Annotated in this window: 59 protein-coding genes and 1 rRNA gene; 32 read left to right on the top strand and 28 right to left on the bottom strand. The window is 42.3% G+C overall.

The window, feature by feature from the left end:
- The 3 genes from I2F62_RS09310 to ampD all read right to left on the bottom strand — a co-directional run.
- On the bottom strand, window positions 1-134 hold a 134-nt coding region (locus tag I2F62_RS09310; RefSeq protein WP_324626742.1), incomplete at its 3' end, for a transposase-like zinc-binding domain-containing protein.
- A gap of 155 nt (window positions 135-289) precedes the next feature.
- A complete protein-coding gene (murJ, locus tag I2F62_RS09305; protein WP_324626739.1) occupies window positions 290-1834 on the bottom strand; it encodes a murein biosynthesis integral membrane protein MurJ in 1545 nt (514 codons plus the stop codon).
- A gap of 70 nt (window positions 1835-1904) precedes the next feature.
- Window positions 1905-2480, bottom strand: a complete 576-nt coding sequence (ampD, locus tag I2F62_RS09300; protein ID WP_324626738.1) for a 1,6-anhydro-N-acetylmuramyl-L-alanine amidase AmpD — start codon at window positions 2478-2480, stop codon at window positions 1905-1907.
- A 162-nt stretch (window positions 2481-2642) separates the two neighbouring features.
- On the opposite strand from ampD, the gene I2F62_RS09295 reads away from it, so the two are divergent.
- Window positions 2643-3017 (top strand): diacylglycerol kinase, encoded by a 375-nt coding sequence (locus I2F62_RS09295; protein ID WP_324626737.1) that lies wholly within the window; start codon window positions 2643-2645, stop codon window positions 3015-3017.
- A 39-nt stretch (window positions 3018-3056) separates the two neighbouring features.
- Here I2F62_RS09295 and rph read toward each other — a convergent pair whose 3' ends face one another.
- A complete protein-coding gene (gene rph / locus I2F62_RS09290) occupies window positions 3057-3773 on the bottom strand; it encodes a ribonuclease PH (RefSeq protein ID WP_324626741.1) in 717 nt (238 codons plus the stop codon).
- A gap of 142 nt (window positions 3774-3915) precedes the next feature.
- Between rph and I2F62_RS09285 the strand changes: the two genes are divergently transcribed.
- Window positions 3916-4518: a TetR/AcrR family transcriptional regulator gene (locus I2F62_RS09285; RefSeq protein ID WP_324626736.1), complete on the top strand. Its 603-nt coding sequence runs from the start codon at window positions 3916-3918 to the stop codon at window positions 4516-4518.
- Between the two features lie 3 nt (window positions 4519-4521).
- Window positions 4522-4725, top strand: coding sequence for a hypothetical protein (locus I2F62_RS09280; protein WP_324626735.1), 204 nt, complete (start codon window positions 4522-4524; stop codon window positions 4723-4725).
- A 36-nt stretch (window positions 4726-4761) separates the two neighbouring features.
- Here I2F62_RS09280 and I2F62_RS09275 read toward each other — a convergent pair whose 3' ends face one another.
- Complete coding sequence (locus tag I2F62_RS09275; RefSeq protein ID WP_324626734.1) at window positions 4762-5379, bottom strand: thiol:disulfide interchange protein DsbA/DsbL; 618 nt, start codon at window positions 5377-5379, stop codon at window positions 4762-4764.
- Window positions 5380-5551: 172 nt separating this feature from the next.
- Here I2F62_RS09275 and ubiG point away from each other — a divergent pair, with 172 nt between their 5' ends.
- From ubiG to I2F62_RS09235, 8 genes are all read left to right on the top strand, one after another.
- Window positions 5552-6256 carry a bifunctional 2-polyprenyl-6-hydroxyphenol methylase/3-demethylubiquinol 3-O-methyltransferase UbiG gene (ubiG, locus tag I2F62_RS09270; RefSeq protein ID WP_324626733.1) on the top strand — a complete coding sequence of 235 codons (705 nt, stop codon included), beginning with the start codon at window positions 5552-5554 and terminating at the stop codon, window positions 6254-6256.
- Window positions 6257-6264: 8 nt separating this feature from the next.
- Entirely contained in the window at window positions 6265-6933 is a 669-nt protein-coding gene (locus I2F62_RS09265; RefSeq protein WP_324626732.1) for an HAD-IA family hydrolase, read from the top strand.
- A 38-nt stretch (window positions 6934-6971) separates the two neighbouring features.
- Window positions 6972-7718 carry a YciK family oxidoreductase gene (locus I2F62_RS09260; RefSeq protein WP_324626731.1) on the top strand — a complete coding sequence of 249 codons (747 nt, stop codon included), beginning with the start codon at window positions 6972-6974 and terminating at the stop codon, window positions 7716-7718.
- A gap of 207 nt (window positions 7719-7925) precedes the next feature.
- A complete protein-coding gene (locus I2F62_RS09255) occupies window positions 7926-8336 on the top strand; it encodes an RcnB family protein (protein ID WP_324626730.1) in 411 nt (136 codons plus the stop codon).
- 510 nt (window positions 8337-8846) lie between these two features.
- Window positions 8847-9635: a transporter substrate-binding domain-containing protein gene (locus I2F62_RS09250; protein WP_324626729.1), complete on the top strand. Its 789-nt coding sequence runs from the start codon at window positions 8847-8849 to the stop codon at window positions 9633-9635.
- Window positions 9636-9668: 33 nt separating this feature from the next.
- Complete coding sequence (locus I2F62_RS09245) at window positions 9669-10340, top strand: amino acid ABC transporter permease (protein WP_324626728.1); 672 nt, start codon at window positions 9669-9671, stop codon at window positions 10338-10340.
- A gap of 2 nt (window positions 10341-10342) precedes the next feature.
- A complete protein-coding gene (locus I2F62_RS09240) occupies window positions 10343-11002 on the top strand; it encodes an amino acid ABC transporter permease (RefSeq protein WP_324626740.1) in 660 nt (219 codons plus the stop codon).
- Entirely contained in the window at window positions 10980-11711 is a 732-nt protein-coding gene (locus tag I2F62_RS09235; RefSeq protein ID WP_324626727.1) for an amino acid ABC transporter ATP-binding protein, read from the top strand. The genes I2F62_RS09240 and I2F62_RS09235 overlap by 23 nt, the downstream gene beginning before the upstream one ends.
- Before the next feature lie 104 nt (window positions 11712-11815).
- On the opposite strand, the gene I2F62_RS09230 is transcribed toward I2F62_RS09235, so the two are convergent.
- The 6 genes from I2F62_RS09230 to argA form a co-directional block, all read right to left on the bottom strand.
- Entirely contained in the window at window positions 11816-12298 is a 483-nt protein-coding gene (locus I2F62_RS09230) for a peptidylprolyl isomerase (RefSeq protein ID WP_324626726.1), read from the bottom strand.
- A gap of 1 nt (window position 12299) precedes the next feature.
- Entirely contained in the window at window positions 12300-12824 is a 525-nt protein-coding gene (gene lspA, locus I2F62_RS09225) for a signal peptidase II (protein ID WP_324626725.1), read from the bottom strand.
- Window positions 12817-15654 (bottom strand): isoleucine--tRNA ligase, encoded by a 2838-nt coding sequence (ileS, locus tag I2F62_RS09220; RefSeq protein WP_324626724.1) that lies wholly within the window; start codon window positions 15652-15654, stop codon window positions 12817-12819. Before ileS ends, lspA begins: the two co-directional genes overlap by 8 nt.
- 60 nt (window positions 15655-15714) lie before the next feature.
- Entirely contained in the window at window positions 15715-16713 is a 999-nt protein-coding gene (gene ribF, locus I2F62_RS09215; RefSeq protein ID WP_324626723.1) for a bifunctional riboflavin kinase/FAD synthetase, read from the bottom strand.
- A gap of 152 nt (window positions 16714-16865) precedes the next feature.
- Window positions 16866-17501: a TetR/AcrR family transcriptional regulator gene (locus tag I2F62_RS09210; protein WP_324626722.1), complete on the bottom strand. Its 636-nt coding sequence runs from the start codon at window positions 17499-17501 to the stop codon at window positions 16866-16868.
- Window positions 17502-17636: 135 nt separating this feature from the next.
- The gene (argA, locus tag I2F62_RS09205) at window positions 17637-18989 is read right to left on the bottom strand and encodes an amino-acid N-acetyltransferase (RefSeq protein WP_324626721.1); all 1353 of its coding nucleotides are present in this window, start codon (window positions 18987-18989) and stop codon (window positions 17637-17639) included.
- Between the two features lie 658 nt (window positions 18990-19647).
- Here argA and I2F62_RS09200 point away from each other — a divergent pair.
- A complete protein-coding gene (locus I2F62_RS09200; protein ID WP_324626720.1) occupies window positions 19648-21159 on the top strand; it encodes an APC family permease in 1512 nt (503 codons plus the stop codon).
- A 38-nt stretch (window positions 21160-21197) separates the two neighbouring features.
- Here I2F62_RS09200 and I2F62_RS09195 read toward each other — a convergent pair whose 3' ends face one another.
- The 4 genes from I2F62_RS09195 to I2F62_RS09180 all read right to left on the bottom strand — a co-directional run bounded on the left by I2F62_RS09195 (window position 21198) and on the right by I2F62_RS09180 (window position 25035).
- Entirely contained in the window at window positions 21198-21899 is a 702-nt protein-coding gene (locus I2F62_RS09195) for a cache domain-containing protein (protein WP_324626719.1), read from the bottom strand.
- Between the two features lie 63 nt (window positions 21900-21962).
- Window positions 21963-22685, bottom strand: a complete 723-nt coding sequence (locus I2F62_RS09190) for a FadR/GntR family transcriptional regulator (RefSeq protein ID WP_324626718.1) — start codon at window positions 22683-22685, stop codon at window positions 21963-21965.
- Window positions 22686-23049: 364 nt separating this feature from the next.
- Window positions 23050-23520, bottom strand: a complete 471-nt coding sequence (locus tag I2F62_RS09185) for an ester cyclase (protein ID WP_324626717.1) — start codon at window positions 23518-23520, stop codon at window positions 23050-23052.
- A 78-nt stretch (window positions 23521-23598) separates the two neighbouring features.
- Window positions 23599-25035: a gamma-aminobutyraldehyde dehydrogenase gene (locus tag I2F62_RS09180; RefSeq protein ID WP_324626716.1), complete on the bottom strand. Its 1437-nt coding sequence runs from the start codon at window positions 25033-25035 to the stop codon at window positions 23599-23601.
- Window positions 25036-25449: 414 nt separating this feature from the next.
- Between I2F62_RS09180 and gabP the strand changes: the two genes are divergently transcribed.
- Window positions 25450-26853, top strand: coding sequence for a GABA permease (gene gabP / locus I2F62_RS09175; protein WP_324626715.1), 1404 nt, complete (start codon window positions 25450-25452; stop codon window positions 26851-26853).
- Window positions 26854-26902: 49 nt separating this feature from the next.
- Here gabP and I2F62_RS09170 read toward each other — a convergent pair whose 3' ends face one another.
- Window positions 26903-28420 carry a PLP-dependent aminotransferase family protein gene (locus I2F62_RS09170; protein ID WP_324626714.1) on the bottom strand — a complete coding sequence of 506 codons (1518 nt, stop codon included), beginning with the start codon at window positions 28418-28420 and terminating at the stop codon, window positions 26903-26905.
- A 153-nt stretch (window positions 28421-28573) separates the two neighbouring features.
- Here I2F62_RS09170 and gabT point away from each other — a divergent pair, with 153 nt between their 5' ends.
- Together gabT and I2F62_RS09160 are read left to right on the top strand one after the other, a co-directional pair.
- Window positions 28574-29866: a 4-aminobutyrate--2-oxoglutarate transaminase gene (gene gabT, locus I2F62_RS09165; RefSeq protein WP_324626713.1), complete on the top strand. Its 1293-nt coding sequence runs from the start codon at window positions 28574-28576 to the stop codon at window positions 29864-29866.
- Complete coding sequence (locus I2F62_RS09160) at window positions 29863-31311, top strand: NAD-dependent succinate-semialdehyde dehydrogenase (RefSeq protein ID WP_324626712.1); 1449 nt, start codon at window positions 29863-29865, stop codon at window positions 31309-31311. The genes gabT and I2F62_RS09160 overlap by 4 nt, the downstream gene beginning before the upstream one ends.
- Before the next feature lie 68 nt (window positions 31312-31379).
- Here the strand turns inward: I2F62_RS09160 and I2F62_RS09155 are convergent, their stop codons facing one another.
- The 3 genes from I2F62_RS09155 to pncA form a co-directional block, all read right to left on the bottom strand.
- Window positions 31380-31754 (bottom strand): hypothetical protein, encoded by a 375-nt coding sequence (locus I2F62_RS09155; protein WP_324626711.1) that lies wholly within the window; start codon window positions 31752-31754, stop codon window positions 31380-31382.
- A 165-nt stretch (window positions 31755-31919) separates the two neighbouring features.
- Window positions 31920-32237, bottom strand: a complete 318-nt coding sequence (locus I2F62_RS09150) for a multidrug efflux SMR transporter (protein ID WP_324626710.1) — start codon at window positions 32235-32237, stop codon at window positions 31920-31922.
- A gap of 266 nt (window positions 32238-32503) precedes the next feature.
- Window positions 32504-33142, bottom strand: coding sequence for a bifunctional nicotinamidase/pyrazinamidase (gene pncA, locus I2F62_RS09145; protein WP_324626709.1), 639 nt, complete (start codon window positions 33140-33142; stop codon window positions 32504-32506).
- A gap of 278 nt (window positions 33143-33420) precedes the next feature.
- Between pncA and dapA the strand changes: the two genes are divergently transcribed.
- The 6 genes from dapA to I2F62_RS09115 all read left to right on the top strand — a co-directional run bounded on the left by dapA (window position 33421) and on the right by I2F62_RS09115 (window position 39660).
- Window positions 33421-34314 carry a 4-hydroxy-tetrahydrodipicolinate synthase gene (gene dapA, locus I2F62_RS09140; protein ID WP_324626708.1) on the top strand — a complete coding sequence of 298 codons (894 nt, stop codon included), beginning with the start codon at window positions 33421-33423 and terminating at the stop codon, window positions 34312-34314.
- A gap of 13 nt (window positions 34315-34327) precedes the next feature.
- Complete coding sequence (locus tag I2F62_RS09135; RefSeq protein ID WP_324626707.1) at window positions 34328-34927, top strand: lipoprotein-34 precursor (NlpB); 600 nt, start codon at window positions 34328-34330, stop codon at window positions 34925-34927.
- 36 nt (window positions 34928-34963) lie between these two features.
- Window positions 34964-35683, top strand: coding sequence for a phosphoribosylaminoimidazolesuccinocarboxamide synthase (gene purC, locus I2F62_RS09130; RefSeq protein ID WP_324626706.1), 720 nt, complete (start codon window positions 34964-34966; stop codon window positions 35681-35683).
- 259 nt (window positions 35684-35942) lie between these two features.
- Window positions 35943-37391 carry a glucose/sorbosone family PQQ-dependent dehydrogenase gene (locus I2F62_RS09125; RefSeq protein ID WP_324626705.1) on the top strand — a complete coding sequence of 483 codons (1449 nt, stop codon included), beginning with the start codon at window positions 35943-35945 and terminating at the stop codon, window positions 37389-37391.
- A 203-nt stretch (window positions 37392-37594) separates the two neighbouring features.
- The gene (locus I2F62_RS09120) at window positions 37595-38572 is read left to right on the top strand and encodes an aliphatic sulfonate ABC transporter substrate-binding protein (protein WP_324626704.1); all 978 of its coding nucleotides are present in this window, start codon (window positions 37595-37597) and stop codon (window positions 38570-38572) included.
- Between the two features lie 329 nt (window positions 38573-38901).
- The gene (locus tag I2F62_RS09115; protein WP_420713752.1) at window positions 38902-39660 is read left to right on the top strand and encodes a hypothetical protein; all 759 of its coding nucleotides are present in this window, start codon (window positions 38902-38904) and stop codon (window positions 39658-39660) included.
- A 73-nt stretch (window positions 39661-39733) separates the two neighbouring features.
- Here the strand turns inward: I2F62_RS09115 and I2F62_RS09110 are convergent, their stop codons facing one another.
- The 3 genes from I2F62_RS09110 to I2F62_RS09100 all read right to left on the bottom strand — a co-directional run bounded on the left by I2F62_RS09110 (window position 39734) and on the right by I2F62_RS09100 (window position 42053).
- On the bottom strand, window positions 39734-41017 hold the full coding sequence (locus tag I2F62_RS09110) for a replication-associated recombination protein A (protein WP_324626702.1): 1284 nt from the start codon (window positions 41015-41017) through the stop codon (window positions 39734-39736).
- A gap of 93 nt (window positions 41018-41110) precedes the next feature.
- Window positions 41111-41440 (bottom strand): hypothetical protein, encoded by a 330-nt coding sequence (locus I2F62_RS09105; RefSeq protein ID WP_324626701.1) that lies wholly within the window; start codon window positions 41438-41440, stop codon window positions 41111-41113.
- Between the two features lie 166 nt (window positions 41441-41606).
- A complete protein-coding gene (locus I2F62_RS09100) occupies window positions 41607-42053 on the bottom strand; it encodes a YcgN family cysteine cluster protein (protein WP_324626700.1) in 447 nt (148 codons plus the stop codon).
- A gap of 191 nt (window positions 42054-42244) precedes the next feature.
- Here I2F62_RS09100 and I2F62_RS09095 point away from each other — a divergent pair, with 191 nt between their 5' ends.
- From I2F62_RS09095 to ahr, 8 genes are all read left to right on the top strand, one after another.
- Window positions 42245-42403, top strand: coding sequence for a DUF1328 domain-containing protein (locus I2F62_RS09095; RefSeq protein ID WP_324626699.1), 159 nt, complete (start codon window positions 42245-42247; stop codon window positions 42401-42403).
- 143 nt (window positions 42404-42546) lie between these two features.
- Window positions 42547-43284, top strand: coding sequence for a dienelactone hydrolase family protein (locus I2F62_RS09090; protein ID WP_324626698.1), 738 nt, complete (start codon window positions 42547-42549; stop codon window positions 43282-43284).
- A 60-nt stretch (window positions 43285-43344) separates the two neighbouring features.
- Entirely contained in the window at window positions 43345-43710 is a 366-nt protein-coding gene (locus tag I2F62_RS09085) for an HIT family protein (protein ID WP_324626697.1), read from the top strand.
- A 110-nt stretch (window positions 43711-43820) separates the two neighbouring features.
- Window positions 43821-44855 carry an A/G-specific adenine glycosylase gene (gene mutY, locus I2F62_RS09080; protein WP_324626696.1) on the top strand — a complete coding sequence of 345 codons (1035 nt, stop codon included), beginning with the start codon at window positions 43821-43823 and terminating at the stop codon, window positions 44853-44855.
- 69 nt (window positions 44856-44924) lie between these two features.
- Window positions 44925-45500: a M23 family metallopeptidase gene (locus I2F62_RS09075; protein ID WP_324626695.1), complete on the top strand. Its 576-nt coding sequence runs from the start codon at window positions 44925-44927 to the stop codon at window positions 45498-45500.
- A 9-nt stretch (window positions 45501-45509) separates the two neighbouring features.
- Window positions 45510-45755 carry a hypothetical protein gene (locus I2F62_RS09070; protein WP_324626694.1) on the top strand — a complete coding sequence of 82 codons (246 nt, stop codon included), beginning with the start codon at window positions 45510-45512 and terminating at the stop codon, window positions 45753-45755.
- 21 nt (window positions 45756-45776) lie between these two features.
- Entirely contained in the window at window positions 45777-46328 is a 552-nt protein-coding gene (locus I2F62_RS09065; protein ID WP_324626693.1) for a DNA-3-methyladenine glycosylase I, read from the top strand.
- Window positions 46329-46350: 22 nt separating this feature from the next.
- Window positions 46351-47373 (top strand): NADPH-dependent aldehyde reductase Ahr, encoded by a 1023-nt coding sequence (ahr, locus tag I2F62_RS09060; protein WP_324626692.1) that lies wholly within the window; start codon window positions 46351-46353, stop codon window positions 47371-47373.
- A gap of 44 nt (window positions 47374-47417) precedes the next feature.
- Here ahr and I2F62_RS09055 read toward each other — a convergent pair whose 3' ends face one another.
- The gene (locus tag I2F62_RS09055) at window positions 47418-48320 is read right to left on the bottom strand and encodes a LysR family transcriptional regulator (RefSeq protein WP_324626691.1); all 903 of its coding nucleotides are present in this window, start codon (window positions 48318-48320) and stop codon (window positions 47418-47420) included.
- A 112-nt stretch (window positions 48321-48432) separates the two neighbouring features.
- Between I2F62_RS09055 and dkgB the strand changes: the two genes are divergently transcribed.
- A complete protein-coding gene (gene dkgB / locus I2F62_RS09050) occupies window positions 48433-49242 on the top strand; it encodes a 2,5-didehydrogluconate reductase DkgB (protein WP_324626690.1) in 810 nt (269 codons plus the stop codon).
- Window positions 49232-50398, top strand: a complete 1167-nt coding sequence (locus I2F62_RS09045; protein WP_420713751.1) for an MFS transporter — start codon at window positions 49232-49234, stop codon at window positions 50396-50398. The genes dkgB and I2F62_RS09045 overlap by 11 nt, the downstream gene beginning before the upstream one ends.
- Window positions 50399-50438: 40 nt before the next feature.
- On the opposite strand, the gene dapB is transcribed toward I2F62_RS09045, so the two are convergent.
- From dapB to I2F62_RS09030, 3 genes are all read right to left on the bottom strand, one after another.
- Window positions 50439-51254 carry a 4-hydroxy-tetrahydrodipicolinate reductase gene (dapB, locus tag I2F62_RS09040; RefSeq protein ID WP_324626688.1) on the bottom strand — a complete coding sequence of 272 codons (816 nt, stop codon included), beginning with the start codon at window positions 51252-51254 and terminating at the stop codon, window positions 50439-50441.
- Between the two features lie 119 nt (window positions 51255-51373).
- Window positions 51374-52483 carry a molecular chaperone DnaJ gene (gene dnaJ, locus I2F62_RS09035; protein WP_324626687.1) on the bottom strand — a complete coding sequence of 370 codons (1110 nt, stop codon included), beginning with the start codon at window positions 52481-52483 and terminating at the stop codon, window positions 51374-51376.
- A 102-nt stretch (window positions 52484-52585) separates the two neighbouring features.
- Complete coding sequence (locus I2F62_RS09030; RefSeq protein ID WP_324626686.1) at window positions 52586-52963, bottom strand: hypothetical protein; 378 nt, start codon at window positions 52961-52963, stop codon at window positions 52586-52588.
- 470 nt (window positions 52964-53433) lie between these two features.
- Here I2F62_RS09030 and ppc point away from each other — a divergent pair, with 470 nt between their 5' ends.
- Entirely contained in the window at window positions 53434-56121 is a 2688-nt protein-coding gene (ppc, locus tag I2F62_RS09025) for a phosphoenolpyruvate carboxylase (protein WP_324626685.1), read from the top strand.
- A gap of 74 nt (window positions 56122-56195) precedes the next feature.
- Here the strand turns inward: ppc and I2F62_RS09020 are convergent, their stop codons facing one another.
- Window positions 56196-56798: a glutathione S-transferase family protein gene (locus I2F62_RS09020; protein WP_324626684.1), complete on the bottom strand. Its 603-nt coding sequence runs from the start codon at window positions 56796-56798 to the stop codon at window positions 56196-56198.
- Window positions 56799-56949: 151 nt separating this feature from the next.
- Window positions 56950-57064: ribosomal RNA gene (gene rrf, locus I2F62_RS09015) — 5S ribosomal RNA — on the bottom strand.
- Between the last annotated feature and the right edge of the window lie 66 nt (window positions 57065-57130).

Raw genomic sequence — 57130 nt, 5'->3', positions numbered from 1 at the left:
AGTGCATGATCACCGATAAACTGACGTTTACATATTTTGCATTGGTAATTTTGTTTACCATCCACTTTTATGCCATTTTTCTTTATACTGTCGCTCAGGCAGGTAGGACATTTGATGTGTAGAGTGATTAGCATTTCTCTATAGTATCAAATTCTTACCTGTTTTTTTATTTCAGCATACTTTTTGAAACACCACCAAATAAGCGATTCTTCTCTCAAATTTCTTGCTTAAAAGAGCAAAAGATAGAAAACTCTCGCTATAAAAAAAGCCTCATAAGAGGCTTTTTTATTTATTCGTGTTTTAAATGATGTGGTCTAAATCCGGTCAATAATAAACCGATGCCATACGCCAATGCACCAGCCACACATAATCCGGCAAGTTCAAAAATTTTGACCCATGTTGAAAGTTCAGCATTGTATAGATACAAACCATAAGCCAATGCCGCAATCAAACATAGATTGGCAAACGCATATTGCACAAAAATTTTCTTCCAATGCGCGCCAAAACGGTAAATGTTGCGCTTATGTAAGTAGTAATACAGCATACCCGCATTCACAAAGGCAGAACCCGATGAGGCAATGCCTAATGCCATATGCTCGGCTTCCCAATGGATCAGCTTAAAGAATCCAATGAAAATCACGTTTAAAATGGCATTGGCAGCAACTGCCATTAAACCCACACGTACCGGTGTTTTGGTATCTTGCTGCGCATAAAAACCGGGGGCAAAGACTTTAATCAACATAAAGGCCAGTACGCCACCACTCATACATTGCAAAGCCAAAGCGGTCATGTGCGTATCTTCAGCGCTAAACTCACCACGTTGGAACAAGGTTTGAATAATAGGTGTAGACAGCATAAATAAGGCAATGCTGGCAGGCACACCCACCAAAATAATCACCCGCGCCGCCCAATCAATCATGCCACGAAAACGTGTTAAATCTTGCTCGGCATGACGTGCCGAAAGCGAAGGTAGAATGACTGTACCAATCGCCACACCAATTAAACCCAATGGTAACTCGGTCATACGTTCGGCACTATACAACCAAGACACCGAACCACTTTGCATGAACGAAGCCCAAATGGTATTGAGTAGCAAATTAATTTGCGTAACCGAAACACCAAATAAAGCCGGCAGCATCAATTTTAAGATTCGTTCGACGCCTTCATGCTTAAAATCGATACGTGGTGGAATGAGTAATTTTTTCCGCCATAACTCGGGAATTTGCAGTGCCAACTGAATGATACCTGCGGCCAGTACCGCCCATCCCAAAGACATAATTGGCGTTTGCATGTATGGCGTGAGCCACCACGCCCCTGCAATCATGATCAAATTTAACAACACTGGCGAAAATGCAGGGCTCAAAAAAGAACCATAACTATTTAAAATACTGCTCGCAAAAGCGGTCAGTGACATAAACATTAAATAGGGAATGGTTAAGCGAAACATTGCCACGGCTTGATCGAACTTTTCTGGATCGCCATGAAAACCGGGTGCGTAGATGTAAACAATGGCCGGCGCAATAATCATCGCCAATAAGGTAATGCTCGACATCACCGCCAACAAACAGCCAAACACACGGCTAATTAAAATTTGCACTTCGGCATGCACGCGCCCCGAACGATATTCGGTCAATACAGGAATAAAAGCTTGTGAGAATGCCCCTTCGGCAAACAAACGCCGAAAGAAGTTCGGAATTCGAAACGCCACTACAAAGACGTCAAACTCTTTGCCTGCACCAAATACATTCAGCAACACCATATCTCGAACTAATCCTAGTACCCGAGACAACATGGTCATTGCACTCACGATAAAAGTCGATCGCCACAGCGCCATCGCTTACACCTAAGTCAAATTTGAAGTCGCTAGTTTAAAGAAAACTCAACTGAATTTCGTTATTTATTCTTCAATTTATGTGTTTTTGTTTGTTGAGCAACGCGCGAAAGTATAACCAGTCAAAATATTCCCCCGGATCAGTCTTTCGTTTTGGTGCAATATCGGAGTGTCCAGCAAGGTGTTGTAAAATTTTAGGATAGCTCTGCTGTAACGCTGCAACCACTTTGGCCAGTGCTTGATATTGAACCTTTTCAAAGGCTTGATGGTCTGAACCTTCCAGTTCGATGCCAATCGAATAATCATTACATTCCGGTTTTCCCAAATACCGCGAACGCCCTGCATGCCATGCTCGATCATTAAAGTTCACAAATTGTAGCACTTCACCTGTACGTAAAATTAAGACATGTGCCGACACTTGCATGCCTTCAATGCTTTTAAAATAAGGATGTGCATTCCAATCGAGCTGATTTTGAAAGAATTGCTGAATATATCCGCCACCAAATTGATTCGGCGGTAAACTAATATTATGGATCACCACCAACTCAATCTCTGTATTTTCTGGACGTCGATTAAAATTTGGAGAGGGAATAAATGTTGCGCCAAGCAACCTGCCCGCTTCAATTTTAAAATCGTCTAAATCAAGCATGTGTATTCTCTCTGGTTGCGTATCTGGCCGAATCTTAATTATACCTAGCTTCAAGCATATTCAAGTTGGCTTTTATCTTGTTTGCAGCTTTAGCGCGCAGGTTTTTACTTTTGCACCAATAACAATTAACATGCCTGTTCAGTTTATTGCACGCGCATGATTATGGATCAATACTCTCCATTTAAAGGAAAAACCGGATTACAGCGGATTTTAAATGCTAGTCGTTACTCTATGGCAGGCTTTCAATCGGCCTTTCGTCACGAAGCGGCATTTCGTCAAATTGTATTGATTAATCTGATTTTACTACCGATTAATTTATATTTAGATTTAAGCAAAATCGAACATTTACTGTTAATTTTAGTGGGTTTATTGGCGCTGATTGTCGAATTATTTAATTCTGCCATTGAGGCAGTGGTCGACCGTGTCTCTTTAGAAAAGCATCCCTTAGCCAAAAATGCCAAAGATATGGGCAGTGCGGCCCAATTTGTTGCCTTAAGCATGATCGCGGTGACTTGGGGCATTATTTTATGGTTTTAAGCGTAAAAAAGGCTTCCGTAGAAGCCTTTTTATTGCATTTTACCAGCCTAACGCTTGCTGCTGTTTCGCAATGAGCTCTTTAATGCCTTTTTCAGCTAAAGACAACATGGCATCGTTTTGGCTACGGGTAAATGGTTTGTCTTCCGCTGTGCCCTGAATTTCAATAAATTCGCCGGCTTGCGTCATAACTACATTTAAGTCGGTTTGGCAGTTTGAATCTTCTTCGTAGCATAAATCAAGTAATGCTTCATCTTGATAAATCCCCACCGAAATAGCAGCCACCAAGCCTTTTAACGGATCTTGTTTAATTTTCTTTTGCTCAAGCAACACGTTCATGGCATCAATTAATGCCACTGCTGCGCCAGTAATAGACGCGGTACGTGTACCACCATCGGCTTGAATCACATCGCAATCTAAAGTAATGGTGTTTTCACCCAATTTTTTTAAATCGACCATGGCACGTAAGCTACGACCAATTAAACGTTGGATTTCTTGGGTACGCCCAGTTTGTTTGCCGCGTGCCGCTTCACGGTCACAACGTGAATGAGTTGAACGTGGCAACATGCCATATTCCGCAGTAACCCAACCTTGGCCTTTGCCTTTTAAAAAGCGCGGTACGCTGTTATCGATACTTGCCGTACACAACACTTTGGTATGACCAAATTCGACTAAAACCGAACCTTCTGCATAACGGGTATAGTTACGGGTAATCTTAATTTCACGTAATTGGTCTAATGCTCGTTGGTCAATACGCATCATTTTTCTCGTGGGTTGTTCCAAATTGGGCACGATTATAGCAGAAAAGTACCGTGCTTGCGGTGCTGCGAATATTTAGGTGCTAGCATCACTGCATCGAGCTCGCTAAACTAAGCCTTTTCATTGCATGCTGAGAGTGTTGATGTCTATTCGTGCCGAAAGAAAATTACAAAGTCAGCAGGCCATTTTAGAAACCGTGCTTAAATTAAATGATGCGGGGCAAAACTTTAGCAGTATGAGCTTGCGCCAATTGGCACGCGATGTTGGGGTTGTGCCGAGTGCGCTATATCGTTATTTTGAAAATAAAGTACTTTTAGCCTCCGCCTTGGTCGACCATGTGGCGTATGTGATTAAAAGCGATTTAAATTTAATGATTTACTGTCTGTTACAGCCAGCACAGACATCGAAGCTCGAGCATTTTTTTAACCAGATCACTCAACATGGTACATATTGGCACTTTTTTATTGCCGAACGTTGGGGTGGCTTTGCACTCTTAGAAAGTAAAATTGAATATGAAATTAAAGATTTAAATGATCATGTCGCGCAATGTTTAAGCCGAAAACTTCACCAAAGCCAACAAGCAGATGCGCACACGCTGGCAGGAATCGTCTTACCGTTATTTTTTACTTGGATCATGCGATGGCTTCGCTGCCAAAAACAAGCACTGCCCGAGATTGAACAAAAAAAATGCTTAGTGCAAATACAAGCACAACTCATGCTGTTAATTACAGTCCCAAAAGGTTAATTGATGCAAAAAATACCAGAACAGGAAACGCAAAAGGAGCCCGAAGGCTGTTTAGCTGCATTGTTCAGTGGCATATTAGAAGCGGTAATCACCATTTTTCTGACGGGTAGCATTTATGGACTATACCTGATGATTGGAATGGCAGCGGCATGGTTACTGCTGCCTTATTTGGTCATCATCTATTATGTCTTTGGCCGCAGAAAATAAAAAAGGAGCAAATGCTCCTTTTCATGAACCCAATGATTATTTGGCTTTACGTTCTTGATTCACCAAGTAATTTAAAACTTGGGTCACTTTACCGTCTTCACCTTGAATTAAATATTTACCATTCACCACCACCGCAGGAACACCTGTTAATTGGTACTGCGCCGCAAGTTTATTTGACTCAGCCACTTTGGTGCTTACTGCAAATGAATTGTAGGCTGCATTGAATTTACTTTCTGGAATACCATATTTAGTAAAGAACTGTGCCGCAGAAGCTTGGTCAAAAATTTGTTGATTTTGCAAATGAATCGCATCGAACAAAGCCAAATGCGTACGTTTGCGTACACCTAATTGCTCAGATGCGTAATAAGTACGCGCACCAGATTCCCACACTGGATTCATTGCCGCAGGTGAACGAACAAAGTTCACATCTTTTGGCATGGCTTTTAACCATGTTTGCATATAAGGTTCTAATTTAAAGCAATGTGGGCAGCCGTACCAAAAAAACTCACGCACTTCGACTTTGCCTGGTGTCGTGATTTTAGTTGGATTTTTTAAAATTGTATAATCTTTGCCAGCCACAAAGTTTTCTGCCATAGCGCTTGCAGAACATGCCATGATTGCCGCTGCCAAACCGTGCATTACAAGTTTTTTCATGGATTTGATATCCTGATTAAAAATTTTTGATTATCTTATCGCAACACTATAAATCATCCATAGAAAAAGCGTCTGTTTTATGTGAACTTTTTTACGGCGCTTATCGCTTTTTTCGCAGGAACAGCTACACTAACCGCTATTGAAAAAAACAACGCTATATTGGGTGAAAGTCATGTCACAGTTGAATGTTGATCCACAAGAAATTGCAAAATTTGAAGCACTCGCAGAAAAATGGTGGGATCTGCATTCAGAATTTAAGCCATTGCATCAAATTAATCCATTACGTTTAAATTGGATTGACGAACATGTGGGCGGTTTAAGTGGCAAAAAAGTGCTGGATGTGGGCTGTGGCGGTGGCATTTTAGCCGAAAGCATGGCGCGCCGAGGCGCAGATGTGCTTGGCATTGATATGGGCGAAGCGCCACTTGCTGTGGCCACGCTGCACGCACAGCAACATCAGGTTGCCAATATCCAATATCAACAAATTCCAGTTGAGCAATTGGCCGAACAACACGCGGGGCAATACGATGTAGTGACTTGCATGGAAATGTTAGAACATGTGCCCGATCCTGCATCCATTATTCAAGCCTGCCAACGCTTAGTCAAACCGAATGGTCATGTGTTCTTCTCAACAATTAACCGTAATCCAAAAGCGTATTTATTTGCCATTGTTGGCGCAGAATATCTGCTGCGCATGTTGCCTAAAGGCACGCACGACTACCATAAATTCATTCGCCCCTCGGAACTTGCACACGACATTCGCACAGCAGGTTTAAAACTCGAAGCCATGACCGGTTTACATTACAACCCGCTCACCAAACATTATTGGCTGGCACCAAATGTCGATGTTAATTACATGGTATATACCCGCAACTGAGGTTTGAAATGAAAGCGGTTTTATTTGATCTAGATGGCACCCTCATCGACACGGCCGCCGATTTTATTCGGATTATTCAACAAATGTGCCGCGATGAACAACGCGATGTGGTTGATGCCGAGCAAATTCGCATGCAAGTGTCTGAAGGTGCTCGCGCGATGGTTAAATTGGTTTATCCCGAACTGAATATAGACGATGCGACTTTTTTAGCACATCGACAGCGCTTTTTAGACCTGTATCAACAAAATATTGTGGTCGACACCGACTTATTTGCAGGGATGTATCCACTGCTTGAGATGCTCGAACAGCAGCAAATTCCATGGGGAATTGTTACCAACAAACCGCGCGGTCTGACCGAATTGTTGTTGGCAAAGTTGAATTTAACTGAACGCTGTGCCGTTTTGGTCTGCCCTGAAGATGTCACCCGTACTAAACCCGACCCTGAACCCATGTTTCTTGCAGCAAAACAATTAAACCTTGCCGCAGAAGACATTATTTATGTCGGCGATCATCCACGGGATATCGATGCAGGGCGACATGCGCAGATGTATACTATCTTAGCAGCTTACGGTTATTTACCTGCCGAACATCGACATGACCTCAATACATGGCAAGCGGATTGCATTATTGAAACTGTGCCACAATTACAACAAGTGCTGGCACAAAAACTGTCATAATTAACATCAATAAATCGAAAAAACAGGAGGTTTTAAAAATGAAGTATTCAGAATACCAACCTCGTCCTGATTTATTAAAGGACAAAATTATTCTCATTACTGGGGCGGGTGATGGCATTGGACGTGCTGCAGCGATTAGTTATGCATTACACGGTGCAACTGTGGTCTTACATGGCCGCAGCTTAAACAAGTTAGAAGTCATTTATGATGAAATTGAAAGTTTAGGCGCACCGCAACCTGCCATTTTACCGCTACAACTTTCAACCGCATCTTCGCGCGAATATGAACAGCTGGTCACCACGCTACAACAACAATTTGGCCGCTTAGATGGCATTTTACATAATGCTGGCGTACTTGGTGAACGCGTTGCCCTTGCCGATTATCCGCTTGAAGCATGGGATGAAGTGATGGCGGTGAACTTACGTGCCCCATTTGTGATGACCCAAGCACTACTGCCCTTACTAAAAGCATCTGAAAGTGCCTCAGTTATTTTTGCAAGTTCTGGCGTTGGCCGTGAAGCACGGGCACTTTGGGGCGCATATTCTATTTCAAAAATTGCACTTGAAGGCATGAACCAAATTTTCGCGGCTGAAAATAGCTTTCCGAATATTCGCTACAACTGTATTAATCCCGGCGCAACGCGAACTGCCATGCGTGCCAAAGCCTTCCCCCAAGAAGATCCGCTGAATCTGCCAACCGCCGAAAGCATTATGCCGGCTTACCTGTATTTAATGGGTTCCGACAGTCTGCATATGAATGGTGAAAGCATCAACGCACAGGATTAAACTCAAGGTTTGCCTTTGCTTTATTGACCGCGCAAGACACGGGTTGAATGCTACATTTAACCCAGCAGTGTCTGGCCTAAATCGACCAAATATCCTTCTTAAGACGTAAAAAAATACTGCTATGATCTTCACAGTTTCTCTGCATTTATTTTATACAGTAGCACTAGCCACAAAATGTCAGTCTAAAAGAACGCTTAAAGGTGCCGAATGAAACGGTTTCTAATTCCCCTGATGATCGGTTCAATCATAGAATGCCATTTTTCTGTTGCTGTCGCAGGGCCACCGCCGCAAGCGGGTCCCAATATGGGCAACAGATTGGAGAGTGAGAACAAAGCACATAATCTTTCAAATATGAACGCTTCTGATGTGAGTGGCAGCTTATTTGAAGATTTACAAGAACGTCGTCGCCAACGTGAAGAACTTGGCTTTCAACGCTTAAAACAAATGCGCTGGCAAAAAGGCTACACCATGCCACAACATTATCGTGGTGATAGTTACAAAGTCGATTACGTAGACGTCAATTTACCTAAACCGGGGCCGAATCAGCAGTGGTACAAAATTAATAATGACCACTTATTAATTGACCTCAGCAATAACAGCATTGTCGATATCAAATAAAAAAACTGTTCTAAAATAGCCAAGCTCTGTTTTAGAACAGCATTAATTTGGTGCTATTTTCGCCTTTAATCTTCTTTTGCAAGCCATATTCAAATCTCTTTGCTTCGTAAATAGCTCATTACAGTGCAAAAAACAGCCATCTTAAATTTTAAGCAGAACATTGTTCCATAACAGCACAGCATTTGATTTTGCATGTTATTAAAAACTAGATCCGCTGCAATATTTTGGCTGACATCAATCTCATTTTTGGATTAGCCATTTATTTTTGGATATGCATGGCATTGGCGAACATGGCATTGACCATCTTAAAAGAAAATTGATCTAAATAAAGATTAAACCATTCAAGCAAATAATAGCTTTAAAGTATTAAACCCAAAACAACTCAATTTAAAACATTAATTTTAAAAGAAAAATACATAAACCGAAACTTGAGCAGGTGTTTTTGCATCATGGCATGATTGTTGCAGAATCTAGAACAACCAAAATTCAATTCACCCCGTTGGAGTTCTCATGTCAAAACGCTCTAGTTTATTTTTAGCCGTTGCAGCCACTGTATCTACTTTTATGATCCCAACATTTGCGAATGCTGATGCTCTAGCGGATATCAAAAAATCAGGGGTGATTAAAATTGCCGTGCCGCAAGATTTCCCGCCTTTTGGCACCGTGGGAACAGATTTAAAAGCACAAGGTTACGATATTGATGTGGCAAAATTAATTGCACAAAATTTAGGGGTTAAACTGGTACTTGTGCCTGTAACCAGTGCCAACCGAATTTCCTACCTCACCACCAAAAAAGCCGACTTGGTCATTTCAAGCTTAGGGAAGAATCCTGATCGTGAAAAAGTGATTAGTTTTGTCGGACCGTATGCCCCTTTTTATAACGGCGTATTTGGGCAAAAAAATGTTGCGGTTAAATCTGCCGCGGACTTAGCTGGAAAAACCATTGCGGTGACCCGTGGTTCAATCGAAGATTTAGAGTTAAGCAAAATTGCGCCAAGCTCAACCACAATTAAGCGCTTTGAAGACAATAACTCAACCGTTTCTGCATTTTATTCTGGTCAAGTGAATCTGATTGCCACAGGCAACGTGGTTGCAGGAACTTTAAGTAAACACTTCACCAAAAAGCCATTAGACACCAAATTTATTATTAAAAATTCACCTTGCTATATTGGTTTAAACAAAGGCGAGGCAGCACTTGAAAGTAAGTTAACCGCAATTATTAAAACCGCCAAAAGCAATGGTCAGTTGAATCGTATTGCGGTGCAATGGCTAGGTGCGCCATTACCAAAACAGCTTTAAGTCATTCTTTAATCTGATTATTGCGAGTGATGTATGGCCTATCAATTTGATTTTTCAAGTGTTGTTCCTTTTACAGGCATGATTGCTGAAGGCTTAGGTCGTACAGCGCTGCTCACGCTGATCGGTACAGTGTTTGGTTTAGCTTTAGGGATTATTGGCGGTGCTTGCCGTGCTTGGCGCGTGCAGCCCATCAGTAGCATTTTTCGAATTTATGTCGAAATTATTCGAAATACGCCTTTTCTAGTGCAATTATTTTTTATTTTCTTTGGTCTGCCTGCCGTTGGTGTGACCATGAATGCATGGACCGCATCTATTTTAGCCATGATTATTAATTTAGGTGCCTATAGTACAGAAATTGTCCGCGCAGGGATTCAAGCCACACCGAAAGGACAAATTGAAGCCGCAGCATCGCTTGCCATGACGCGCTTTCAAATCTTGCGCCATGTGGTGTTGCCTCCATCTTTAGGGCGGGTTTGGCCGGCATTGTGCAGTCAAATTATTATCGTGATGCTCGGATCATCGGTCTGTTCACAAATTTCTATGGAAGAACTGACCTTCGTTGCCAATTTTGTGCAATCACGGAATTTCCGCGGCTTTGAAATTTATATAGTGGTCGCCATTTTATATTTAATTTTCGCCATTGGCATTCGTGCGTTGTTAATGCGGATCGGACGCATCTGCTTTAAAGGGAGTGTCCACTCATGATGATGCAAGAATTTACCTTATGGGACATCATCCAAAACTTGCTCCATGGTTTAGGTTGGTCGTTATTATTGTCCTTAATGGTGTTTATTTTAGGTGGTTTTTTCGGTCTGCTCATTTTACTGTTACGAATTAATCCAGATCGAATCCTACAAAAAGTGGCGATTGTTTATATCGAAATTTTCCAAGGGACGCCTTTATTAATTCAATTGTTCATGACTTTTTTTGGCCTGTCTTTATTGGGTGTAGACATTTCGCCATGGACAGCCGCCGCCTTTTCTCTTACCGCCTATGCAGCCGCATTTTTTGCAGAAATTTGGCGTGGCTGCGTGCAATCCATCCCAATCGGTCAATGGGAAGCTGCTGCAAGCTTAGCGCTCAGCCGCTTGCAACAATTCCGTTATATTATTTTACCGCAGGCAACCCGAATTGCCATTGCACCTACGGTTGGCTTTTCCGTACAAATTGTGAAAGCCACAGCGGTTACATCCATTATTGGTTTTACCGAACTGACCAAAACAGGCTCGGTGCTTGCAAATGCAACCTTTGAACCCTTTTTAGTGTTTGGCTTGGTTGCAATTGGTTATTTCATTTTATGTTATCCATTGTCTGCGTTAGCAGCTTATCTTGAGAAGAAACTCCATGGCTCTGCTTCACATTCATAATTTGCATAAACGCTTCGGTGATCACCACGTACTTAAAGGCATCGACCTTGAAGTTGAGGCAGGTTCGGTGGTTTCAATTATTGGCCGCAGTGGCTCAGGCAAAAGTACCCTGCTCCGATCCATCAATGGATTAGAAAGCATTGATGAAGGTTACATCGAAGTTGATGGCACCTTGTTAGATGTTGCACAGACCGATTTACGTGCATTACGCTTAAAAGTCGGGATGATTTTTCAGCAATTTAATTTATTTCCGCATTTAACCGTCGTGCAAAATGTAATGTTAGCGGTTCAAATTGTGAAAAAAATGGAAAAAAACGCCACGCATGAATTCGCTTTGCGCATGCTCGACAAGGTCGGTTTAAAACACAAAGCCGATGCGATGCCAAGCCAACTTTCTGGCGGTCAGCAGCAACGTGTCGCCATTGCACGTGCCTTAGCCATGTCTCCCAAAATTTTACTTTGCGATGAAATTACATCGGCACTCGACCCCGAATTGGTCAATGAAGTCTTGGCTGTAGTGCGTGATTTAGCACATGAGGGCATGACTTTAATTATGGTAACCCATGAAATGCGCTTTGCACGCGATGTAGGCGACTATTTATTATTTATGCATGAAGGCCGTGTGCATGAATATGGCGCAGCCAAAGATTTATTTGCAAACCCACAAACCGATGAATTGCGTTCATTCATTCAGTTAACCCATGCTTAGGCGTTCACTGCTCTTTTTAGTTCTGGCTGTAAAATAAAAATGCCTGATGTTTAACATCAGGCATTTTTAAACTTAAGAACACTTTTACAATCGATCAAAGCGTTTTAGAGAATTTTAATCCCTTGCTGCCCTGCTGGCGTGACTTTAAAAATTTCCACTTCAAAGCTAATATTTTTACCCGCCAACGGATGATTAAAGTCTATTTCGGTCACATCTTCATTTACACTTTTGACCACGCCAAATAAACTGGCTTTGGCTTTATCTTCAAATTCAATCATATGACCGACCACCGGCGTTTGCTCGAATTTGACCGTATCAAATGTTTGCACATTCTCTGGATTCCACGGACCAAATGCATCTTCAGGTGGCAAGCTAACAGTACGACGATCGCCTGCACGTAAGCCCAATAATGCTTTTTCAAAGCTCGGCAATAAATTACCATCGCCAATCACTAAACTGACAGGCTCAGAACGGCTGCGGGTGTTGTCAATTTCCACGCCATTTTCAATGGCCACCGAAAAGTGTAAATCTACCTTCGAGCCTTGTTCAATCCGAATTTCTTCGGTTGGATAAATCACTTCTGTCATTTTATTTCTTCACCGCCGCTTTACGGTATTTTTCCAAAAAGAAGGTATCAATTAATAATAAAATTGTGCCTAAAGTGATTGCGCTATCGGCCAGATTAAACGCAGGGAAATTATGGTTTTGATAATACACATGCACAAAATCGACCACATAACCCAAGGTCACACGGTCAATTAAATTACCTAATGCGCCACCTAAAATCAGGGCAACGGCAGCCGGTAAAATGCACTGCGACTTCGGCATTTTCATTAACCAAAACAGAAACACCAACGACACAATGCCGGCTAAGCCCATAAACAAATATTGCTGCCAACCGCCCGCATCTGACAAAAAGCTAAATGCGGCGCCGGTATTGTGCAGTAATGTCCAATTTAAAAAGGGCAACACATGCAATGGCTCGGCATAATTTAAATGCGTTGTGGCAAGATGCTTGGTCCATTGATCGAGCACAATGGCAAGGACGGAAAGTCCAAGCCAAATTAAATTATGTGCATAAAAGACCGCGCCTTTTTTTTGCGGATTAGGCATATTTTCTCTCTTCACCTTGGCTGGCAACGTTGATAATACAACGTGAACATAAACCAGGATGTGCTGCATGGGTATTTACATCTGGTAAAACATGCCAACAACGTACACATTTTTCACCTTCGGCAGCAGTCACCTGTACCCGTAATCCTTCAAGCTCCGTTTCTTCGCCTTGTTCAGCAAATGCATGCACCACCACTTGTGAGGTGATCAATACAAAACGAAGTTCATCGCCCAATCGGTTTAATACCGCTTCAAGCTCAGCATTGGCCCAAATTTCAACTTTGGCAGAAAGATTACTACCAATCAATTTAGCATTACGTGCCACTTCAATCTGTTTATTTACTGCAGATTTGACCTGAATTAATGTTTGCCAATCGGCTTCAGAAATTAAGTTTGCAGTCGATGAAACAGGAATGTCATACCATTCTGCGGTAAAGACATATTGCTCGCTTTGCTCTGGAATTAACGGCCAAGCTTCTTGCGCGGTAAAGCTTAGAATTGGAGCCATCCAACGCACAAAGGCTTGTACCAAATGATACAACGCAGTTTGTGCTGAATGACGCGCTGCCGAATCTGCTTTCGTGGTGTATTGACGGTCTTTGATGATGTCTAAATAGAAACCACCCAAGTCATTAATACAGAAATTGGTCAACGCATTGGTAACGATATGGAAATTCATATCTTCATAGGCTTGCTGAATGGTTTTTTGCACATCGCTCGCGCGTTGTAAGATATATTGATCTAGCGCGATTAATTGATCGACCGGCAAGGCATCGGTTGATGGTTTAAAGCCATTTAAGTTGGCTAACAAGAAACGCAAGGTGTTACGAATACGACGATAACCGTCAGATGCACGGCTAAAGATTTCTTTACCTGCGGTCATTTCATAACGATAGTCGGCTGATGCAATCCAGAAGCGTAAGCCATCGGCACCCATGTCTTTAATAATATCTTGAGGGGTGATGATGTTGCCCAAAGATTTTGACATCTTGCGGCCTTTTTCATCCACCACAAAACCATGGGTAAGCAGACCTTTATACGGCGCACGTTCATTGATGGCAATCGAAGTAAGCAGTGAAGATTGGAACCAACCACGGTGTTGATCTGAACCTTCCAAATATAAATCGGCAGGATCCGTCAATTCTTCACGTTCACGCAAGACTGCATAATGGGTCGTGCCTGAGTCGAACCAAACGTCTAAAGTGTCACGCACGGCATTGTAGTGTTCAGCATCATCACCGATAAAATCTTTGGCTTCACGATTAAACCACGCATCAATACCTTCTTTCTCGATTAATGCTGCCACTTCTTCGATCAGTTCAGGCGTACGAGGATGCAATTCGTTGGTATCTTTATGCACAAAGAATGGAATTGGCACGCCCCACGTGCGTTGACGTGAAATACACCAGTCAGGACGACCTTCAATCATCGACTCAATTCGGTTTTTACCCCAGTCTGGGACAAAACTAATATCATTTTCAATGGCGTTTAAGGCTGTTTGGCGTAAGCCTTTGGCATCCATGCTGATAAACCATTGTGGTGTGGCACGGAAAATAATTGGGGTTTTGTGACGCCAGCAATGCGGATAGCTATGTTTGATCGGAACATGTGCCCATAATTTATTGGCTTCGCCAAGTGCTGCAATAATTTGTGGATTGGCTTTATAAATATGCTCGCCTGCAAAAATTGGCGCAGTTGGCAAATACACACCATTGCCACCGACAGGATTATCCACTTTTAAGTTATAAAGTAAGCCAACTTTGTAATCGTCCACACCATGACCTGGGGCAGTATGTACCGCACCTGTACCACTGGTCGCAATAACATGCTCGCCTAAGATCACAGGGACTTGGCGTTCTGCCAGCAATGGATGCTGTAAGCTTAATAATTCAAGTACCGCGCCTTTAAAGTCGGCTAGAACAGTTGGATTTTCAAGTTTGTAACGCTCAATGGCGGACTCGACCAAATCTTTGGCTAAGATAAAGTTTTGCACACCGCGCTCGGTTTGGACTTGCACCAATTGATAGTCAATTTCTGCATGCACAGCCACCGCTTGGTTGGCAGGTAAAGTCCACGGAGTCGTGGTCCAAATTACGATATCGGTGGGTGCTGCAACTTCTACATTTAAGCGTTGAGCAAGATCATTCAGATCAACCACGCCAAAACCGACATCAATCGCGTCAGATTTTTTATCTTCATATTCAACTTCCGCTTCAGCCAATGCTGAACCACAGTCGATACACCAGTTCACTGGTTTTAAACCCGGTTCAATATGACCGGCTTTTTGAATTTCACCCAATGAACGAACAATATTTGCTTCTTGTTTGAAGTTCATGGTGAGGTATGGGTCTTGCCAGTCACCAAATACGCCCATACGAATAAAGTCTTTACGCTGTAAGTCAACCTGACTTAACGCATATTCACGGCACGCTTTACGGAAAGTAGAGGCATCGACTTTTACACCGACTTTACCGACTTTTTCTTCGACTTTCAGTTCAATCGGTAAGCCGTGACAGTCCCAACCCGGCACATACGGGGCATCGAAACCATCCATAACACGGCTTTTCACAATAATATCTTTTAAGACTTTATTAACCGCATGACCCAAATGGATTTGGCCATTGGCATACGGAGGGCCGTCATGTAATACATATTTTTTCTTGCCAATACGCGACGCACGAATCTTCTGATAAATGTTGTCGGCATACCACTCTTCTAACCACTTAGCTTCACGTACTGCTAAGTTCGCCTTCATGGCAAATTCAGTACCCGGTAGGTTTAATGTGGCTTTATAATCCACCGCATTTTCAGGAGTTTGCTTATCGCTCATGCAAGTTACTTCCAATTCTCTATCAGCGCTTTGTCTGATGCGTTATTTAATCGAATCAATTTAAAAAGGAAAGGTGTTATGCTGCTCGCGAAATGCGCGCAACTGTACAACATCTTCATGAATTCCTGCTTTTAATGCCTCAAGCGAAGGATAATTTCGCTCGCCATGCAAGTAGTTTAAAAAGGTTACTCGCATTAATAAGCCATACAGATTAGCAGAAACCTCAGGAAAGTGTACTTCTAAACGCCATTGAGGATGTTGTTGCGCAATTGCAGGACGCGTCCCCAAATGTCCTGCACCAAAAAGACTCTCAGGTTGATAGCCTAATATGCCTTGTTTATGTGGGTGCGAGCGGACTTTATCAAGCAGTGAAGTCGTTTCACACACCACATCCACCCCATAAATGCCATTTAAACACGGTTTATGCCGATTCAAACGCACATTAATGGTTGGAAAATCTAAGGTACGACCGAGTTTATCCCCATGTTGCACACGACCAATGATGCTATATGGTCGCCCCAGTAATTGTGCAGCCAAGGCCAAATTGCCCTGTTGTAAGGTTTGGCGAATACGTGTGGAACTAACGCGCTCGCCATGAAATAAAACGGTGTCTAAATTATGGACATGAAAACCATATTGTTTTAAAAATTGGCTATTGCCTTGGCGATTTTTACCAAAATAAAAATCATCGCCCAACACCAAATGCTGCGTATTTAGGCTCGATTGAAGCAAGTCGGCAAATTCTTGTGCGCTTTGGTTTCTAAAGCGATCATCAAATGTTGCAACCGCAATATAGTCGACCCCTAATTGTTTAAGGTATTCCACTTTTTCACGCAAAGAACTGATTCTTGGCGGCGCATCGTAGCCTTTAAAAAACTCTAATGGCTGTGGTTCAAAAACAATCACCAGTGTTTTTAATTGCTCGGCTTGAGCCACTTGTTTGAGTTTTTGAATCATGGCCTGATGACCAAGATGAACCCCGTCAAAATTACCAATGGTAACTGCCGTTTTTGGTAACGCCAAATCAGAGGCTAAGGCATGTAAACGAAGTAACTTCATGGGTGAGTTAAATCTAACCAATTTTTAAAAGTAGTCTATTTTGCCATATTCTTTAGCGTTCGTCTTGCTTGTTATTTTTAGATCAAAAAATTAAAAAAAAGCAACTTAGCGCTTAACTGAAGTTGCTCAATTTATTTTTTTCACATAAAAATTTAAACGTTGGATTCTTGCGATTTGGCGTCAATCTGGCAACTATTTAACAATAAAGCCACCGTATGTTTGACTGCACGTTGATGAAAATTTCGATTACGCAAGGTTTTCCCCATTAACGCTTCAAACTGAACATCAAAGTCGGCATAGCTTTGGGTAATGGTCCATAAATTCAGAATTAAAATTTCAGGATCTAAATCTTTAGACACTTTGCCTGCATCAATCCAATGCTGAATCACTTTTACTTTGCGTTTAAAGTGTTTTTTGATTGAACCTTTTAGTACCGAATGAATATACGGCGCGCCTTGAATAATTTCGAGGGCAAATAATTTAGACGCTTTGGCATGTTGTTTAGAATATTCAATTTTTTGCATGATATATTCTGTCAGTACTGTTTCAGGGTCTTGCTCGACACTAAACAATTGCAAAGGTTCTAGCCATTTTTGCAACACTGACATTAACACTTCAATATACAGCGCTTCTTTATTTTCGTAATAATAAAAAATATTCGACTTATGCATCTGCGCCAATTGAGCAATCTCGTCTAGGCTTGCACCACTAAAACCATAGACCGAGAATACATCAAGTGCAGCCCCCAAGAGTTGATTTCGTTTTTGCGTACTTTTTTTTAGTTCCATTGCAAACCAATACAAACCCAGAAAAAATGAACAGACGAGTGTAGATTAATAATGCAGCTTTGTGCAGCTTAATCTCAGAAATTATATGAAAATTTAAGCATAAAATTAAGATTTAACTAAATTGAATGCAAAATTTTAGATAAATTTCTTAAAGACCAATGAATTTCGCTGATAGTTATACAGCGCCTGACGTGCATTCGGTAAATCGTCCACTGTGGCCGCGCTAAAACCATGTTCTAAAAACCAATGTGCTGTTCGAGTGGTTAAGACAAACAATTGCTGAATGCCTTGGCTACGTGCTTGCGCTTCTAAAAACTGTAAAATTTGACTACCACGATTCGACTTACGATAACTTGGATGAACCGCCACACAAGCAATTTCAGCCGATGTAACTTCATTATTGCCCACAGGAATAGGATACAGCGCGGCACAGGCCAAAATGGTGCCATCTCGCTCAATCACAGCGAACTGATTAATTTCATTTTCCAAACGCTCGCGCGAACGGTAAACCAAAATCCCTTGTTCTTCTAAAGGACGCAACAAGTTCATTAAACCACCGACATCGTGGATATTGGCTATACGCACATCTTCATAATGTGCATCAGTCACCATCGAACCGATACCATCTCGGGTGAATAGTTCTTGGATAAGCGCGCCATCATGCGCAAAAGGCAGTAAATGTACCCGTTGCACGCCATTTAAAGCTGCTTCTTTGGCGCCCTTTAAATGTAGCGCTTGAATGGGATTCGTTTCTTTTATGCTCAGCATTAACTCGTCTAATTGCTGCGGATTAATTTCCCGTAACAACTTGCCTTGTGCGTTGAACACCCCTTGTTGCTGGCCTAAAAAAATCAGCTTCTCGGCCTTCAAGGCAATCGCTGTTCGGGTCGCAACTTCTTCAGCCAATAAGTTAAATACTTCGCCCGTAGTGGAATATCCAGTTGGGCCTAAAATGACAATATTATGCTGCTCTAATAAACGATGCATGGATGCTGCATCGACTGCACGCACTTCACCAGTGAGCTGAAAATCGACCCCATCGTGAATACCATAAGGTTTTGCTGTAACTAAATTGCCAGACACCACTTCAATTCTGGCACCGTACATGGGCGAATTTGCAAGCCCCATCGAAAGTAGCGCCTCAATTTGCATGCGAATTGAACCAACAGCTCCCAACACGCATGGCAAAGCCTCACGGGTGGTTACACGGCGGTTAGCGTGAAAAGGCGTGGTGAGCTGTTGTGCTTGTAAATTCCGATTGATTTGTGGTCGTGCGCCATGTACCAATACCAACCGTATGCCCAATGAATGTAACAGTGCAATATCGTGAATAATATGTTGAAAATTAGGATCTAATATCGCTTCACCTTCAAACATAATCACGAAGGTTTTACCGCGATGGGCATTAATATACGGCGCAGAATGACGAAACCAATGCAAATAGTCTGTGGTTTGGTGAGACTCGGAAGTTAATATTCTATCTTGCATAATCTTTTACTCTTAACTCTGCGCTGCATTCCATACCATTTACCTAATCTTATCTACAACCACTCATGCTTCTTTAGCGTAGACAACTCTACTTAAAAATGCAGCCATATTTTTGAGTTAATTTAACAAAAAAATGCATGGCTTACATGCCTAAAGCATATCTTTCTACATTGAATCTGAACTCCATGCAAAATGGCAACAAGCCTCAATCAAATATTTAATAATCAATCCACCCGCAGTAAACCAAACGATCACCTACTTTAAGATAGATCAACTAAATTGGCTCCTTTCAAAAATATAAAAATGGCTCTCGTTTAGCGGACCTAGAAAATTCAAATTAAAAACAATATACATAAGATAATTTATGTTTTATAAATATTGGAATACAGACTGATTATTAATAAATGCGCTGAGAGATCTAAACTTAAGTTATGGTATTTATAATAAAATATAATTATCAACAACATAGAGTATAAGGTCGAGCCATACCAACAAGGAGACAGCAATGTACAGTAGCAACCAAGGTAGAGATATTCATATTTAACTCATCGGGCTTTTTGACGATGCCTTTTTCTATAAACCCATAAATCTTGTGAGGAATTGACTTAACCGTCTTTGCCTTTCTTCTCAAGCTTCTAAAATGATATAGGGAAATATAATGACTGATCATTTTGCTAAAAAGGCCCTAAAACATGTGGCCGATGATATTCAATCCGCGACAGATGTTATCAATAAAGATGCACGTCAATTTGAGCGCTCAATAGGTTTAATTTCTAATTTTTCATTAGGTTTCACCTATTTATCTCCACTTACTGCTGTATATTCATTATTTGCATTGGCCATTACCCTTGCAGGACCTCCTGCCATATGGTGGATTTTAGTTGCTGCAGTGGGCCAATTACTGGTTGCAATGGTTTTTGGTGAAACTGCATCACAATATCCAATTACCGGTGGACTTTATCCGTGGGCGCGTCGGTTATGGGGCAAAAAATATGCATGGATGGCCGCATGGATCTATCTTTGGGCATTGGTTGTGTCCATTACGTCTATTGCAGAATATAGTGCAGGCTTTGTCATATCACTATTCCATTTTTTAGCAACACCACTCAATGGCTTAATTACTTCAGTTCTGCTCCTTCTGGTGGTGATGGTCATCAACATGTCAGGCACCAAAAATCTTGCGCGTGTTGCTCGAATTGGGTTTTGGTGTGAGATTGTAAGCGTTGTGGCGCTCGGGATTTATCTGCTTATTTTCCACCGAGAACAACCATTTTCAGTGGTTTTTGATTCAATGGGTGTTTTGGCAAAAGATGGGTCTTACACTACCGCATTTTTCTCAGCATCACTCATGGGTTTATTTATGTTTTTTGGTTTCGAAGCCTGCGGTAATGTGGCTGAGGAAGTCAAAAATCCGAGTCGCCAAATTCCTGTTGCAATGATTTTAAGTATTGTGTTTGGCGCAATCTCGGCAGTGGTGTCTGTGTTAGGTTATTTAATGGCATCACCTAATTTACAAGCGATTGTTTCAGGCAAAATCACCGATCCAATTCCTGCAATTTTACGTGACTCGTTGGGAGTTACAGGGGCAAATATCTTTATTGTCATTGCCATTATTGCCATGCTGTCATGTATTTTATCACTTCAAGCTGCGCTCAGCCGTTTGGTCTTTGCGTTTGCAAGAGATGATATGCTACCCGCCAGCCACTGGATGTCTAAGCTATCTAACAAAGGCGTACCGGATAATGCCATGATCATCAGCTGTATTTTGCCACTGATTATGTGTATTTGGGTGTATTTCTCTCCAGACAACTTAGCACGCATTACTGCCTTTGCCGTGATTGGTATTTATATTTCATTCCAAATGGTTGTACTTGCAGCCTTGCGCCAACGTATTAAAGGTTGGAAACCTGCAGGTGAATGGAGCATTGGTGCTTGGGGAATGATCGTCAATATTTTAGCGCTCGCTTACGGTCTGGGTGCGATTTATTTACTCGCACAGCCAGCGGATGCAGCATCTGCCATTGACCGTTGGATTGTTTTAATTGGCCTTGCTATCGTTATTGGTTCAGGTTTGCTGTATATGTTTATTGCTAAACCTTATGGTAAATCGAATGCCCCTGAAAATGATGCTATCGCGCATGCAGCTGCATTAAGAGCACAAAAGCAGTAATAATCAAATTTAAAAAAGGCTTCTACAAGAAGCCTTTTTTATAACAACCATAATCGTATTGGATAATCATGATTCAAATGTTCATGCATTCGGTCTAGGGCTTTGAAAATTGAACCTGTTCGAATTAATGGATCATTTGAAATAATCACACGATTATCTGAATTACTAATGACAACTTTTTGATTTAACGCTTTTATGGCTGGTGTTAAATATTTTTCCAAATTTGCAACCATTAAATCAATAACCGCAACCCCAATAAATTGTTGTTGTACAAAAATAGGATGTGCAGCAGTGATGGTATACGCAGTATTACAAATATAATCGACATAAGGTCCATGAAAATGGGTGGTTTGCTGGGCGGCAGCTTGATTAAACCATTCGAAGGTGCGGAAATCTAAACGTTGTTGCGTCCCCTGATCTAAATTGGCTTGCTCAATTCGATTATCTTCTTTAAACCACCATTCTAAAATCCAATAATCTTTTTGTTTTTCAGCATTTAAATGGCATGCAAAACCTGCACCATGACAATACTCGTTGCGTTCCACGCTACGGCGAATCAACATTTGTACCTGTTCACGAATGTGAGTCGATAACAATTGCTTCAAATCAACTGTCTGAACAAAATGACTTTCTAATTCTTCTTGCAATGCAAATGCCAAATCACGTGTAGCATGATCCATGTGCTGCATAATGTGGGTCAGCAATCGTTGTAGCTGTTCAAGCGGTAATGAGCGATTCATCAACAACCATCCATGTAATATGTTTTCAAGTTTAAAATTTACGGTATATCTAAATTTTTACGGCTACTCATCTAATGTAAACTTCATTGCAATTAAATGATCCGTCAATCGTACAATCATCGCTTGGGCGTGAAACATGGCTGCAGCCCCATCAGAACCATGCAACGCAAGCAAAAGTTCGCGATAAAATTCAACCACTTCGGCATGCATTGTTGTATTTTTATATAACATTGCAATCAAAGACGCCCATTCAGCTTGAATTGCTAACTCATGACTTGCCAACCTCGGTGATTGAGCTGTGGCCGTAAGTGTGAGTAAACAACGCATATCTGCTTGTGCTTTTAACTCGGCATTTGGAGCCTGTTCGAAGGTATCAATAAACTCTTTAAGTTTACTTAAATCCTTAATGGTGGATCGCTCAGCAGCAAGTTTGGCACTATGACCAATAATGGCTGTATGTAATTCACCTAAATCGGCCAAATAATCACTACTCATGTGGTGTAGGGGGTGATGTTCAACGAGTTTCTTGGCAGGGATCTCACAAATAAAACTACCACCATTTCGCCCACGCGTTGTGTAAATAAGTTCTTTAGCGCGTAAGGTATTTAAAGCTTCTCGTATAGTAATGTGAGAGACACCCATTAACTTTGAAAGTTCAGCTTCATTGGGAAGCTGTTCATGGGCTTCGAGTAAACCTGTAACAATAGCATTGCTTAAACGTTCTACGACTTGCTCGGAACGAGTAGCTTGTCCTAATGGTGCAAAAATGACCGCGTGAGTTATCATGAATTGTTCAAATAATCCTTATTAAAATTTGCAGAACGCATATTAAAAAATACATCTGGGACTCAATCCATCAACAATGTTTAAGACCAAAATTTTATTTTTTAATAAAGGCGGCTACGCTGTCATTGTAAAGCGCTAAAAAAAGATTACAAATAAAGTTTAAATTGAAAGATAAACAACATCGTGAAACCTGTGCTTTTATCATTTTTGAATAATTAAAATTTATAATTTTTTAATTTATAAAAACAGATACTTACATGCAAGAGTTGATCAAATCTATCTTTATTGATGATTGAGAACAGACCTAAAAAGTGCATGAATCTTTGAAGCATGTATTTTGCCCACCTGAAGTGGGCAAAAGAATTTACCATCCCATTTGTTTATTTAAGCTGGCTGCATCGTAGTAATCACCTTGATAGGTGATTTTTCCATGTTGAATTCGCACAAAACTTACCCCCTCAAAACTCAATGGTTTACCTGTAGCAGGCGTTTGTGGATTCCAAGCACCCGTATTTTTTCCACTAAATCTCCACTGAAACGCAATACCATCGCGACTTACAATAGGTGCACTCGTCATTTCCCATTTTAAATTAGGTACAGCGTGTATAAATACGCCAATCACTTTATCTCTTGCAGCGGCTTGCCCCTTTTGCGGTGTACCTACCGTCACATCATAATAGACCGCATTTTTATCTAAATAAGAGGCTGCTTTTTTTACATCGTGTGCATTCCATGCCGACATGTATGCTGTAATCACCTGATTTGGACTCAGCTCGGCATGAGCGACATTGATGAATGTACATAACGGCAGCAAATAAATTGCTTTTTTTAACATCACGTTCTCCATGACTTCAGTTGAAAATTAAATCCAATCCAGTATCGAGCTAAAAATTAATGAGTTTTAATGGGTTATTTAATATTCAGAAGCACTCATAACATGCTTAATACGGGTATATTCCTCTAGCCCATACGATGATAAATCTTTGCCATAGCCCGATTTTTTAAAACCGCCATGCGGCATTTCTGCACACAGTGGAATATGCGTATTCAACCACACCGTTCCAAAGTCTAAATCACGGCTTAAACGCACGCAGCGTGCGTGATCTTTCGTCCATACGCTCGATGCAAGACCATACTCAATATCATTGGCTTTGTTTAAGGCATCTGCTTCATCAACAAAAGTTTGAATGGTTATTACAGGACCAAAAATTTCTGTTTGAATCGCTTCATCTTGCTGTTTTAAACCTGTAATTATGGTCGGCTCAAAATAGAATCCCGCTTGGTTTTCTACTTGTTTTCCACCAATTTCAACTTTTGCATAATCGGGCAATCGCTCAATAAAACCCTGAACTTGTTGTAACTGGCGTTGGCTGTTGAGTGCACCATAAAGCGCGGTTTCATCATCCGGTTGGCCACAATGTATTTGCGCCACTTGAGCAATCATTTTTTGCAAAAATTCAGGATAAATAGACTCCGAGACGAGAACGCGCGCGGCTGCAGTACAATCTTGCCCTGCATTAAAAAAACCAGCTAAGCAAATTGCTTCAACGGCTTTGTCTATATCTGCATCTGCAAAAACCAAGACAGGAGCTTTACCGCCGAGCTCTAAATGTGCCTTCGCAAGATTACTTGCTGCAGCCGCTGCAACCTGAAGGCCTGCACGTACAGAACCAGTAATAGAAACCAACGCTGCTGTGGGATGAGAAACAACTTTGGCACCCGCATCGGCCAGACCTAAAATCACATTTATAGCGCCTTTAGGGAAAAATGGAGCAGCTAATTCTGCCAAAAACAAGGTACTGTTCGGTGTTGTATCACTAGGTTTAAGCACCACTGTATTACCTGCTGCCAATGCAGGTGCAATCTTCCAAACGGCCATCATTAATGGATAATTCCAAGGTGCAACTTGACCCACGACACCTAATGGTTCACGGCGAATACTGGATGAGAACCCATCTAAATATTCCGCAGTTGCTTTACCCTCTAAGCAACGTGCAGCGCCTGCAAAAAAGCGAATATGGTCAGCCGAAGTTTTTACCTCTTCTTGGGCAATCATATGTTTCAGCTGACCGGTTTCTTGACTTTGCAATTCCACTAATCGTTCGATATTGTCTTCAATTGCATCAGCAAAAGCCAATAAGGCTTTTTGACGAACTGCTGGTGTAACTTTACGCCACTCACGAAAAGCCGTTTTCGCGGCACGATACGCCAAATCAACATCCTCCTGAATGGCATTAGGAGACGCTGCATACACCTCGCCATTTACAGGGCTAATCAGGTCAAAAAATGCTGTTCCTGAGCTAACGTGAAATTCTCCATTAATAAAATGGGCTAGTTTCTTTTTGTGCATTTTTAGACCTATTGAAATTAAAACATAAAACATATTATGTATTGTTTTAAAAAAAACTTGTCAAGCGGATTTTAGCGATTTATTGAAAATAAAAAATTTTCCATCTCAGAAAAAAATGATCATTTTTTATAAAAGTTTATTTTTTTCAAATACATAAATGAATAAAGCCAAACTTAAAACGCTTCCTTTTTCTAAAATTGGCTCTCTTGTTTAGTGCCGAAATGGCTCTCGTTTATTGCCCCCCAAAACGAGACATTAAGGCTATCAGATGTATACATACGGACAGGTTGAAGCCAGACCGCCCCCTATTTTAAGGTTCATGGCAAACATGGTTTTAACTATAAAATTGAAATGATATGAAGATTGCATGACTTTTGCATGCCCTCAAAATATCTTTAGATTAAGGAAAATGATATGGCTACACATACAAGTAATGAAGCCAATCTCTCTCAAGGTTTAAAAAACCGCCACGTCACCATGCTCTCTATTGCAGGTGCAATTGGAGCAGGCTTATTTGTAGGTTCTGGACATGCGATTGCTGCTGCAGGTCCAGCAGCGTTGATTGCGTATGTCGTAGCAGGTACGCTGGTTGTTCTGGTGATGCGTATGCTTGCCGAAATGGCGGTATCTCAACCTGACAGTGGTTCTTTTTCAACTTATGCCGACCGCGCAATTGGCAAATGGGCAGGCTTTACCATCGGTTGGTTATATTGGTGGTTCTGGGTACTGGTTATTCCATTTGAAGCCAATGCTGCCGCTGCAATCATGCATTCTTGGATGCCTGATGCACCCATTTGGCTAATGGCATTTTTAATTACAGCCGCGTTAACCGTCACCAATTTATTTAGCGTTAAAAATTATGGCGAATTTGAATTCTGGTTTGCTTTAATTAAAGTCACAGCGATTATCGCTTTTATTGTATTTGGTTGTGCTGCGGTATTTGGTTTCTCTCCAAATCCATCGGTCAGTGGTATACAACATCTTTGGGATCATGGCGGTTTTGTGCCAAATGGCTGGGGCCCTGTAGTTGGTGCATTATTAACCACCATGTTCTCGTTTATGGGTTCTGAAATTGTAACCATTGCTGCAAGTGAATCGAAAAACCCAGAACATCAAATTACCAAAGCAACCAATTCGGTGATTTGGCGTATTGCGCTGTTCTACTTCGTGTCTATTTTCATCGTCATTGGTCTGGTACCTTGGAATGATCCGCGCTTACCAGACATGGGTTCATATCAAACTGTTTTAACCATGTTAAACGTGCCACATGCAAAACTTATTGTCGACATCGTGGTATTAACTTCGGTTGCTAGCTGTTTGAACTCGGCACTGTACACCGCGTCACGCATGGTGTATTCATTGGCTCAACGTGGCGATGCACCCGCATTTGCAAAAAAAGTGAACAAAGCAAAAACGCCTGTTTATGCGGTATTGCTTTCAACGGCAATTGCGTTCATTTGTACCTTTGCCAACTACGCGGCGCCAGCGGCAGTATTTAACTTCTTGCTCGACAGCTCTGGGGCAATTGCACTGTTGGTGTATTTGGTGATTGCATGTTCACAATTGAAAATGCGTAAAAAACTCATGCAAGCAGGCAAGCCATTAACCATGAAAATGTGGCTGTTCCCTTACCTGACATGGGCGGTAATTCTGTTCATTATCGGCGCGTTGACCATCATGGCCTTCGATCCAAAACACACCCATGAAATTACCTCAACAGGCATTTTAAGTATTATTGTGGTGATTTCAGGTTTAGTGGTGACCAAACGTCGTCAACAAAGTTCTGTTACAACAGATGCATCACTTGAAGCCAAATAAAATCCATCTATGTTCAATAAAAAGGAGATCGATTGGATCTCCTTTTTTTTTATGGCAGTTGCGCTGAATTTAACGTTTGAATGCCGGCTTCACGCAAACATTGTAAGAGCGTTCCAAACGCCATCATCATGTCTTTTTCATTGACACAGGCAAAACCCATTAACAGCCCTTTTTGTGCCTGCGCATGGGCGTTTAAATAATATTGCGACAACGGTCGAACCTTAACACCACGCGCCAAGGCAGCCGAAGACACAGCCACATCATCACATTCGGTCGGCAGTTTTAAAACCAAATGTAGACCTGCGGCATTGTCATATTCATGCACATATTCAGGCCCCAAATAACGCTGAATAAGCTCAATTAAATAGGCACGGCGTTTGCCGTATAACAAGCGCATGCGGCGAATATGCGCGGCATAGTGCCCTTCTTGAATAAACTCAGCCAATGCCTTTTGCAACAATAAATGCCCACCGCGATACAATTCGGCAGAAACAATCCTCAACGATGAAAACAATTGCCGCGGCACCACCAAATAGCCCAAACGCAATGCTGGATAAATCGTTTTACTAAAAGTGCCCATATAAATCACCGGCGCATTCGGCTCTAAGCCTTGTAACGCAGGATACGGCTGCCCTGAAAAACGGAATTCACTGTCATAATCGTCTTCAACAATCCAACTGCGATGTTGCCGTGCCAAGGTTAATAATTGTTTGCGACGCGCCAAACTTAAATGCGAACCAAGCGGATATTGATGCGATGGCGTCACAAAAATTAATTTTGGAATCCCTTTGGCGGCATCGGGCATAATGCCTTCGGCATCGACAGGAATCGGTTTTAATTCCAAACCATTCATACGCAAAATATTACGCATTCCCCAATAAGATGGATCTTCAACCCAAACTTTATCGCCAATATCGGTCAATGCCCGCGAAACCAAATCAATCGCCTGATGAATGCCTTCGGTGATAATAATTTGGTCGGCATCGCACTGTACCGAACGCGCCACGCGCAAGTAATCGGCCAGTGCCTGACGCAATTCAATACATCCGCCAGCATTACTATAAATTAAACGCTCGACATCGGGCTCACGAGACAATTTCGATTGAATGCGACTAAAAATATGATGTGGAAATTCGGTGACATCGGGCGCACCGGGCACAAAAGCCCCCCATTGATGCGGCGATGCCGCAGCATAACCAATTAAACTTGCACCACGCTGTGACAGCACGTACGAGTTTTTATCTTTCTTTTTCGGTGTCTGTTGCTGTTTTTTCGCGGCATGACTATTTAAAAAGGCTTCAGGCAAATGTTCTGCCACCCATGTGCCATGTCCGGTGCGCGCTTCAACATAGCCTTCGGCTTGTAATTGCTCATAGGCGGTTAAAATGGTGTTACGTGAAACTTGTAATTCCTGAGCCAAATCTCGCGAAGCAGGTAATCGTGTTTTTGGGGCCAAGATCTTTTCTAAAATCGCACTACGTAAACAGCGAAATACACGTTGATGCAACGCACCTTCGCTTTCTTGCTGCAAACGCTGTAGGACATGATCTCCCAATAAACTACGCAATTGGCTCTCTCCTTAATTGTTAAATGGCTCTCGCCAGTAAGCGTCTGACGAGCGAAATTACAAGCATAGACGAACATTGTAAAGCATCAGAAATATGAATGATGAGATTGCAACCAATGTTGTCATAAATGATGCAAAATTGAGGGATATAAAATGAGCACTAAACATTCTGCACTGAACGAACGTAAACAGCAAGCAACCCCACGTGGCGTAGGTGTCATGTGTCAATGGTATGCAGAAAAGGCTGAAAATGCCACGCTTTGGGACAAAGAAGGCAATGAGTTTATCGACTTTGCAGGCGGTATCGCAGTGCTCAACACAGGCCATCGCCATCCAAAAGTGATTGAAGCTGTGACAGAACAACTGACCAAGTTTACGCACACTGCGTATCAAGTGGTGCCTTACGAAAGCTATATTGCATTGGCTGAACGCATTAATGAACGCGCGCCCATTGCCGGCCCTGCAAAAACAACCTTTTTCACCACAGGTGCCGAAGCAGTCGAAAACGCAGTTAAAATTGCACGTTCATATACAGGTCGTCACGGCATTATTACTTTTGGTAATGGTTTCCACGGTCGTTCATTTATGACGATGGCAATGACTGGTAAAACTGCACCGTACAAACGCGATTTTGGGGTAATGCCTGCAGGCGTATTCCACGCGCGTTATCCAGTTATTGAAAAAGGCATTTCTGTCGATGCTGCGATTGAAAGCATCGAAAATATTTTTAGTGAAGATGTTGCTGCGCACGATGTTGCGGCCATTGTACTTGAGCCAGTACAAGGCGAAGGCGGTTTCCACGTTGTACCTGCGGAATTCTTAAAACGTGTTCGTGCGCTGTGCGATCGTCACGGTATTCTACTCATTGCAGACGAAGTGCAATCTGGTTTTGCCCGTACAGGCAAACTCTTTGCCATGAACCATTTTGAAACCAAAGCGGACTTGATCACTATGGCGAAAAGCTTAGGTGGTGGTTTCCCAATTTCTGGTGTTGTGGGTCGTAGCGAAGTGATGGATGCACCTAACCCAGGTGGTTTAGGTGGAACTTATGCAGGTAGCCCGGTTGCTGTAGCAGCGGCACATGCGGTTATTGATGTCATTGAAAGTGAAAAATTATGTGACCGTGCCAACGAACTCGGTGCAGAACTCGTACAACACTTAAATCACATTCAAGCAAACAGCGGCAACATTGTGACCGATATCCGCGCATTAGGTTCAATGGTTGCGGTGGAACTTGAAACAGCAGAACAAGCCAAAGCAGTGCAAAGCTTTGCAATGGAAAATGGGTTACTGATTCTGACTTGTGGTAAATACGGTAATGTGATTCGCTTCTTGTATCCATTAACCATTCCTGTTGCGCAATTCCGTCAAGCCCTAGACATCTTGAAACAAGGTTTTGCAACATTGCACGCAAGCAATGCACAGACCACGGAGCATTCTGCATGATCCAAGAAAATCTACATTATTTATTAAATCATCCCGACATTTCACTGGATGCACCTGCATCTGCTGACGACATTGCCGTACACGACGCGGCAACTGGTGAAACGCTGGCATGGGTGAAAAGCCATGACCGCGCGGCAGTTGAAGCGCTGATTGCACGTTCTGCAATTGCGCAAGCGGCGTGGAAAAAACAAACGGCATTGTTCCGTGCTGACATTTTGTTGGCATGGTATCAACTCATGCTTGAACACAAAGAAAATTTGGCGCAAATTTTAACCGCAGAGCAAGGCAAACCCTTAGCCGAAGCGCGTGGTGAAATTGGTTATGCGGCCTCATTTATTCGCTGGTTTGCAGAACAAGCGCGCCGTGTCGATGGCGATGTTCTATCACCGACTGTGGCCAACCAACGCTTGTTGGTGGTAAAACAAGCCATTGGTGTTACTGCTGCAATTACGCCATGGAATTTCCCTGCGGCCATGATCACGCGTAAAGCGGCACCGGCACTGGCTGCGGGCTGCTCGATGTTGGTAAAACCGGCAGAACAAACACCGCTGACTGCCTATGCACTTGAAGTCTTGGCGTTACAAGCGGGCTTACCGGCGGACTTGTTGCTGCATGTTAGCGGCAATGCCGTGGAAGTTGGTAAAACCCTGTGCGAAAGCGATGTAGTGCGTAAACTCAGCTTTACAGGTTCAACCCAAGTGGGACGAATCTTAATGCAGCAATGTGCGCCAAGCATTAAAAAGCTTTCTTTAGAACTTGGTGGTAATGCGCCCGTGTTGGTATTTGATGATGCCAATCTTGACCAAGCCGTACAAGGCATTATGGCAAGCAAATACCGGAATAGCGGTCAAACCTGTGTCTGTGCCAACCGTATTTATGTGCAAGATGGAATTTACGATGCCCTTGCAGAGCGCTTGGTTGAAGCGGTTGCTAAACTCCAAGTTGGCGATGGTCGCGTGGAAGGCTCGACCCAAGGCCCCTTGATTGATGAAGCTGCGGTCGAAAAAGTCCAGTCGCACATTGCCGATGCTGTTGCCAAAGGCGCAACCGTGAAAATTGGTGGTCAGCGTTCGGCTGCAGGCGGCACATTCTTTGAGCCGACCGTTTTAACCAACGTCAGCCAAGACATGAAAGTGGCGAAAGAAGAAACCTTTGGCCCACTGGCACCACTGTTCCGCTTCAAAACTGAAGATGAAGTGGTGGCCATGGCAAACGATACCGAATTCGGTCTTGCCGCGTACTTGTTCACGCAAAGCACAGCACGTCAATGGCGTGTGGGCGAAGCGCTTGAATATGGTATGGTCGGTATTAATACCGGCGCAATTTCTAACGAAGTTGCCCCTTTTGGCGGTGTTAAGCAATCTGGCTTAGGACGCGAAGGCTCGAAATTTGGTATCGAAGAATATTTAGAAATGAAATACTTATGTATCGATTTATCTGAATAATTCGTACACTCCGTTTTAAAGAACCAACCTTGCCCATTCAAGGTTGGTTTTTTATTGGCATATTTTTGTTATATACAGCGGATATTTTTAAGCGTTACATCCTCGGAATACAAACGAGAAAAATCTGTGCGTTGTTTGTTTTTAGTATTGAAATAGCTCACTTCATAAATCAAATAGCCTTGCACCATAAACCGATAACGCCCACTCACTTGATGATCTACAATTTCATTCATCGTATAATAAATTTGAGGTTTAAAGCCTGCATCATCTTCATATTCCGTTTTTATCACCTTCGACAAGGCAACCCTTTTTAAATAAGGAGAATATTTGAGCTCACGGACTTCCAAGAAATTTGCAGGCACCAATAAAAGGTTTTTTCCTCCACTTGAAAAACAAAAATAATCCGAAGCTGCATACGCTTTAATGGTTACAATGCTACCCAACAAACACACATATTTAAACCAAGTCATTACTTTGCCTACCTAAATGCATCTTCAAATTTCATCCCCTACATACTTGCGGCTAAAAAGAGATTTGCATTGGTGAATAATGCAATAATTTCAAAGCTTAATATGGCACAACCCTACTTTCAAAATCTTAAAATAAGGTTATGAAGAAGAAATTTTCATCAACACCAATCCTGAAATAATCAGAACTGCAGCCAACATTCGGATTGCTGAGGCAGGTTCACCTAAAAACAACACCCCGACAAGAAATGACCCAACGGCCCCTACCCCTGTCCAAACGGTGTATGCAGTCCCTAAAGGTAAAGTTTTCATGGCATATGCGAGTAAACAAATACTTAAAACCATAAAAACAATCGTGAAAACGACTGGGGTAAATTTGGTAAATCCATCTGAAAGCTTCATCGAGTAAGCCCAAACAATTTCAAAAATTCCTGCAATAAGTAGTGCAAACCAAGCCATTCGCGAATCTCCCAACATCATGATGTAAATATTCTATTCTGCTGATTTATGATACTAACCTGAGCATTCGTGTTTAATTTCTCAGCACAATGATTCTATTTTTTTCGTATCTTTTTTTATCACTTAAATATCGAATTTGGCTCAAGTGCTCTTGCTGTTTCAATCTATACAGGGCGCTACAAAATCTATCCATAGATGTAAGCACACTTCCATGAGCCAATTTTAAATGATTACCACACATAGCTTTTGGTCTAGGTTTTTTAACGCTATATAAGTCCCCAAACTGCATCTGATTTTATACGCTTCACTCCAACAGCTTCCATCGCCTGCCAAGCATTAGCCAACGAACCATTTAAATTGATCGCAGCGGTTGCATCTTCAATCACAAAGGTTTGAAAGCCGAGTTTGGCCGCATCTATGGCTGTCCATGCCACACAAAAATCGGTGGCAATACCGACTACATATACCGTATCCACAGCACATTCTTTTAAATAGCCATTCAAGCCGGTTGTGGTTTTACGGTCGGCCTCTACAAAAGCCGAATAGCTATCAATTGCTGGATTGGTGCCTTTACGAATAATTAATTTGGCATGTTGAATGTTTAACGCTGGATGAAAATCGGCATCGACCGTGCCTTGTACACAATGACTCGGCCATAACACTTGCGTGCCATAATCGAGTTCAATGCTTTGAAATGGCTGTTTGTCCGCATAATGTTCTGCAAAGGAAATATGATTGGCTGGATGCCAATCTTGCGTGCACACCACATGCTCAAACTGCAACGCCAATTGGTTGACCAAAGGAATAATCTGATCGGCATGTGCAACCGCCAAATGACCACCGGGAGTAACGCCATTTTGGATATCTACCACAATTAATGCACTGCGTTGTTGATCTATTTTCATGTTTTTTATTCCTTCATCTATTGTCACAACTGCAAAATTTATGCGATTTAAAGCATTTTGGCTAAAGTTTCGCTTTTTATGTCATGTTCAAAAAACAACAAAAAGTTTTCTCTGCCTGAAGCAAATCATATTGTTCTTCACTGCATGTTCAGTCATAATTTGAACAAGTAACATTCAGCGTTGCTTTCATTTCGTTGAATTTTCGCTTAAATTCAAAACTACAGTAACCATTCTTTCCCTTTTCCTCTGTGAATGGTCAAATAGGATAATTTTTAAAAATGACTCAGCTAGCTCAGAATCTTCAAGGCTCAATTGTCGCACTTGTCACCCCTATGTTTGAAGATGGCAGCGTAGATTGGAAGGCCCTTGAAAAGCTCGTTGAGTGGCACGTCGCACAAGGAACAAATGCAATTGTTGCCGTTGGCACAACCGGTGAGCCCTCTACGCTTAGTATGTCCGAACACACCCAAGTCATTCAAGAAGTGATTCGTGTGGTCAACAAACGTATTCCGGTCATTGCTGGTACAGGTGCAAATTCAACTCACGAAGCCATTGAACTGACCAAAGAAGCACACGCTTTGGGTGCAGATGCCGCACTCCTCGTCACACCTTATTATAATAAACCGACACAAGAAGGCTTGTATCAGCATTTTAAAGCGGTGGCTGAAGCGGTCGATTTACCGATTGTTCTTTATAACGTGCCTGGCCGTACTGGCGTCGACATGACCAATGAAACCATTTTGCGCCTAGCCGATATTGAACGCGTAATTGCTGTTAAAGATGCAACGGGCGATTTAGTCCGTGGTAAAGAATTAATTGATGCGTTAAAGGGTCGAATTTCCGTTTTTTCTGGTGATGATGAAACAGCAGCAGAGCTGATTTCGCTTGGTGCAAAAGGAAATATTTCGGTAACAGCCAATGTTGCGCCAAAAATCATGAGCGAGATGTGCGCCGCAGCTTTACAACAAAATCAAGAACTTGCACAAGAAATTAACCACAAGATTGCAAATTTAAACAATATTTTATTTTGCGAATCGAACCCAATTCCTGTGAAATGGGCACTGCATGAAATGGGTTTAATTGGTTCAGGCATTCGCCTGCCGCTCACCCCACTTGCAGAACAATATCGTGCACCACTGCGCGAAACCCTAAAAGCAACGGGTATTATTTAAAGAGCACAATATTATGCAATTACGTTTAGGTTTAACTCTTGCACTTTCAGTTTTCAGCTTGGCTGGTTGTAATATGCTAAGCATCAATAATGGTTCTTTAAATTATAAGAAACCAGATAGCACTGAACCTTTAAAATATCCTGAAGGTGCGTCAGTTAGACCTGCAACACCTTTGTATCCAGCACCGATTATTGACCCGTTGGCTTTACAACACGCGCCTGATTATGAAAATAAGAAAGGCAATCGTTTTGTTATGCCACGTCCGGGCGAAGTTGTTCCTAATCGTGCGTTAAGCGAAAACAATGAAAACTATGTAAAGCCAATTGTAATTGTAGATGGAAATCAAAATCCTTTACTGAAAGTTAGCGGTAAATCTGATACAATTTGGCAGTACACGCTTGCAACACTGAGCAGTCTAAACTACAGCATCGTAAGCCAAAGCCAAACGCGTTATGAAGCGACCATTCAAGTCGACAATCAAAACTACGTTTTGAAACTTGCTGCTGTTGGTAAAACCAATACCCTCGTTTTATTTAATCCTGATAACAGCTTTGCTGATCAGGCAAAAGCGAAAGCATTGTTAGACCAGATTTCTCAAAATTGGCCAGCCTAGTCATCCTAGGTATATTTTTGAAAACAGGTTCATCCCATGTTAAAACAAACCTTGCTCTATACCGGTAAAGCTAAATCTGTTTATGAAACAGATCATCCTGATCACCTGATTTTAGTGTTTCGTGACGATGCGTCAGCATTCAACGGCGAAAAAATTGCACAGCTCGATCGTAAAGGCAAGGTGAATAACCGCTTTAATGCCTTTATCATGGAAAAACTGGCTGCAGCAGGCATTGAAACTCATTTTGAAAAACTACTTACACCAACAGAAGTGTTAGTTAAAAAACTCAAAATGATCCCTGTAGAATGCGTAATTCGTAACTATGCAGCAGGTTCATTGTGCCGTCGTTTAGGTGTTGAAGAAGGCAAAGAGCTTGTTCCGCCAACATTTGAATTGTTCTTTAAAGATGACGCTTTAGGCGATCCAATGGTCAACGAATCTCAAGCCATTGCTTTAGGTTGGGCGACTGCTGAACAACTTGAGAAAATGAAAGAATTAACCTATCAAGTGAATGATGTACTCAAAGCATTATTTGCTGATGGCAATATGTTATTGGTTGACTTCAAACTTGAATTTGGCGTATTCCACGACCGTATTGTGTTAGGTGATGAATTCTCTCCAGATGGTTGCCGTTTGTGGGATAAAGACACCAAGAAAAAATTAGACAAAGATCGTTTCCGTCAAGGTTTAGGCGATGTTGTTGAAGCATACGAAGAAGTTGCAGCACGTTTAGGCATCGACTTAACCGATATCTAAGCGCCTTCTTGCATCTAAAAAACCGAGTCTGAAGGCTCGGTTTTTTTATGTTTAAAAAATAAGAAGTGCAATTTAGATGAAGATATTTCTTCTGAACAAATGTCCAATAAGCCATTGATTCATAAAATATATTTCAAATAAAATGAAATTCAATCTGGATAAAATTTTTATCCGCGCAGGTTATCTGTTATAAATTATCAAGAAATAAATGATAACTTTTATTTTAATACAAATATTCTTAAATCGATTGGAAGACTCCATGCGCACTTTAAAAACACGCTTGACTCTTGGTACGCTTGCGACCATGTTTGTTGGACTTTCACATGCAGATGTTCCATTGCCGTTATCTGCTTATGTTCATGCAACCAGCCCTGAATTTTCACGTACCGTTATCACCTCGCAGCTTAAAAATCCGCATAATATTGTGTGGGGTGCAGACAATAACTTATGGTTAACCGAACAACAAACAGGCAATATTATTCGGGTTAATCCAGAAACAGGCAAAGCCACCACCGTCTTTACCGTACCAGATATGGTGTATGACGAAGACACTCAAAATGGGTTATTGGGTATTGCCTTAGATCCAAAATTTGGACAAGCCAATCATAATTTTATTTATCTGTCGGTGAGTATTAAAAATCCAGAAGCTAAAGATAAAAACTATCCAAATCAAACCGTTGTTAGACGCTACAGCTACGATAAAAAACAAGACACGCTGACTCAACCCGTCAACCTACTCACCGGCTTACCTTCATCGCACGACCACCAAGCACAGCGCATGGTGATTGGGCCAGACAATAAACTGTATTTTAGTGTCGGCGACCAAGGTGCCAACCAATTAGATTATTTATTTACCCCGAACCAAGCGCAAGTCTTGCCTACGGCAACGCAAATTCAACAACGTGATTTTCACGCCTATGCCGGAAAAATTTTACGCTTGAATTTGGATGGTTCAATTCCTAAAGATAACCCAAGCCTAAACGGCGTGGTCAGCCATATTTATACATTGGGGCATCGAAATCCACAGGGATTGACCTTCACCCCAAATGGGAAGCTGCTTTCGTCAGAACAAAGCGCCAATTCAGACGATGAACTGAATTTGATTATTAAGGGCGGCAACTATGGCTGGCCAAATGTATCTGGTTATAAAGATAACAATGGTTATGCCTATGCCAATTATTCGGCCGCAACGGGCGATAAAAGCCAAATTAAAGACCCTGCACAAAATGGGCTAAAAGCCCCTGCAGGCGTGCCCGTCAGCCAAGAATCTGACTTTAACGATCCGAACTTTATTCAACCGTTAAAAACCCTTTTCACGGTCTCGAATGATTATAATTTTAATGATTCTACCTGCGGCAAATTAAATTATATTTGCTGGCCAACCGTTGCAGCTTCTGCGGTGACTTTCTATCAAGGCGGTAAAAATCCGATTCCAGGATGGAAAGATTCCGTGCTGATTCCTGCGTTAAAACGTGGTGTGATTTTCCGCGTTCAAATGGATGAATCACATACAGTCACCAAAGGCGATGCCATTCCAATGTTCCGCTCGGTAGATCGTTATCGCGATATCGTGGTGAATCCAAATGGCAGAGTGTTATATGCCATTACAGATTCGTCAGGCTCAGTACAACTCGATGACGGTTCGGTTTCAACCAAAGTTGCACATCCGGGTTCAATTATTAAATTCACCTATATTGGTCAAAAATAAAACTCCAACATGTTGAATTTATGATGATTTAAATATCATTGCTATGCATCAGAACGATCCATTCACGGGTCGTTCTGATTTTTGTTTGCCTTGTCCCAATAAACTTAAGCTGTTTTCTTGATTTAGATTGCAAATCTTATGATTTAAATATCTAAAGTAAACCGAGTAATTTAAGCACATGCTTAAATTTTAGGTTCACGCTCATGTCAATTTATAAAATCACAACGCTTATCAGCACCCTTGCAGTTGTTACAAGCTTAACTGCATGTCAAAAACAACCTGAAAATCAGGCCAGTACATCTGCCACCACCGAAATTAAAACACTATCGATTGGTTACCAAAAAGCCGCGCTGAAACTGATTGTGGCGCAAAAAAATAAGATTTTTGAACAAGAATTTCCAAACACCAAAATTGAATGGAAAGAATTCCCTGCTGGCCCGCAAACACTCGAAGCGTTATCGGTAGGTGCCATAGATGTGGGCTATACCGGAGATACTCCAGTGATTTTTGCGCGTGCGGCAGGTAAAGCGGTGAACTATTTAGGCTATGAAAAATCATCGCAATTTGCCCATGCACTATTGGTTGGCGTAAATAGTCCAATTAAAAACATTCAAGATTTAAAAGGCAAACGCATTGCCCTCACCAAAGGCTCAAGTGCGCATAATTTTTTATCTGAACTGTTAAAAAAAGCAGGCCTGACTTGGTCAGACATCCAACCGATTTGGCTTAGCCCTGCTGATGCGCGTGCAGCCTTAGATAAACAATCGGTTGATGCTTGGGCCATTTGGGACCCTTATGCCAGCGCTGCCGAAATTCAAGGCAATGCCCGAGTATTAATTGATTCTAAAGATCTGCCTCAAGCCTATTCTTTTTATTTAAGTTCGCCACAATTTTTACAAGCACACGCCAGTGAAGCCAACAAAATTATTGCAGGACTCAATAAAGCGGACGAATGGATTAACGCACATCCAGATCAGACGGCACAAATTTTAGCAGACAGCACGGGCTTAGATATCAAAGTCACACAACGGGTCATTGATAAAAAACCGAAACCTGCAACAGTAAGCTATTTATCTGCAGATGTGATTCAAGCACAACAACAGATTGCCGACTTTTTCTATAACGCAAAATTGATTCCACAGCCTGTCAAAATTAAAGATGCGGTTTGGGAGGGTAAATAAAACCTCAGCATGGCATATTATTAAGCCACTGATCGAGGTAAGCTTGATATTAATTTTAGGTAAGTAAAACCAATTTGCTTGCCTAAAATGCCATTCAAAATAACAGGATAAATAAATGCAGAATATGTTTAAATTTTAGCTGCAAAGATTAACCCACCAAAGTCGATCTGCTGATTCATAAGCACAGCATGATTGCTCAGCGTTTAAAGAACAGCAAAATTTCACCTTCTGATAAACAAATTTTACACAGAAAAATTTGTACAGGTAACAATCAAAAAAATAGAGATGTGCTATATATGTCGGTATAAAATCGAGATTAGAGAAATAAAATGATTAAAAAACTACAGCTGCTGTTTTTGTTGCTTATGACCACCTGCTTTATCGCAGCATGTAGCAAAGCGCCTATGAGCGCCGACAAAATATCGGTGGAAAAAAGTAATAGTGTGAGTGCCGAAACGGAACGCGCAAATAACAATATTCAAACCGATGAACGTTTAGGAACAAAATGGGGCAATGAGGTTTCATCGAATATTACCCAAGTGGATTTAGATCGCGTCTCAGATCGCCCGCTTGACCAACAACAAATTCGCTATGCCGCCAAACAATTTAAAGGTCAAAGAGTCTTTGAAGTTCCAATGGCATCAGGCGATATTCGTTTTTCAGTACGTGATGATGAAAATAAACCGTTACCAATTTACCGCACAGGTTCAAGCTATTTTGTTCAAGCCGAAGAAGGCCAGCGTTATAGCTTGAAATATAAAAATAAAACCAATCAGCTCTTTGAAATCGTCGCGAGTGTCGATGGTTTAGATGTCATTACTGGTGCTGCAGCATCTGCCAATGCAGAGGGTTACGTGCTGCGTCCGCACGAAGAACTGGTCATTGAAGGTTTCCGCAAAAGTGAATCTGCGGTTGCGGCATTTATTTTTAGTCAGCCAGAAGCTTCGTATGCCAACCACAATAGCAGCGGCTCGATCGATAATACCGGCGTGATTGGTACTGCCATTTATCAACTAGAAAAGCCAAAATCTTCCAAAAAACAATATGCACCCGAACCCACCCCACAAGCTTTTCCAGCAGACCGATAACTTGAGCTTGAATCATTCCAACAAGCTGCTAAAAAAACCGCCTAAAGATTAGGCGGTTTTTTAGCACAACATTTTATTGCTGTTGCTGCTGCTGTTGCATTTGCTGCCAACGGCGTTGTTGTAAGCGTTCCGCTTCGACTTCCCGTTTATTGCGTGCTGGGGTATATAATTGTGTACCTTTTAATTCTGGTGGCAAATACTCTTGTTCGACAAAATGTTCAGAGTAATCATGTGGATATAGATAATCCACACCATAACCTTGTTGCTTCATTAATTTGGTCGGTGCATTGCGTAAATGCAAAGGCACGGCTAAATTCGAGGTTTTATCGGCTAATTCTAAGGCTTTATTAATGGCCAAATAAGTGCTGTTACTTTTGGCACTGGTTGCTAAATATACCGCGCATTGTCCAAGTACAATTCGAGCTTCTGGCATACCCAAAACTTGCACCGTTCTAAAACATTCACCGGCAAGCAACAACGCATTCGGGTTCGAATTACCAATATCTTCTGAGGCGGCAATCAGCATACGGCGTGCAATAAATACTGGATCTTCTCCGCCTTTTAACATGCGTGCCATCCAATATAACGCAGCGTCAGGGTCACTGCCGCGAATGGATTTAATAAATGCAGAAATTAAGTCGTAATGTTGTTCACCCGATTTGTCATAACGGGCGATATTTTGCTGGGCAACTTTGACCACCAAGGCATTATCAATATGATTTTCTTGATCGGGTTCAAAGGTGCTGGCCACTAAATCGAGTAAATTAAGTGCCTTACGTGCATCGCCTGCCGAAAACTGAAAAAAGGCATCGTACTCATCAATAAAAACTTGGCGCTTGGCTAAAATATTGTCTTTTTGAATCGCACGGGTTAATAGGCTTTGAATGGCATCCACATCTAAGGCATGTAAGGTATATACCTGACAACGTGACAGCAGCGCGCTGTTCACTTCAAAAGATGGATTTTCCGTGGTCGCACCAATTAAGGTTATTTTGCCCTTTTCAACCGCGCCCAACAGTGCGTCTTGCTGCGACTTATTAAAACGATGAATTTCATCAATAAACACAACTGGCGTGAGTAAATCACCACTTTCGGCAATCACTTCACGTAATTCCTTTACCCCTGTATTTAAGGCAGACAAGCTAATAAATGGACGATCGACCGCTTGCGCCAACAACAAGGCAATGGTCGTTTTACCCACGCCCGGCGGCCCCCAAAAAATGATTGACGGGAGATGCCCTTGATCAATCATTTGACGTAACGGCGCGCCTGTTCCTAGCAAATGGTCTTGTCCAATAATTTCGGCTAAATCTCTTGGACGTAAACGTTCAGGTAAAGGAATATGCGTTTCTGACATAATGTAGCTTCATGATCCAACAGTCGCCATAGTGTACTATGTATACGCATCAGGCTGAAATGAAACTGTAGGTTTCACCGTTTTGTGATGTTGTTATCGCAGCGCGCCAATATAATGATGCGGCACTTCGGCTTTAAAAACTTCATCTGCGGCAGCCTCAGCGCGTGCTGTACTTGAATGATCGTTGTTTAGATGATTTGAAATGGTGGGTATGCGCTCTCTTAAGCGCTGTGCCAACTGCTGTACTTCAGCATCTGGCGCTTGACTAGCAATTCGAATAATTTCATTGGCATAATGTTGGTTTTGTTCTAAATACGCCACATCAATCACTCGGCCAGTCACACGTCTGAGTCGAACATATAACTGCGATGCTAAAGCAAAAATGCCGGCTTCGGTTTGGACACTACGTTCATGCATATTCATATCGATTCATCCCCATATTCGCAATAACCACGACACAAACTGGCACAAAGTCAGCATGGCCGCAGATATTTCCCCAAAATAAATTTTCGAATTATTCAGTCATTGATTTATAGCGACAAATTACAAAGCAAAAAATAGACCAATTTATATACATCAAGCGATGAAATTAACGCACCCAATGCACAATATATTCATCGATATCATCTTCTTGGATTTGTGTTTCGGAGATACAACGCCCTGCGACCGATTTTTTGGCTTTAATCACACTATTACGCGAGCCAGTATTTAAATAATGCCATGAGGGTAAATTTTTGCCTTCGTATACTCGGCGATAGGCACAACTTGAAGGCAACCAATGTAACTGAGGTAAATTTTCGGGGCTTAATTGAATGCAATCGGGAACGTGTTGTTTACGCTGCACATAATCCTGACATTGCCCCGTTTGGCAATCCATTAATTTACACGCCACTTTGGTGTAGGCGACTTCGCGCGTATCTTCATCCTCCAATTTAATCAAACAACATAACCCACAACCATCGCAAAGTGCTTCCCACTCGGCGGTTGTCATCTGTTGTAATGGAACAGTTTTCCAAAATTGTGGACGTAAAGACATGCAAAAATCAGCACACAAAAAAATGAAGGCAAAGTATAGCATGCTCTGTTTTAACGTTAGCTTGCGAATGCTAGAGCGATAACAAACTGCGCAAAATTAAAACAATGTGCACACATTTTGCACAAAAACAAACATTTTGCTAAAAACGGCGCTGTTAGAGTAAAGGAACAAACTCAAACAAGGAGAGTTCCATGTTCCGTTGGGCGATTATTTTTGCAGTGATAGCACTGGTTGCAAGTTTACTCGGTTTTGGCGGTGTTGCAGGTCTATCTAAGCAGTTTGCAGTAATCTTGCTGGTTGTGGCTGCCATTCTTGCCATTATTGGCTTTTTCTCACGCGGGCGTCACTAAACTCACCCTTTCCAAGAAGGCGAAATGCCTTCTTTTTATTATCTATTTAGCATGCACAATAAAAGCTGGCTGTGCTATGTTTAAGCAATCAAAATAATTACTTATTTGTCTTTAAACGTTTTAAAAATTAGGATCATTCCATTATGTCTCATGCAATCATCACTCGAGAAATTGGCTATACCACTGCGGATGGCACACATTGTGTTGGTTTTTTTGCAGCACCAAAATCGGACGCACCTGTGGCGGGTATTTTGGTCGGGCCTGAATGGTGGGGACCCAATGAATATGTGCTACAACGTGCAACGGAACTTGCTGAACATGGCTATGCTGCCTTTGCCATGGACATGTACGGCGATAAAAAATCGACAGAGCTGGCAAGCCAAGCCAGCGAATGGATGAATGAAACCTTTGCCCAGCCAAACACACTGGTTGCGCGTGCCCAAGCTGCGTTCAATAGCTTAGCCGAGCAACCCGAAGTTGACCCAAAGCGAATTGCGGGTGTAGGTTTTTGCTACGGTGGTAAAGTATTGCTTGACCTTGCACGCTCAGGTGCAGACATCAAAGCTGTGGCTGCTTTTCATGCCGCATTAGGCACACAAACACCGGCAAAAGTTGGACAAGTACACGCAGAATTGTTGGTTTTACACGGCGCAGACGACAGCATGGTCAGCCTAGACGATGTCGCACAATTTGAACAAGAAATGAGCCAAGCCCAAGTCAAACACCACGTTCATATTCTAGCACACGCCAAGCACGGCTTTACCAATCCCCTTGCAGACCAACGTGCCAAAGCCAATAATATCGACCTTGCCTATAATGCCGAAGCTGAAAAAACCGGCATGGCTGAAATGTATCGATTATTTAAAGAAAAACTGGCATAAATCAATCCATTAGAGTAAAAATATCTACACGCTATACTGGCTAATTTTGAGGAAACCACGATGACAAAACAATGCGCCTATTGTGACTTTGATGAATATGACATCATTGCCAAAAATGACTTTGGTGCGGTTTTTCCAGAACCCAACCCGTTATCAGAAGGACATGTGGTCATTATTCCTTTGCGTCATGTTGCTTCTTTTTTTGACATTACCGACAAAGAACGCAAAAGCTTATTGTCTTTATTAGAGCAAGCACGCAATGAATTAAAAATTCGCCATCATCCCGAAGGCTTCCATATTGGTTTTAATGATGGCGATGTGTTTGGTGAGCATGCCGAGCACTTACATATTCATGTGATTCCTCGCTATAAAAACCAAGAACTGAAGCTCGACCAACGTTGGGGCATTATGGATGCCGATGCTTAAACGACAATCTTTGGTTTAAACATCTTGCAATTGAAGAAACGCAAGCAATTGAATTTCTTTTTTACCCTGCATATGGCTATACTAACGCGCTAAATTTTGGCGCGTTGTCTATGTCTACATTTTCATTTTCTGATGCTTTGCTGCACTGGTTCGACCAGCATGGTCGTCACGACCTACCTTGGCAAGTTGCAGATGACCCCTATAAAGTTTGGGTGTCTGAAATTATGTTGCAGCAAACCCAAGTGAAAACCGTTCTGCAATATTTCAGTCGCTTTATTGAACGTTTTCCAACGGTGTACGCATTAGCACAAGCCACTTGGGATGACGTTGCGCCTTATTGGGCCGGCTTAGGCTATTATGCCCGCGCACGTAATTTACATAAAGCCGCACAACAAGTTGCAGCACAAGGACAATTTCCACAAGCGCTTGAACAATGGATGGCGCTGCCCGGAATTGGCCGCTCAACCGCAGGCGCCTTAATGTCTTTAGGATTAAGACAATACGGCGTGATTTTAGATGGAAACGTCAAACGTGTGCTCGCACGTTTTTTTGCCATTGAAGATGATTTAAGTAAAACTGTTCACGAAAAAGCATTATGGCAGGTGGCTAAAAAACTATGCCCACGCCAGCGTAATCACGACTACACACAAGCGATTATGGATTTAGGCGCAACCATTTGCACGCCCAAAAAACCGCTCTGTTTATATTGCCCAATGCAAAGCCAGTGTCAGGCACATCAACAAGGTTTAGAAACCGAATTACCATATAAAAAACCCAAAAAAGCCGTTCCCACCAAAACGGGTGACATTTTGTTAATCCAACATCAAGGCTTATGGTTGTGGCAACAGCGGCCAAATTTAGGTTTATGGGGCGGCTTATGGTCTTTGCCAATTTTTGAAAATACCACACAAATACAGCAACAGCGTGCAGTGTTGGGTTTAGCTACAACGCATAACGCGGGTAGCATTCGGCATAGTTTCACCCATTTTACTTGGGAATTGAACATACACCGCGTTGAGGTGGATGCCGAGCAAATGGAACATATTCAAGCCGAACTTACAGGTGAATGGTTAGATATCAATCAAGCGAAAAATAAAGGCATTCCAACAGCAATGCAAAAAGTCATTCAGCATTTAAGTCACTAACAACGCGAACAAAAGCAGTTACGTAGAGAAATTGTCAAGCCAAATGAACTGTGCCATAGTTTCAATATTATGATAACAGGTACATCAGACCAAGAAGGTTGCCACGTGTTTCGTCCTTATGCTTTCGTGTCGCTGATCTTGGCGAGCATTGTTTTATCTGCTTGTAGCAGCGCACCGAAAAAATCGCAACCCCTGCCACAACAAGCCATTTTAAAATTAAAAGCACAGCCATTAAGTTCACAGCTACCGATTCCTGTACAATACGTCACAGCAAACCAACTGCAAGACACTTGGGGAAATGCGCGCAGTATGGGCCGCCGGCACGAAGGCATTGATATTCTGGCTCCACGTGGAACCAAAGTGACCAGTGCAACCAATGGCATTGTTGCTAGCCTACAAGGCAATCGTTTAGGCGGTAACGTGGTCTGGATTTTAGGCCCTGCGGGATCTTGGCATTATTATGCACATTTACAGCGCCATAAACGTGGGCTGCATGTGGGCGATTACGTTCGCGCTGGCGATGTGATTGGCTATGTGGGCAATAGCGGTAACGCACGGTATACCGTCACCCATTTACATTATGGTATTTATTTAGAAGGTAAAGGACGCGGTGCAACCAATCCTTATCCTTATTTACGTTATTAGGATAGACACATGTCTGAAGCAATTATCGAGCGTCTGATTCAATTTGCAGAATCGGGCAATCAACAACGCATCCAACTGCATGGACACGTGCACCAAGGCTGGATTATGGAAATTGGCGAAGATGCTTTTCTAATCAGCACAGGCTATAACGATAAACAAGGTAAAGACCTTTGGATTCCTTTTAACGATTTAAGCCACGCTGAACTGTCTTTTTGGGATATTCAACAAGACCAATGGCAGAGTTTTAGCCTATAAGGTCATTGCGAGGAGTTCGTCATGCCACAACGCTGCCGCTGGTGTTCTAATGATCCGCTTTATATTCAATACCACGACCACGAATGGGGGCAAGCCCTGTTCGATGAATCGGCACTGTTTGAATTATTGTGTTTAGAAGGCCAACAAGCAGGTCTGTCGTGGATTACCGTACTCAAAAAACGTGAGGCGTATCGCCAGCATTTTTTTCAATATTCAATAGAACAAATTGCCGATTTTACCGACCAAGATTTACAATCCAAACTCGAAGATTCCGCATTGATTCGCCACATCGGTAAACTCACCGCCATTCGAGACAACGCCAAAGCATGGTTAAAGTTACGCCAACACTATGGCAACGTGGTGACTTGGTTGTGGGAATCCGTCAATCAGCAGCCAATCCAAAACAGCGTAGTAGTGTATACGGATGCACCCGCCCAAACGGCACTGAGCGAACAACTGTCAAAAACATTAAAACGACACGGATTTAAATTTATTGGCCCCACAATTTGTTATGCTTTTATGCAAGCCTGTGGCATGGTCAACGACCATGAAAACGACTGTTTTTTAAAATAAAATCTAAGTATGAGGAATTCTAATGAGCGACAATCAAATTCGTGGGTATGCCGCCCTCGATAAAGCACAAGCATTGGTCCCGCATAGTTTTGATGCAGGTGAACTCCAACCGCATCAAATTGAAGTTAAAGTTGAATATTGCGGCCTCTGCCATTCAGATATTTCAATGATTGATAACGATTGGGGCGTATCCCAATATCCACTGATTGCCGGCCACGAAGTGATTGGCACCATTGTTCGTTTGGGTTCAGAAGCCAAAGGCCTGAAGCTTGGACAACGTGTCGGCATTGGTTGGACAGCAGAAAGCTGCCAAGCTTGTGACTACTGTATTGGCGGCCAGCAAGTGCTGTGTACTGGCGAACAAAAAGCAACCATTATCGGTCATGCCGGTGGTTTTGCCGATAAAATCCGTGCCGGTTGGCAATGGGCAATTCCTCTTCCAGACGATTTAGATCCCGAAAGTGCCGGCCCATTGTTATGCGGTGGTATTACCGTATTTGATCCATTATTAAAACATCAAATTCAAGCACGTCACCATGTCGGTGTGATTGGTATTGGTGGTTTAGGGCATATGGCAATTAAATTGCTTAAAGCGTGGGGCTGTGAAATTACCGCATTTAGTTCTAACTTAAGCAAAACCGACGAATTAAAAGCCATGGGTGCAGACCACGTGGTGAATAGCCGTGACAGCACTGCACTGCAAGATCAACAAGGTAAATTTGACCTGATTTTAAGTACGGTGAATGTCAGCCTCGATTGGAGTGCCTATTTAAATGCACTTGCGCCAAATGGTACCATCCATTTATTGGGTATTCCGCTAGAACCGATTGCTACACCGGCAAACATTCTTATTGGCGGTGCAAAATCAATTACGGGCTCACCAACTGGTTCGCCTGAAGCATTACGCACCTTGTTAAAATTTGCGGCGCGCAAAAATATTGCTCCGCAAATTGAACTATTCCCGATGTCAAAAATTAATGATGCGATTGCACATTTACATTCTGGCAAGGTGCGCTACCGCGTGGTCTTAAAAGCCGATTTTTAATTTATCCCTGCCCTTCCGTCTGAATTTTCAGGCGGAAGCTGTTGTTAAATACAGGTGCTGAAACCATCTTTTAAACGATCAACCACATAGTCGATAAACAAACGCACTCGCTTGGGTAAATGGGCTTGTTGATAATACACAGCATGAATTTGCTGTTCAGAGCGTTCAATTTGATCTTCAAACAATGCCACTAAACGCCCTTCTTCAATATCTTGCAGCACCATTAATTCAGATAAACAGGCAATACCGTGCCCTCTTAAAGCCAAATGACGCACCGTTTCACCTGTAGAAGCTTTCAGTGTCGATTGAATCTGATAGCGCTGATCCAAAATTTTTAACGGCCACAGATTTAAATGCGTTGGCCGAATAAACCCAATTAAATCATGATCAGCCAAGTCCGCAGCATGGATTGGATTGCCCTTTGCTTTAATATATTCAGGACTTGCCACAATATACAGTCGGCTGCTACATACCCGCGTGGCATGCAACGTCGAGTCGTGTAAGGCACCAAAACGAAATGCCACATCAATTTTGTGTTCCAGTAAATCAATCACCTGATCATTACTATTCAGCTCGATGTGAATTAACGGATACTGCTGCTGAAATTCACGAATTAAGGGCACAATCACATGAATAATAAACGGCGCAGCCGAATCAATGCGAATAGTGCCGGTCATCTCTTGATCTGCCTTGAGTACTTCATCTTCCGCTGCGGCAAGATCGTGTAAAATTTTCCGCGCTTTGGCTAAAAACACCTCACCTTCTTGGCTCAGTTTAATTTTTCGCGTGGTGCGTTCTAACAAGGTCACTTTCAGTTTTTGTTCTAAACGGCTTAAACTGCGACTCACACCAGAGGACGTTTGTCCAAGCACTTCGGCTGCGGTAACAATACTGCCAGTATCGACAATGGTGACAAAGGTTTGTAATTCTTCTATGCTCGATTTCATGCCGAGTACTCTTGACTTATAATCAATAATATATTGCCGTAACCGATATTTTTCAGCAACAATAAATCAGGCATGATCGACATCAAGATAAAATATTTGCTCGAGGTTGCACATGCGTATTCCTGCTTTTGGTTTAGGAACATTCCGTTTAAAAGATCAACTCGTGATTGATACCGTCAAAACCGCTTTGGAATTGGGTTATCGTGCCATCGACACCGCACAAATCTACGACAATGAAGCAGCCATTGGTCAAGCCATTTCCGAAAGCCCGATTCCGCGCAATGAGGTTTTTATTACCACAAAAATTTGGACAGACCATTGCACGCCAGAAAAACTCATTCCGAGTCTAAAAAACAGCCTGCACAATCTGCAAACCGATCAGGTCGATTTAACCCTGATTCATTGGCCGGCGCCCAAATTGGGAATCAACATTGCAGAAATCATGCAAGCCTTACTTGAAGCCAAACAGCAAGGTTTAACCCAGCAGATAGGTATTTCAAATTTCAATATTGCTCAAACTCAACTGGCCATTGACACCGTCGGTGCAGAGCACATTTGTACCAACCAATTTGAGCTGAGTCCTTATTTGCAAAACGCAAAACTGGTCAATTACTTAAATGCACAGCAGATTACCGCCACCTCGTACATGACGCTGGCTTACGGCAAAGTATTACAAGACCCTGTACTTCAGCAAATTGCAACGGCGCATCAGGCATCTACCGCTCAAATTACCTTGGCATGGGCATTGCAACGTGGCTTTGCCGTCATTCCATCATCGACGAAACGTGAACATTTAAGTCAGAATCTTGCCGCACAACACATCCATTTAAGTCCAGAAGAAATGCAGCTGGTTGCACAGCTAGACCGAAATGGTCGTGAAGTGAATCCAACCGAGCTCGCCCCTGAGTGGGATGAAGGATAAGATGAAAATCAACTTTCCTTTACTTTCTCTAGCCATTGGCGCTTTTGCCATTGGCACCACAGAGTTTTCCCCCATGGGATTACTTCCCAATATTGCTCAGGATTCAAACACCAGCATTCCAACTGCCGGCATGCTCATTACGGGCTATGCATTGGGTGTCATGATTGGAGCACCCATCATGACGTTATGGTTTGCACGTTTTTCACAACGTAAAGCGCTGATTTTACTGATGATGATTTTTACGTTGGGTAATCTCTGGGCGGCATTTTCGCCAAGTTATCTAAGCTTAATGTTCGCGCGCTTACTGACCAGTTTGAATCATGGTGCATTTTTTGGCATTGGTTCGGTGGTCGCGGCCAGTTTAGTGGCTAAAAATCAGCAAGCCAGTGCCATCGCCACCATGTTTATGGGACTGACCATTGCCAATATTGGCGGTGTACCGCTTGCAACATGGGTTGGGCAGCATATTGGCTGGCGCAGCTCCTTCGCGGCAATTACTTTACTAGGTTTAATCACCATCGCGGCGTTATATAAAGCCTTACCCAAAGGCAGTGTGGGACAAAAACCCAATATTCGACATGAATTAAGTGTACTGACGCGGCCAAAAGTGCTTTTGGCTTTAGTCACCACCGTTTTTGGTGCAGGGGCAATGTTTGCGCTGTATACCTATATTGCACCAACACTGCATGCCTTTAACCAAGCCACACCATTATTTGTTACCTGTATGTTGGTCTTAATTGGAATTGGTTTTTCTATCGGGAATCATTTGGGTGGCAAGTTTGCCGATCTGTCGTTAAATAAAACCTTAATTGTATTTTTAACGATATTAATTGCCAGCATGTTGCTGTTTCCAATCTTAGCCAAAACCCAATTAGGCACAGCTATTGCGTTAGTCATTTGGGGTGCGGCGGCGTTTGGTTTGGTCCCGCCCATACAAATGCGAGTGATGTCGGTGGCACATGAAGCCTCAGGTTTGGCGTCATCGGTGAATATCGGCGCATTTAATTTAGGCAATGCCTTAGGCGCTGCGGTGGGAGGAGGCGTACTCAGTTTAAATTTAGGCTATATTGCGGTGCCAATCAGCGGTGCAATTTTGGCAACCATTACCCTCGGTTTAGTGTTATTACAAATGCGACTCGCACGGCATGGGCAATAAAAAAGCCCTACTTTGATCAATCAAAGTAGGGCTTTGGGTTTTAAATTTTATTTAAATCTAAAACATCGGTCATATCATATTTGCGTGCTTCGCGGCCAACCACCCAAGCCGCCGCGCGCACGGCACCAGCCGCAAAGTTCATCCGATTCGTGGCTTTGTGTGTAATTTCAACACGTTCGCCTTCACCAATAAACATGGCGGTGTGTTCACCAACAATATCGCCACCACGAATAGTTTGAAAACCAATACTTTGACGTTCGCGTGGTCCAGTGTGGCCTTCACGGCAATAAACAGCATCTTGCTTTAAATCACGTCCCAAAGTTTCGGCAATGGCCTCGCCCATCATTAAAGCAGTGCCCGATGGTGCATCCACTTTATGACGATGATGTGCTTCGATAATTTCGATATCGACCGTATCGCCAAATACTTTTGCAGCAAGCTCTAGCAATTTAATCGACACATTCACCCCAACAGAATAGTTTGCTGCATACACCACAGGCGTATGTTCTGCTGTTTGATTTAATAATTGCTTTTGTTGTTCTGAAAAACCTGTGGTTCCAATCACCATGGCCACGCCCGCGTCACGGCAAAGTTTTAAATGCTGTTCGGTTGCAACTGGTGCGGTAAAGTCAATCACCACATCGCAGGCATCTAAAACTTCAGCCAATCCACCAGAGATATTCACCCCAATTTTACCAATACCGGCCAATTCGCCTGCATCTGTACCAACCAAACTGCTTTCTGGGCGTTCAACCGCTGCGGCCAATTGATAGCCGGCTTGTTGTACGGCTTGAATAAGAATACGTCCCATACGGCCGCCCGCGCCCAAAACGCCGATACGTGGTGATGTCGACATGTCGTCCTTTCCTGAATCTATAAACATTGCACGTACTATAACAAAACTTAGAGGATGGATTAAAAATCTTGCATAAAAAAACCTGCCCATCTAGGCAGGTTTTTTAAACCACAATATACTTAGTCAAACAGGCGATCAAAGAATGATTTTTTCTTTTCGCTTGAATGCTGATCATTGCCTTCCATAGTTGCTTGTAGCTCTTTGAGCAACTCACGTTGGCGTGTGGTTAAGTTCACTGGTGTTTCCACCACAATACGACACAGTAAATCACCAATCATGCTGGTACGAACTGGACGCACACCTTTGCCACGCAAACGGAAGACTTTACCGTTTTGTGTGCCTTCAGGAATTTTCAAGCTTACGCGGCCATCCAGTGTTGGAATTTGAATTTCTTTACCTAACGCAGCATCAGCCATGCTAACTGGCACATCCATATATAAATCGGCACCATCACGTTGGAAAATTTCATGCTCACGCACGACCACTTCAACGTATAAATCGCCTGATTGACCATCACGAATGGCTTCACCTTTACCGGTTAAGCGCACGCGGTCGCCATTATCAACCCCCGCAGGAATAGTGACTTCAAGCGTTTGTTGACGTTCATGGACACCTGAACCATGACATTTGGTACATGGGTTCTTAATAATTTTACCTTGCCCACGACACGTTCCACAGGTCTGCTGCACAGAGAAGAATCCCTGTTGCATACGAACTTGACCCGCGCCATGACAGGTTTTACAGGTTTCTACGTCATTCGGATTTTTCGAGCCTTTACCATCACAGGCATCACACGGTGCAGGCGCAGTAAAGGTAATGGTTTTTTTAACGCCTTGAATTGCTTCTTCTAGGGTTAATTCCATAACATAGCGTAGGTCTGAACCACGACGTTGGCGTTGCTGCGAACGACCGCCACCACCAAAGGCACCACCAAAAATATCGCCAAACTGGCTAAAAATATCTTCTGCGCTAAAACCGCCATGGCCACCACCGCCAAAGCCACCTTCAAAGGCGCTATGTCCCATACGGTCGTAGGCATTGCGTTTTTCTTGGTCGCTTAAGATTTCATAGGCTTCGGCAGCTTCTTTAAATTTGTCTTCTGCTTCAGCGTTATCTGGGTTACGGTCAGGATGATACTTCATCGCCAACTTGCGATAGGCTTTTTTAATTTCATCATCACTTGCGGTTTTAGCAACACCTAAAACCTCATAATAATCACGTTTAGCCATGTCAGGCGATGCTCCTCACGGATTTTAAAATACGACAATATTTGTCTTAAATTGGGATTCGAAAGGATTTTACAAGGGGGAAATGCACAAAAAAGATGTGTTTTAGAAAACTGGCTTGTGCTTTAAATAATTTGACATGCCGCGAATAAAGCAATTAAAGAAATACATCCATGCAATAAAACCAAAAACAATGCCTGCAATGACACAGCCTGTTACCCAATGAAAGGCATTCCACGGAAAGAACAACAACGGAATAAACCACAATGCAGCAAAGGCAGACAATACGATATACAGCAAAACATTGTGCATAATCCACAAACTATGCGTTTGCAGCCACACTTCAAGTTCTTCTGCGCGCGCCACTTTAGCCGCCAAAAAATACGCAATTAAGCCGGTTACAATCGTCATTAATGCAAAAAACATAAATACATAAGCAATCGAAACATACCGTTTTTGCTGTGTAAGACTGTCTTTTGCCATTTTTTAACCTCGATGCTATACAGTGAATTTTCTCAATTTAGCGGCGACTGTGCACGCTTTTTTATCTTTAAAATTCTGCTGTTACTATATTGAATTTTTCCGCTTTTCGCACCCTTTTATTCTTTAAATCTTCATACAAATTGAATTATTTTTTTAAAAATAAATCGAATGAATCATTTTTTTCATCTTCAACTCATTTCGATTTAAAAATGCTGACTACACATCAATTTAACGCGGTACAGCAAAAACTCAATCCTTGCATTTGAGTGGTATTTTTGAACTAACTATCTGAATTTTCAATAAACTCTGTTTTTTGTACAGAATTTATCCGTCAAGCACGACCATTGGCTAAGAGTTTTTCGTGATTTTTTTGTTATGGTTAAGTCTACGCTCATGCTTAGAATCGATTTTATGGCTAATCCGCCCAATCGATTAACGCGCCCTTTGTTCATCCCATAAGGAAATTTAACATGGCACAACATATCGATGCTCCATTACGTGAAGATGTTCGTTTATTGGGAAATCTTCTTGGTGAAACCTTAAAAGCACATGCAGGTGATGCGCTGTTTAATCAGGTTGAACAAATTCGAGCCTTAGCCAAAGGCGCACGCGATGGACAAGTCGAGTCAGAAAAGCAGCTTGAGCAACTGTTTTTAAATTTAGAAGATTGTGAAATTTTACCTCTGACCCGTGCCTTCACGCATTTTTTGCATTATGCCAATATCGCCGAGCAATACCACGTGGTGCGTAGCCGTCGCGCCGGTGAATTTGACCAAAGCCATCCTTCCCCGAATCCATTAGAACCGCTGTTTGAAAAATTTAAACAACAAAACATTTCATCCGAGCAGCTCTATCAGCAAATTTGTGATTTAAGTATTGAATTGGTGCTAACTGCACATCCCACCGAAGTCAGCCGCCGCACCATGATTCAAAAATATGATGATATTAATCGTTGCCTTGAACAACTCGATCAACAAAAACTAACCCCAAAACAACGCGAAGTGGTTTTACTGAACTTAAAACAATTAATTTGTTCTGCTTGGCAAACCGATGAAATTCGTCAACAAAAACCAACACCCATTGATGAAGCCAAATGGGGCTTTACCGTGATTGAGCAAACGCTTTGGCATGCGATTCCAAAATTTTTCCGTGAATTAAATGACTTAAGCCTACAACATTGTGGCAAAGCTTTGCCGACAGATATTACCCCTGTGCGTTTTGCCTCGTGGATGGGCGGAGATCGTGATGGCAATCCGAATGTCACGCACAAAGTCACTCAAGAAGTACTGTGGTTTTCGCGTTGGCAAGCCACTGAATTGTACTTAAAAGATATTGAGAACTTGCGTTGGGAACTTTCCATTCAAGAAGCATCTGATGAACTGCGCCAACAACTCGGGCAAAATCATCATGAACCTTATCGTGAATTTTTAAGACATACACGGCAACGGCTACGTGCCACTCGGCAATGGCTGGCAGATAAATTACAAGGCAAAGATACGCTAGATGATCCAATGGTGATTCATCATAAATATGAATTATTAGAGCCATTAATGTTGTGCCATCGCTCTTTACTCGAGTGTAATTTACCTGAAATTGCCAATGGCAATTTGCTCGACTGTATTTATCGGATACAGTGCTTTGGCATTGAATTGCTGAAACTGGATATTCGACAAGAATCCGGACGCCATCGCCAAGCCATTTCTGCCATTACTGAATATTTAGGTTTAGGCAATTTCGATACGTGGACGGAACAAGCGCGGCAAAATTTCTTACTCAATGAATTACAAAGTAAACGCCCGCTGCTACCGAAAAGTTTTAATGAACCCTTAGATAGCCTGATTAACCATCCCGATGTACAAGAAGTCTTTGCCACCATGCGTACGCTGGCTGAACAACCTTCAGAATCATTGGGCGCGTATATTATCTCGATGGCCGAATATCCAAGTGATGTTCTAGCCGTTTTGTTATTACAAAAAGAAGCCGGCATTCAACATCCTTTACGGGTCGTCCCACTGTTTGAAACTTTAAAAGATTTAGACAGCGCAGCCGCCACCATGAACACCTTATTTGGCATGCACTGGTACAAACAACATATTCAAGGTAAACATGAAGTCATGATTGGTTATTCTGACTCGGCCAAAGATGCTGGATTCATGTCTGCCAATTGGGCGCAGTACCGCGCGCAGGAAGAATTAGCGGCAATTGCACAACAACACAATATTCAACTGACTTTATTTCATGGCCGTGGAGGATCGATTAGTCGTGGGGGTGCACCCACTCAACAAGCGTTATTCTCGCAGCCACCGGGCTCAATTTCTGGTGCAATTCGTGTGACTGAACAAGGCGAGATGATTCGTTTTAAATTTGGCATTGAAGGCGTTGCCTTACAAAACCTCGAGGTTTATACCGCAGCAACCCTCGAAGCGACCTTGTTGCCACCGCCTGTGCCACGCCCAGAATGGCGTGATTTAATGAATCAAATGACAGAAACGTCGGTGAAGTTGTATCGTCAAACCGTGCGTGAAAATCCACATTTTGTCGAATATTTACGTACCGTCACGCCTGAACTTGAATTACAAATGCTGCCTTTGGGATCACGCCCCGCCAAGCGACAAGTCAGTGGAGGCATTGAATCACTGCGTGCGATTCCTTGGGTTTTTGCATGGACACAAATTCGTTTGATGTTACCCGCTTGGTTAGGTACAGGTGCGGCACTCGATGAAATTTTACAGCAACAGCAAAAAGAAAAACTCGATGAAATGTTAGCCGAATGGCCTTATTTCCAAACGCTTATCGATATGTTGGAAATGGTTTTATCCAAAGCAGATGCCGACATTGCATGGTATTACGAAACCCACCTAACCCAAAGTCAGCATTTGCATCACTTAGGCGCTGAACTTCGTCAACGCTTACAAGATGCCATCGAAACCTTACTGCAATTAAAAGGTGAATCAGAGCTGCTCAGCCAAAATGAGGTGCTAGATCAATCCATGCGGGTACGTAAAACGTATCTGCTTCCGCTACATTTATTACAAGCCGAGTTAATGAAACGCCGCAGAGAATATTTAAAACAACATCAAACCACACATAGCCCAGTTGATCATGCACTAATGGTCAGTATTGCAGGCATTGCTGCTGGTCTACGCAATACCGGTTAATCTATTGTAGATTAGGCTGTAAAATCTATTTTTCAGCCTAACTGTTTCATCATAATTTTATTAAAACATTCAATCTATGAAGCATTCATCGCAATATAATTCGGTTGCTGTTGCACTCTTGCACACCATGCCACAATATGCGGATATAAGCTTAAGTCAAAACCACCCTCATCCGCCACATGGGTATATGCATATAAAGAAATATCTGCGAGCGTTAAGCTATCCCCAAGTAAATAATCACGCTGATGTAATGCCTGTTCCATAATGGCTAAAATTTGATGCCCTTTGGGCTGTAAGCGCTGATATTCTACCAAGCGATCTTCAGGCAAACCTAAATATTTGTTGATAAATCGAGCAACTGCAATACAAGGCTCATGACTATATTGCTCAAAGAACATCCACTCATACATTTTTGCTTTAGCATAACGATCGGTAGGAATAAATGGCGTATTTTCTGCAAAATATCCCAAAATCGCATTCGATTCTGTCAAAACTCGCGCATCGTCCAACACAACCACAGGAATTTTCCCATTCGGGTTCATTTTTAAAAATTCTGGTGTTTTGGTTTCTGCATTCAAAACATCAATATGCTGCCATGAATGTTCAATTTTCAAGAATGACAACAATAATTTTACTTTATAACAATTACCCGATTGCATATCTCCAAAAACTTTCACTGTTATTTTTCCTTATTGATATTTAAATTGCATACTTTTATAGCATAAGCCTGCTGTTTTTATCATTAATCGCTTGTTTTCATTTTAATTTATTTAATTCCACATAAAAAAACACCCCCTAACTGTTGAGTTAGAGGGTGTTTGAATAATGAGCTGGCGATGACTTACTCTCACATGGGTAACCCCACACTACCATCAGCGCTAAGAGGTTTCACTTCTGAGTTCGGGAAGGGATCAGGTGGTTCACTCTTGCTATTGTCGCCAGCACAACTTGGATGCTTACTCGTTAGGTCTTATTGGGATGCCGAACTTTCGTCAAATGAGTTATTAAT

Source organism: Acinetobacter sp. MD2(2019), from assembly GCF_035615615.1.
Classification (GTDB): Bacteria; Pseudomonadota; Gammaproteobacteria; order Pseudomonadales; family Moraxellaceae; genus Acinetobacter.
Note: the sequence above shows the minus strand (reverse complement) of the source record. Positions and strands in the feature narration are given on the sequence as shown.

Excerpts from the sequence above, each read along its gene's own strand:
- I2F62_RS09160 (WP_324626712.1), top strand. The coding sequence starts at position 29,863 with ATGATCCAAGAAAATCTACATTATTTATTAAATCATCCCGACATTTCA.
- dapB (WP_324626688.1), bottom strand. The coding sequence starts at position 51,254 with ATGTCGACATCACCACGTATCGGCGTTTTGGGCGCGGGCGGCCGTATG.
- dkgB (WP_324626690.1), top strand. The coding sequence starts at position 48,433 with ATGCGTATTCCTGCTTTTGGTTTAGGAACATTCCGTTTAAAAGATCAA.
- dapA (WP_324626708.1), top strand. The coding sequence starts at position 33,421 with ATGACTCAGCTAGCTCAGAATCTTCAAGGCTCAATTGTCGCACTTGTC.
- I2F62_RS09180 (WP_324626716.1), bottom strand. The coding sequence starts at position 25,035 with ATGCACAAAAAGAAACTAGCCCATTTTATTAATGGAGAATTTCACGTT.
- ppc (WP_324626685.1), top strand. The coding sequence starts at position 53,434 with ATGGCACAACATATCGATGCTCCATTACGTGAAGATGTTCGTTTATTG.
- gabP (WP_324626715.1), top strand. The coding sequence starts at position 25,450 with ATGGCTACACATACAAGTAATGAAGCCAATCTCTCTCAAGGTTTAAAA.
- ampD (WP_324626738.1), bottom strand. The coding sequence starts at position 2,480 with ATGCTTGATTTAGACGATTTTAAAATTGAAGCGGGCAGGTTGCTTGGC.
- I2F62_RS09250 (WP_324626729.1), top strand. The coding sequence starts at position 8,847 with ATGTCAAAACGCTCTAGTTTATTTTTAGCCGTTGCAGCCACTGTATCT.
- I2F62_RS09070 (WP_324626694.1), top strand. The coding sequence starts at position 45,510 with ATGTCTGAAGCAATTATCGAGCGTCTGATTCAATTTGCAGAATCGGGC.
- rph (WP_324626741.1), bottom strand. The coding sequence starts at position 3,773 with ATGCGTATTGACCAACGAGCATTAGACCAATTACGTGAAATTAAGATT.
- I2F62_RS09065 (WP_324626693.1), top strand. The coding sequence starts at position 45,777 with ATGCCACAACGCTGCCGCTGGTGTTCTAATGATCCGCTTTATATTCAA.
- I2F62_RS09110 (WP_324626702.1), bottom strand. The coding sequence starts at position 41,017 with ATGTCAGAAACGCATATTCCTTTACCTGAACGTTTACGTCCAAGAGAT.
- dnaJ (WP_324626687.1), bottom strand. The coding sequence starts at position 52,483 with ATGGCTAAACGTGATTATTATGAGGTTTTAGGTGTTGCTAAAACCGCA.
- lspA (WP_324626725.1), bottom strand. The coding sequence starts at position 12,824 with ATGCCTAATCCGCAAAAAAAAGGCGCGGTCTTTTATGCACATAATTTA.
- I2F62_RS09045 (WP_420713751.1), top strand. The coding sequence starts at position 49,232 with ATGAAGGATAAGATGAAAATCAACTTTCCTTTACTTTCTCTAGCCATT.
- I2F62_RS09075 (WP_324626695.1), top strand. The coding sequence starts at position 44,925 with ATGATAACAGGTACATCAGACCAAGAAGGTTGCCACGTGTTTCGTCCT.
- purC (WP_324626706.1), top strand. The coding sequence starts at position 34,964 with ATGTTAAAACAAACCTTGCTCTATACCGGTAAAGCTAAATCTGTTTAT.
- pncA (WP_324626709.1), bottom strand. The coding sequence starts at position 33,142 with ATGAAAATAGATCAACAACGCAGTGCATTAATTGTGGTAGATATCCAA.
- ribF (WP_324626723.1), bottom strand. The coding sequence starts at position 16,713 with ATGAAGTTACTTCGTTTACATGCCTTAGCCTCTGATTTGGCGTTACCA.
- I2F62_RS09185 (WP_324626717.1), bottom strand. The coding sequence starts at position 23,520 with ATGTTAAAAAAAGCAATTTATTTGCTGCCGTTATGTACATTCATCAAT.
- I2F62_RS09115 (WP_420713752.1), top strand. The coding sequence starts at position 38,902 with ATGATTAAAAAACTACAGCTGCTGTTTTTGTTGCTTATGACCACCTGC.
- I2F62_RS09135 (WP_324626707.1), top strand. The coding sequence starts at position 34,328 with ATGCAATTACGTTTAGGTTTAACTCTTGCACTTTCAGTTTTCAGCTTG.
- I2F62_RS09230 (WP_324626726.1), bottom strand. The coding sequence starts at position 12,298 with ATGACAGAAGTGATTTATCCAACCGAAGAAATTCGGATTGAACAAGGC.
- I2F62_RS09055 (WP_324626691.1), bottom strand. The coding sequence starts at position 48,320 with ATGAAATCGAGCATAGAAGAATTACAAACCTTTGTCACCATTGTCGAT.
- I2F62_RS09105 (WP_324626701.1), bottom strand. The coding sequence starts at position 41,440 with ATGAATATGCATGAACGTAGTGTCCAAACCGAAGCCGGCATTTTTGCT.
- I2F62_RS09100 (WP_324626700.1), bottom strand. The coding sequence starts at position 42,053 with ATGTCTTTACGTCCACAATTTTGGAAAACTGTTCCATTACAACAGATG.
- I2F62_RS09210 (WP_324626722.1), bottom strand. The coding sequence starts at position 17,501 with ATGGAACTAAAAAAAAGTACGCAAAAACGAAATCAACTCTTGGGGGCT.
- I2F62_RS09255 (WP_324626730.1), top strand. The coding sequence starts at position 7,926 with ATGAAACGGTTTCTAATTCCCCTGATGATCGGTTCAATCATAGAATGC.
- I2F62_RS09260 (WP_324626731.1), top strand. The coding sequence starts at position 6,972 with ATGAAGTATTCAGAATACCAACCTCGTCCTGATTTATTAAAGGACAAA.
- I2F62_RS09245 (WP_324626728.1), top strand. The coding sequence starts at position 9,669 with ATGGCCTATCAATTTGATTTTTCAAGTGTTGTTCCTTTTACAGGCATG.
- I2F62_RS09200 (WP_324626720.1), top strand. The coding sequence starts at position 19,648 with ATGACTGATCATTTTGCTAAAAAGGCCCTAAAACATGTGGCCGATGAT.
- ubiG (WP_324626733.1), top strand. The coding sequence starts at position 5,552 with ATGTCACAGTTGAATGTTGATCCACAAGAAATTGCAAAATTTGAAGCA.
- I2F62_RS09125 (WP_324626705.1), top strand. The coding sequence starts at position 35,943 with ATGCGCACTTTAAAAACACGCTTGACTCTTGGTACGCTTGCGACCATG.
- I2F62_RS09235 (WP_324626727.1), top strand. The coding sequence starts at position 10,980 with ATGGCTCTGCTTCACATTCATAATTTGCATAAACGCTTCGGTGATCAC.
- ahr (WP_324626692.1), top strand. The coding sequence starts at position 46,351 with ATGAGCGACAATCAAATTCGTGGGTATGCCGCCCTCGATAAAGCACAA.
- gabT (WP_324626713.1), top strand. The coding sequence starts at position 28,574 with ATGAGCACTAAACATTCTGCACTGAACGAACGTAAACAGCAAGCAACC.
- argA (WP_324626721.1), bottom strand. The coding sequence starts at position 18,989 with ATGCAAGATAGAATATTAACTTCCGAGTCTCACCAAACCACAGACTAT.
- I2F62_RS09285 (WP_324626736.1), top strand. The coding sequence starts at position 3,916 with ATGTCTATTCGTGCCGAAAGAAAATTACAAAGTCAGCAGGCCATTTTA.
- I2F62_RS09265 (WP_324626732.1), top strand. The coding sequence starts at position 6,265 with ATGAAAGCGGTTTTATTTGATCTAGATGGCACCCTCATCGACACGGCC.
- mutY (WP_324626696.1), top strand. The coding sequence starts at position 43,821 with ATGTCTACATTTTCATTTTCTGATGCTTTGCTGCACTGGTTCGACCAG.
- ileS (WP_324626724.1), bottom strand. The coding sequence starts at position 15,654 with ATGAGCGATAAGCAAACTCCTGAAAATGCGGTGGATTATAAAGCCACA.
- I2F62_RS09275 (WP_324626734.1), bottom strand. The coding sequence starts at position 5,379 with ATGAAAAAACTTGTAATGCACGGTTTGGCAGCGGCAATCATGGCATGT.
- I2F62_RS09240 (WP_324626740.1), top strand. The coding sequence starts at position 10,343 with ATGCAAGAATTTACCTTATGGGACATCATCCAAAACTTGCTCCATGGT.
- I2F62_RS09090 (WP_324626698.1), top strand. The coding sequence starts at position 42,547 with ATGTCTCATGCAATCATCACTCGAGAAATTGGCTATACCACTGCGGAT.
- I2F62_RS09030 (WP_324626686.1), bottom strand. The coding sequence starts at position 52,963 with ATGGCAAAAGACAGTCTTACACAGCAAAAACGGTATGTTTCGATTGCT.
- I2F62_RS09120 (WP_324626704.1), top strand. The coding sequence starts at position 37,595 with ATGTCAATTTATAAAATCACAACGCTTATCAGCACCCTTGCAGTTGTT.
- I2F62_RS09190 (WP_324626718.1), bottom strand. The coding sequence starts at position 22,685 with ATGATAACTCACGCGGTCATTTTTGCACCATTAGGACAAGCTACTCGT.
- murJ (WP_324626739.1), bottom strand. The coding sequence starts at position 1,834 with ATGGCGCTGTGGCGATCGACTTTTATCGTGAGTGCAATGACCATGTTG.
- I2F62_RS09195 (WP_324626719.1), bottom strand. The coding sequence starts at position 21,899 with ATGAATCGCTCATTACCGCTTGAACAGCTACAACGATTGCTGACCCAC.
- I2F62_RS09095 (WP_324626699.1), top strand. The coding sequence starts at position 42,245 with ATGTTCCGTTGGGCGATTATTTTTGCAGTGATAGCACTGGTTGCAAGT.
- I2F62_RS09280 (WP_324626735.1), top strand. The coding sequence starts at position 4,522 with ATGCAAAAAATACCAGAACAGGAAACGCAAAAGGAGCCCGAAGGCTGT.
- I2F62_RS09150 (WP_324626710.1), bottom strand. The coding sequence starts at position 32,237 with ATGGCTTGGTTTGCACTACTTATTGCAGGAATTTTTGAAATTGTTTGG.
- I2F62_RS09295 (WP_324626737.1), top strand. The coding sequence starts at position 2,643 with ATGGATCAATACTCTCCATTTAAAGGAAAAACCGGATTACAGCGGATT.
- I2F62_RS09085 (WP_324626697.1), top strand. The coding sequence starts at position 43,345 with ATGACAAAACAATGCGCCTATTGTGACTTTGATGAATATGACATCATT.